At 72.6% G+C, this 44,311-nt stretch carries 34 protein-coding genes, 1 tRNA gene and 1 pseudogene (1 of these 36 running past the window's edge); 17 read left to right on the plus strand and 19 right to left on the minus strand.

From position 1 onward, the window contains the following. The 7 genes from IE329_RS16025 to IE329_RS16055 form a co-directional block, all read left to right on the plus strand. A protein-coding gene (locus IE329_RS16025) for a hypothetical protein (RefSeq protein WP_190211538.1) crosses the window boundary here: on the plus strand, positions 1–150 show its 3' portion. The gene continues 117 nt to the left of window position 1, outside the view; 150 of the gene's 267 nt are visible here — the last part of the coding sequence; its start codon lies off the left edge, out of view; its stop codon occupies positions 148–150. 17 nt (positions 151–167) lie between these two features. Further along, positions 168–377: a hypothetical protein gene (locus IE329_RS16030; RefSeq protein ID WP_190211539.1), complete on the plus strand. Its 210-nt coding sequence runs from the start codon at positions 168–170 to the stop codon at positions 375–377. 88 nt (positions 378–465) lie between these two features. After that, positions 466–1,203: a DNA cytosine methyltransferase gene (locus IE329_RS16035; RefSeq protein WP_229927478.1), complete on the plus strand. Its 738-nt coding sequence runs from the start codon at positions 466–468 to the stop codon at positions 1,201–1,203. An 11-nt stretch (positions 1,204–1,214) separates the two neighbouring features. Next, positions 1,215–2,345 carry a bifunctional DNA primase/polymerase gene (locus IE329_RS16040; RefSeq protein WP_373311207.1) on the plus strand — a complete coding sequence of 377 codons (1,131 nt, stop codon included), beginning with the start codon at positions 1,215–1,217 and terminating at the stop codon, positions 2,343–2,345. A gap of 212 nt (positions 2,346–2,557) precedes the next feature. Beyond that, positions 2,558–4,060, plus strand: a complete 1,503-nt coding sequence (locus tag IE329_RS16045; protein WP_190211581.1) for a YfjI family protein — start codon at positions 2,558–2,560, stop codon at positions 4,058–4,060. A gap of 309 nt (positions 4,061–4,369) precedes the next feature. Further along, the gene (locus IE329_RS16050) at positions 4,370–4,558 is read left to right on the plus strand and encodes a helix-turn-helix domain-containing protein (protein ID WP_190211540.1); all 189 of its coding nucleotides are present in this window, start codon (positions 4,370–4,372) and stop codon (positions 4,556–4,558) included. Continuing rightward, positions 4,558–5,709, plus strand: coding sequence for a tyrosine-type recombinase/integrase (locus IE329_RS16055; protein ID WP_190211541.1), 1,152 nt, complete (start codon positions 4,558–4,560; stop codon positions 5,707–5,709). Before IE329_RS16050 ends, IE329_RS16055 begins: the two co-directional genes overlap by 1 nt. Positions 5,710–5,878: 169 nt before the next feature. Here the strand turns inward: IE329_RS16055 and IE329_RS16060 are convergent. The 10 genes from IE329_RS16060 to dnaA form a co-directional block, all read right to left on the minus strand. Further along, positions 5,879–5,952 (minus strand) — tRNA-Ile (locus tag IE329_RS16060). A gap of 16 nt (positions 5,953–5,968) precedes the next feature. Then, complete coding sequence (locus IE329_RS16065; protein WP_190211542.1) at positions 5,969–7,369, minus strand: SAM-dependent methyltransferase; 1,401 nt, start codon at positions 7,367–7,369, stop codon at positions 5,969–5,971. A gap of 261 nt (positions 7,370–7,630) precedes the next feature. Continuing rightward, positions 7,631–8,329: a DUF3566 domain-containing protein gene (locus IE329_RS16070; protein ID WP_190211543.1), complete on the minus strand. Its 699-nt coding sequence runs from the start codon at positions 8,327–8,329 to the stop codon at positions 7,631–7,633. Positions 8,330–8,544: 215 nt separating this feature from the next. After that, a complete protein-coding gene (gyrA, locus tag IE329_RS16075) occupies positions 8,545–11,154 on the minus strand; it encodes a DNA gyrase subunit A (protein WP_373311208.1) in 2,610 nt (869 codons plus the stop codon). 56 nt (positions 11,155–11,210) lie between these two features. Beyond that, positions 11,211–13,235, minus strand: a complete 2,025-nt coding sequence (gene gyrB, locus IE329_RS16080; RefSeq protein WP_190211544.1) for a DNA topoisomerase (ATP-hydrolyzing) subunit B — start codon at positions 13,233–13,235, stop codon at positions 11,211–11,213. 268 nt (positions 13,236–13,503) lie between these two features. Next, positions 13,504–14,034 carry a DciA family protein gene (locus IE329_RS16085; RefSeq protein WP_190211583.1) on the minus strand — a complete coding sequence of 177 codons (531 nt, stop codon included), beginning with the start codon at positions 14,032–14,034 and terminating at the stop codon, positions 13,504–13,506. A gap of 120 nt (positions 14,035–14,154) precedes the next feature. Continuing rightward, positions 14,155–15,288, minus strand: coding sequence for a DNA replication/repair protein RecF (recF, locus tag IE329_RS16090; RefSeq protein ID WP_190211545.1), 1,134 nt, complete (start codon positions 15,286–15,288; stop codon positions 14,155–14,157). Positions 15,289–15,395: 107 nt separating this feature from the next. Then, entirely contained in the window at positions 15,396–16,271 is an 876-nt protein-coding gene (gene gnd, locus IE329_RS16095; RefSeq protein ID WP_190211546.1) for a phosphogluconate dehydrogenase (NAD(+)-dependent, decarboxylating), read from the minus strand. Between the two features lie 214 nt (positions 16,272–16,485). Further along, entirely contained in the window at positions 16,486–17,616 is a 1,131-nt protein-coding gene (gene dnaN, locus IE329_RS16100; RefSeq protein ID WP_073929216.1) for a DNA polymerase III subunit beta, read from the minus strand. 1,211 nt (positions 17,617–18,827) lie between these two features. Further along, complete coding sequence (gene dnaA / locus IE329_RS16105; RefSeq protein WP_190211547.1) at positions 18,828–20,816, minus strand: chromosomal replication initiator protein DnaA; 1,989 nt, start codon at positions 20,814–20,816, stop codon at positions 18,828–18,830. A gap of 435 nt (positions 20,817–21,251) precedes the next feature. Here dnaA and rpmH point away from each other — a divergent pair, with 435 nt between their 5' ends. From rpmH to IE329_RS16150, 9 genes and pseudogenes are all read left to right on the plus strand, one after another. Next, entirely contained in the window at positions 21,252–21,389 is a 138-nt protein-coding gene (gene rpmH, locus IE329_RS16110) for a 50S ribosomal protein L34 (RefSeq protein ID WP_035799375.1), read from the plus strand. 18 nt (positions 21,390–21,407) lie between these two features. Beyond that, on the plus strand, positions 21,408–21,836 hold the full coding sequence (gene rnpA, locus IE329_RS16115) for a ribonuclease P protein component (protein WP_073929214.1): 429 nt from the start codon (positions 21,408–21,410) through the stop codon (positions 21,834–21,836). Beyond that, entirely contained in the window at positions 21,833–22,201 is a 369-nt protein-coding gene (gene yidD, locus IE329_RS16120; protein WP_190211548.1) for a membrane protein insertion efficiency factor YidD, read from the plus strand. The genes rnpA and yidD overlap by 4 nt, the downstream gene beginning before the upstream one ends. Positions 22,202–22,204: 3 nt before the next feature. Further along, positions 22,205–23,380, plus strand: coding sequence for a membrane protein insertase YidC (gene yidC, locus IE329_RS16125; RefSeq protein ID WP_190211549.1), 1,176 nt, complete (start codon positions 22,205–22,207; stop codon positions 23,378–23,380). A gap of 67 nt (positions 23,381–23,447) precedes the next feature. Beyond that, entirely contained in the window at positions 23,448–23,981 is a 534-nt protein-coding gene (locus IE329_RS16130) for a Jag family protein (RefSeq protein ID WP_190211550.1), read from the plus strand. 162 nt (positions 23,982–24,143) lie between these two features. Further along, entirely contained in the window at positions 24,144–24,935 is a 792-nt protein-coding gene (gene rsmG / locus IE329_RS16135; protein WP_190211551.1) for a 16S rRNA (guanine(527)-N(7))-methyltransferase RsmG, read from the plus strand. A gap of 415 nt (positions 24,936–25,350) precedes the next feature. Then, positions 25,351–26,346: pseudogene (locus IE329_RS16140) on the plus strand (ParA family protein); the annotation flags it as partial. Next, positions 26,343–27,467, plus strand: a complete 1,125-nt coding sequence (locus tag IE329_RS16145) for a ParB/RepB/Spo0J family partition protein (protein ID WP_190211553.1) — start codon at positions 26,343–26,345, stop codon at positions 27,465–27,467. The pseudogene IE329_RS16140 and the gene IE329_RS16145, both read left to right, overlap by 4 nt. Before the next feature lie 143 nt (positions 27,468–27,610). Next, positions 27,611–28,228, plus strand: a complete 618-nt coding sequence (locus IE329_RS16150; RefSeq protein ID WP_190211554.1) for a GNAT family N-acetyltransferase — start codon at positions 27,611–27,613, stop codon at positions 28,226–28,228. 172 nt (positions 28,229–28,400) lie between these two features. On the opposite strand, the gene trxA is transcribed toward IE329_RS16150, so the two are convergent. The 7 genes from trxA to IE329_RS16185 all read right to left on the minus strand — a co-directional run bounded on the left by trxA (position 28,401) and on the right by IE329_RS16185 (position 39,779). Then, positions 28,401–28,727: a thioredoxin gene (gene trxA / locus IE329_RS16155; protein ID WP_073929206.1), complete on the minus strand. Its 327-nt coding sequence runs from the start codon at positions 28,725–28,727 to the stop codon at positions 28,401–28,403. A gap of 228 nt (positions 28,728–28,955) precedes the next feature. Beyond that, positions 28,956–29,921, minus strand: coding sequence for a thioredoxin-disulfide reductase (gene trxB, locus IE329_RS16160; protein ID WP_190211555.1), 966 nt, complete (start codon positions 29,919–29,921; stop codon positions 28,956–28,958). A 335-nt stretch (positions 29,922–30,256) separates the two neighbouring features. Beyond that, positions 30,257–31,225, minus strand: a complete 969-nt coding sequence (locus IE329_RS16165; protein WP_190211556.1) for an anti-sigma factor — start codon at positions 31,223–31,225, stop codon at positions 30,257–30,259. Next, positions 31,222–32,049: an RNA polymerase sigma factor SigM gene (sigM, locus tag IE329_RS16170; RefSeq protein WP_190211557.1), complete on the minus strand. Its 828-nt coding sequence runs from the start codon at positions 32,047–32,049 to the stop codon at positions 31,222–31,224. The genes IE329_RS16165 and sigM overlap by 4 nt, the downstream gene beginning before the upstream one ends. A 147-nt stretch (positions 32,050–32,196) precedes the next feature. Further along, positions 32,197–34,374 (minus strand): protein kinase family protein, encoded by a 2,178-nt coding sequence (locus IE329_RS16175; protein ID WP_190211558.1) that lies wholly within the window; start codon positions 34,372–34,374, stop codon positions 32,197–32,199. Positions 34,375–34,659: 285 nt separating this feature from the next. Then, positions 34,660–37,272, minus strand: coding sequence for a murein biosynthesis integral membrane protein MurJ (gene murJ, locus IE329_RS16180; protein WP_229927479.1), 2,613 nt, complete (start codon positions 37,270–37,272; stop codon positions 34,660–34,662). A gap of 47 nt (positions 37,273–37,319) precedes the next feature. Beyond that, positions 37,320–39,779: a DUF6049 family protein gene (locus IE329_RS16185; RefSeq protein ID WP_190211559.1), complete on the minus strand. Its 2,460-nt coding sequence runs from the start codon at positions 39,777–39,779 to the stop codon at positions 37,320–37,322. Positions 39,780–40,112: 333 nt separating this feature from the next. Here IE329_RS16185 and IE329_RS16190 point away from each other — a divergent pair, with 333 nt between their 5' ends. After that, entirely contained in the window at positions 40,113–41,534 is a 1,422-nt protein-coding gene (locus IE329_RS16190) for a CCA tRNA nucleotidyltransferase (RefSeq protein ID WP_190211585.1), read from the plus strand. A 95-nt stretch (positions 41,535–41,629) separates the two neighbouring features. On the opposite strand, the gene IE329_RS16195 is transcribed toward IE329_RS16190, so the two are convergent. Beyond that, entirely contained in the window at positions 41,630–42,616 is a 987-nt protein-coding gene (locus IE329_RS16195; RefSeq protein ID WP_190211560.1) for an LppU/SCO3897 family protein, read from the minus strand. 97 nt (positions 42,617–42,713) lie between these two features. Then, positions 42,714–44,051: an MFS transporter gene (locus IE329_RS16200; protein WP_229927480.1), complete on the minus strand. Its 1,338-nt coding sequence runs from the start codon at positions 44,049–44,051 to the stop codon at positions 42,714–42,716. Positions 44,052–44,311 lie beyond the last annotated feature (260 nt).

The raw sequence follows: 44,311 nt of genomic DNA on the forward strand, positions 1-44,311 counted from the left end.
GTCCTCGCCGAGTACGACGGCACCCGCCCCGCCGAGCACGAGGACGGCGGCACCCCGCCCCCGGAGCGTGAGCCTGCCCCCGACATCGCCCCGGCCCCCACGGCCCGTCTCGCCACCGTCATCCCGTTCCCCGACCGCCGCGCCGCCTGAACCCAGGAGAGACCGTCATGGCCAAGAAGGAACCCCGCTCCTACCTCGACCCGCGCGAGATGGGCGCTGACAACATCGGCGACGCCGCCCGCTTGTTCATGCTCTGCGCCCGCGCCGCCCGCGCCGAGTCCCGCGGCAAGTCCACCAAGCGGCTCGAAGCGCGCATGGACCGCATCCAGAAGGACGCCCGGGAGCGCTGGGACGCCAAGCACCCCGGCCAGGACTGAACGGCCCGGAGCGGCCGGACTTCCCGCAAAGTCCGTCCGGCCGCTCCGGTTCCCCTGCTCGCCAGAACGAGATGAGGAGAACCCCAGCATGGCACCCAGTACCACCCGCAGGTACCCCTTCCCGCCCGTACGCCCGGCCGCCGCATGGCTGCCCGCCCGGCCCTGGAACGGCCTCACCGTCCTCGACGCCTACTGCTGCCAGGGCGGCGCCGGCATGGGCTACTACCTCGCCGGCTACAACGTGCTCGGCATCGACAAGGACCCGCAGCCCCGCTACCCGTTCGCGTTCATCCAGGGCGACGCGGTCGAGTTCATCGCCCGGCACGGGCACCACTTCGGCTTCGTCCACGGCTCCCCGCCCTGCCAGGGCTACAGCGGCACGCAGAAGATCCAGGGCAACGACCACCCGGACCTGATCGCTCCCACCCGCGAAGCCATGGAGTCCACTGGCCGCCCATGGGTCATCGAGAACGTCAGCGGCGCCGTCCCCGAACTCCGCAACCCGCAGATGCTCTGCGGGGTCATCGTCGGCCTGGAGACCTACCGGCACCGGTACTTCGAGACCAGCCCCGGCTTCACCCTCACCGTCCCGGACCACCCGGTGCACACGGTGCCGCAGGCCAAGATGGGCCGCCCCGTGCCGCCCGGCCACTTCGGCCACTACGTCGGCAACTTCTCCGGCGTCCCCCGCGCCCGGCAGGTCATGCGGGTCCCCTGGATGAACCGCGACGGCATCCGCGAATCCATCCCCCCGGCCTACACCGAACTGATCGGCCGCCAGGCAGCCGCCCACATCGGCGCCGCAACCGGCGCCCTCGCCGCCTAGCACCGCGCACCGTGGCCGCCCTCAACTGGCGCGACGCCCGCCACTTCGACCGCACCGGCGACAAGCCCTGCCACTGGTGCCGCCGCCCCACACCGCTCCGCGACGAGCAGCGCAGGCCCTCGCACAAGGTCTGCGCCGAGAACCGCACCGACCAGCCCGCCGTGACGGCCCCGGCGCCGCCCGGGGCCCTCACGGCACCCACCGCCACCTACCTGCCTGAGGAGTCGCCCATGTCCGAGGAGTGGCGCCGCGCCCTGGCCGCCGCCCACCACGCCGCCGCGCGCGGCCTGGCCGCCTTCCCTCTCACCGCCTCCAAGAAGCCCGCCATCCCGAGCCCGCACCCGCCACAGAAACGCTCCGCGTGCCACGGCGCGTGCGGCCGGTTCGGCCACGGCGTGCACGACGCCAGCACCGACCCCGACGTCATCGAACGCCTGTTCCATGCGGCGCCGTGGGCCACCGGCTACGGCATCGCGTGCGGCCGGGCCCCGCACCACCTGGTCGGCATCGACCTGGACGTGAAGCACGGCCTCGACGGCGTCGCCGACCTGCGCCGCCTTGAGCAGGAGCACGGCTTCACCACCCCGCCCACGGCCACCGTCGCCACCCCGTCCGGCGGGCTGCACCACTGGCTGAGCGCCCCGCCGGACGCTCGGTTCCCGAACTCCGCCGGGAAGGTGGCTCCGGGTATCGACGTGCGGGGCCCGGCGGGCTACCTGGTCGGCCCCGGCTCCCTCGGCACCGCTGGCCGCTACCGCTTCGCCCCCGGCACCGACCCGAACACCATCACCGAGGCCCCGCCGGAGCTGTTGGCCCTGCTCACCCCCGCACCGGCCCCGGTGAGCCTGCCCGACCCGGACAAGCTCCGCCAGGGCATCCGCCGGCAGGGCGCCTACGCCAAGGCCGTGCTGGAGCGTGAGGCGGCCAAGGTGGCTGTCATGAAGCAGCCCGGGCGCGGGCGGCAGTTGTTCGCGAGTGCCGCCGCCCTCGGTGCCCACATCACGGCCGGCACCGTCCCCGAGGACCTGGCGTTCGACGCGCTGCTGCATGCGGGTCTGACCACCGGCCTGCCGCACACCGAGTGCGAGCGCACCATCCGCCGGGGCTTCGCGAAGGCCGCCGGCACCCTGCGCGCGGCCTGACAGCCCGGCCTCACCCGATGCGGGGGCGGGGAAAGCCGCTTTACCCGCCCCCGCATTCCTCGCGCCCGTGCATCGGCGCCCGGCCCGTACGGGCCCCGCTCACAGCCCCGACCACAGTCTCTGGAGGATTCTTCGTGACCGTCCCCAGCCAGCTCCCTGACGCCTCGTACGACAACGTGAGCCCCCTGTTCCGCGACGGGTGGGAGCAGGACATGGAACCCGCCGCCGGGCCGGACGCGTGGGACATCCCGGTGCCGCTCGGGGAGTCCCGCGCCCTGCCCGCGTTCCCGGTGGACGTGCTGCCCCCGTGGGTGGGCGACATGGTGGCCGCCGTTGCCGAGGAGACCCAGACCCCCGCCGACCTTGCCGGGTGCCTGGCGCTGGCGGCTCTCGCCACCGCCGCCGGCGGGCGGGTGATGATCCGTATCCGGGGCCGCTGGCACGAGCCGGTGAACATCTACACCGCCGTCGCCCTGCCGCCCGGCAACCGCAAGAGCGCCGTGTTCGACCTCATGACCAAGCCCCTGCTGGCCGTCGAGAAGGTGCTCAAGGACGCAAGCGTGCTGAAGCGGACCGAGGCCGAGACCACGCTCAAGCTGCTGAAGGCTGCAGCCGAGAAGGCCGCCGCCCGCGCCGCCGGTGCCGAGCAGGACAAGCGGGAGGAGCTGACCCGCGAGGCCGTGTTCCTGGCTCACCAGGCCGAGGGCGTCACGGTGCCCGCCGAGACCCAGCTGATCGCCGACAACGCCACCCAGGAGAGCCTGGCGACGATGCTGGCCGAGCAGGGCGGGCGGGTGGCCATCATGAGCCCCGAGGGCGGGATCTTCGACATCATCGCCGGTCTCTACTCCGGCAGTCCCAACATGGAGATCTTCCTGAAGGGCCACGCCGGGGACATGGTGCGGGTCAACCGTCAGGGCCGCCCCTCGCAGCACATCGAGCGCCCGGCCGTCACGATGGGCCTGGCCATCCAGCCGGAGGTGCTGGACGCGATCGCCCGGGTGAAGGGCGCCGACGGGCGTGGCCTGCTGGCCCGCTACCTCTACGCCGTCCCCCGCTCCCTGGTCGGCAGTCGCAGGCTCGACCCCGAGCCGATCCCGGACGACGTGGCCGACACTTACGCCGCCCGCCTGTCCGCCCTGACCGCCACCCTGGCGGACTGGACCGAAGCGGCCGTGCTCGCCCTCACCCCGGAGGCGGACGCGGTGATGATGGCCTACCAGAAGGTCACCGAGTCCCGCCTGAGCAAGGACGGCAGCCTCGCCCCGATCGTGAAGTGGGCGAGCAAGCGCGACGGGGCCGTCGCCCGCCTCGCGGCCCTGCTCCACCTCGCGACCCACCCCGAGGACGGGTGGACCCGCCCCGTCGAAGCCGCCACCGTGGCCGCCGCCACCCGCCTGGGGGACTACTTCACCGTCCACGCGCTGCACGTCTTCGACGCCATGGGCGCCGATCCCGCCCAGGATGCGGCCCGCATCCTGCTCGGGCACCTGCACCTCTACCCCCCGGCCGGCACCTTCACCAAGCGTGAACTGATGCGGGCCGTGCCCCGCGCCGACTTCCGCACCATGGCCGACCTCGACCCCGCCCTCGCCCTGCTGGAAGAGCACGGGTGGCTGCGCCAGCAGGCCCCGCCGCCCCGCTCCGCCAAGGGCGGCCGCCCGCCCTCCCCCCGGTATGAGGCCTACCCCCGGATCGGCCACGGCGAGGCCTGAGCGCCCGCCGACCCCCGGACCGCCGACAGAACCGACAGAACCCCCCTGCCAGGGCCCTGACCTGCGAAAACGAGCAAGATCACGCCTGTGACAAAACCGGTAAAAACTCCGACAGAACCTCCCCGACCGAGGTTCTGTCGCGCTGACAGAACCCCCTCCCCAGAGGTTCTGTCGCAGTTATTACCGGTTTTGTCACAGCGGCGATCATGAACAAAACCGCAGGTCAGACCCCTTAAGGGGAGGTTCTGTCGGTTCTGTCAGCGCCCGGGCCCCTCTGACCGCCCGCACCCTGCCGCAGGAGGCCCGACCATGACCACCGCTGTCCCCCAGGCCCTGACCGTCAAGGACGTCATGGCCGCGCTCCGCGTCAGCCACAGCAAGGTCTACGACCTGATCAACACCAACGCACTGCCCAGCTTCACCGTCGGCCGCAGCAGGCGGTTCGACGCCGCCGACGTGACCGCCTACATGCACAAGCGGAAAGAGGACAAGGACTGATGGCCAAGCGCAATCCGAACGGCGCCGGGAGCATCACCCGGCGCAAGGACGGCACCTACGAGGCCCGGGTGTACGTCACCACGACCGATGGACAGCGCAAGCGCATCTCGCGGTACGGCAAGACCCACGACGAGGCAGCGGAGAAGCTAGCCAAAGCCAAGGAGCTGGAGGACAAGGGGGTACCCACGCCGGCCAAGGCCTGGACGGTCGCCGACTTCCTGGCCTACTGGCTGGAGGAGATCGTGAAGCCCAACCAGCGGCCGAACACGTTCGACAAGTACGAGACGATGGTGCGGCTCTACCTTGTCCCCAGGCTGGGGAAAAAGAAGCTGACCAAGCTGGGCATCGCCGACCTGCGGAAGTTCTTCAAGGAGCTGGCGAGCGCCGGCGTGGGCGGCTCCACCCGCCAGGAGTGCATGAAGACGCTCCGCAACGCCCTCAACCGGGCGATGCGAGAGGAACTGATCCTGCGCAACGTGGCGACACTCGTGGACATGCCGCAGGCCACGGCCAAGGAGGTGATCCCCTGGTCCGGGCAGGAAGCGATCACCTTCCTTCGGTCGGCTCGCTCCCACCGGCTGTACGCCGCGTTCGTCTTCTCCATCGTGCTGGGCCTGCGGCGGGGTGAGCTGCTGGGCCTGCGGTGGATCGACCTGGACCTGTCCACCGGCACGGCTCACCCCCGCAAGCAGGTGCTGCGGCGTACCGGGGTCGGGCTGGTGCACGCCGACCTGAAGACGGAGCACTCCAAGGGTGCCCTGCCGCTCCCCCGGCTCTGCCTAGAAGCGCTGGGGGAGCGGCGGCAGCTTCAGCGGCTTGAGAGGGAGAAGGCTGGCGAGCGCTGGACTGAGATGGACCTGGTGTTCACGACCGAGACGGGCGGGATGATCGACCCAGACGGGTTCTCCGGCACCTTCGAGCGGCGGGTGACCCGATCCAGCGTCCGACGCATCCCGCTCCACCACACCCGGCACACCACGGGCAGCCTGCTGGCCCTGCTGGGGGTCCACCCGAACGCCGCACAGAAGATCCTGCGGCACAGTCGGATCACGACCACGCTGGGGATCTACACCCATGTGACGACCGACACGCAGCGGGCGGCGGCGGCGAAGCTGAGCAGCAGTCTGCGGGACCGGATGAACGGGTCCTAGACAGCCGCTTGCGGGCGTTCACAGGGCGTGTGATCCGCGCCACGGGATCGCCGTCACATCCCAAATTTGGGACCTGCTGCCGACGGTCACGAACCCGCTGGCGTAAACCGGTGGCGTAATGGCAAACGAAACGCCCCGGATGGAGTTCCATCCGGGGCGTTTCCGCAGGTGGGCCTAACAGGACTTGAACCTGTGGCCTCTTCCTTATCAGGGAAGCGCTCTAACCGTCTGAGCTATAGGCCCTTGCCGCACTGAAAGATTAGCGGACCGACGGCCGATCTCCCAAATCCGTATCCGCGGCACCCCCGGACCCGGCTCCGGGGCGGCCCCCGGCCATGTGCAGCTCAGGGCGCTGCGGGCGGGCGAGCCACTGCTCCCGGGTGGCCGGGAGGCCGCTGGAACCGTCGGCCGGGGTGCGGACGGCGAGCACCTGGTTGACCCCGATCCGGTTCTCCTCGAAGGCCAGCGCGGAGGCGGCCATGTACAGCCGCCAGACCCGGGCCCGGCCGCGGCCGACCTGGCGGACGGCCTGCCCCCAGTTGGCCTCCAGGTTGGCCACCCACTCGCGCAGGGTCAGGGCGTAGTGCTCGCGCAGCGACTCGACGTCCCGGACCTCGAAGCCGGCCTCCTCCAGCAGGGAGACCGTGGAACCCACCGGGGCGAGCTCCCCGTCGGGGAAGACGTACCTGCGGATGAAGGGGCTGAGTTCGTAGTGCTCGCCGGACGGGAGCGGCCGGCGGGAGATCTGGTGGTTCAGCAGCCGCCCGCCGGGGGCCAGCAGGCCGTGGAGCACCGAGGCGTACGTCAGGTACTGGACGGAGCCGACGTGCTCGGCCATGCCGACGCTGGAGATCGCGTCGAAGGGGCCGTCCGGGATCTCGCGGTAGTCCTGCAGCCGGACCTCCACCCGGTCGGCGAGCCCGGCGTCCGCGACCCGGCGGCGGGCGAGCGCCACCTGCTCGGCCGAGATGGACACCCCGACCGCCTCCACGCCGTAGTGCGTGGCGGCGTGGATCAGCAGCGACCCCCAGCCGCAGCCGACGTCCAGCAGCCGCATCCCCGGGCGCAGGCCCAGCTTGCGGCAGATCAGGTCGAGCTTGGCCTCCTGGGCGGCCTCCAGGCTCTTGGCCCCGGGCTCCCAGTAGGCGCAGGAGTACACCATCGACGGGCCCAGCACGAGGCCGTAGAAGTCGTTGCCGACGTCGTAGTGGTGGCTGATCGCCGCGCGGTCCCGGCTGCGGCTGTGCAGCCTGCCCCGGACGGCCCGGGCCTCCTCCGGCGGCGGGGTCGGCTGCAGGCCGAGGGCGCCGATCCGCAGGGCGGTGCGCAGCAGCTCCCGTCCCTTGCCGACCGCGTCGCCCAGGCCGAGCTTCAGCTGGCGGATCTCGGGGCGCTCGGCGTACTGCGCGACGGCCGAGAGCACCTCGTAGAGGTCGGTGTCCGAGGCGATCTCGATGTCGCCGGCCACATAGGCCCGGGCCAGGCCCAGCTCCCCCGGCTGCCAGACCAGGCGGCGGACGGCCCGGCGGCTGCGCAGCACCAGGGTGGGCGCGCCCGGCGGGCCGGCGATGCTGCCGTCCCAGGCCTGGATCCGCAGCGGTACCGGGACCCCCAGCACGGCCTCCAGCGACCCGATCATCTGCCCTGCGAGCTCAGCCATTGCGCGCCTCCGTCCAGCCGTACGGCTGCCTTTGCCTGCGACCTGCCTGCGACCTGCGTCCTCGCGAACCGCGCGTCCCAGCTAAGCCCACAGCGGCTGTCGCGGAACCCGGCGGCACGCCGGGGCCGGACGCCCGTCACCCGAACGCCGGGTGGCCGGACGGCCTGCGCCCCCGAGCCCGGGGCCCGCCCGAACGGCAGCGGGCCCCGAAGGCTGCAACAGCCTTCGGGGCCCGCTCATTCCGCCGGAAGTGACTGGGTGTCAGTCCTCTTCGGCGAGGGTCAGCTCGACACCACCGGTGAAGCCGGCGGCGGTGTTGTAGATGAACGCCGACAGGGTGGCCAGCGCGGTCAGCAGCACCACGTCCACCACCGCGATCAGCACGGTGAAGCTCATCACCTTGCCGAAGCCGACGTAGTCCATCAGGTTGAGGCCGCCGGTGGTGTCCGAGCCGGTGACGTCCTTGAGGGTCTTGGTCAGCGAGTCGAAGACGCCCAGCGAGTCCAGCGTCATCCACAGCACCGCGGCCGCGACGATCAGGATCACGCCGACCGCGAGCGACAGCAGGAAGCTGACCTTCATGACCGACCACGGGTCGGCCTTGGTCACCCGGAGCCGGGCCTTGCGGGTCCGTCCGGTGCCCGCCGCCGCTGCCGGGGCCGGGCGCCGGGCGGCGCCGGCCGCCGCGGGCGCGGCCGGACCGGCCTGGCCCGCCGCCGGGGCCCCCGCGTTCACCCGCGTGCCGCGGGCCGGCGTGGGCTGGCCCTTGGCGTACGTGGTCGGCTGCGAGAACCCGTTGCCGCCGCCCGCCGCGGGCGCGGCCGGCGGGACCGGCGGCGGTGGCGGCGTGCCGTAGCCACCCGCCGCACCCGGCTGACCGCCCGAACCGACCGGGGGCATCAGCGAGGTGGACGCCGCCGGGTGCTCGGCCGGAGTCTGCGGAACACCGCCGTACGGCATGCCGCCCTGTCCTGCGCCCGGACGGCCGCCCGCGGCGCCTCCCGCAGCACCCGTGGCTCCACTCACCCTGGTCCTCCCGCACTCACCGCCAGGCCGGTGATCACCGGCCTGGTTCGTCACTCGTCATCCAGCGCCCGGCGGGATTGCCCGGTACTGGTCGGCCGCCCGTACCCCGCGCGCGCCGGGCGCGCGGGGGTACGGGCCCCGTGGCAGGGTCAGGCCTGGGCTTCCTCGCCGCCCGCCGTCACCGTGCCCTCAGCACGTTCGGTGGTGTCCGACTCGGCCACGCCGGCCTCGTCCTCCACCGCCTCCTCGTCCTCCGCCTCCGCGTTGCGGGCCATGCCCACCACCGCGTCGCGCTTTCCGAGGTTGATCAGTTGGACGCCCATCGTGTCACGTCCGGTTTCACGAACTCCCGAAACCCTTGTGCGGATTACACCACCCGAGAGGGTGATCGCCATGATTTCGTCCGTCGAGTCGACCACCAGCGCGCCGACCAGCGACCCGCGACCCTCGACGATCTTGGCCGCCTTGGTGCCGTAGCCGCCGCGCCCCTGGACACGGTACTCGTCCACACCGGTCCGCTTGGCATAGCCGCCGTCGGTCGCGGTGAAGACGTAGGTGCCCTCCCGGACGACGTTCATCGAGAGCAGCTCGTCGTCCTCGCGGAACGACATGCCCTTCACCCCGGAGGTGGCCCGGCTCATCGGGCGCAGCGCCTCGTCGGTGGCGGTGAACCGGATCGACTGGGCCTTGCGCGACACCAGCAGCAGGTCGTCCTCGGCGGACACCAGCTCGGCGCCGATCAGCTCGTCGTCCCGGCCGCTCTCGTCGGTCCGCAGGTTGATCGCGATCAGACCGCCGGAGCGCGGCGAGTCGTAGTCCTTGAGCGGGGTCTTCTTGACCAGCCCGGCCCGGGTGGCCAGCACCAGGTACGGCTTGTCCTCGTAGGTGCGCACCGCCATCACCTGGGTGATGTGCTCGTCCGGCTGGAAGGCCAGCAGGTTCGCCACGTGCTGGCCGCGGGCGTCACGGCCGGCGTCCGGCAGCTCGTAGCCCTTGGCGCGGTAGACCCGCCCCTTGTTGGTGAAGAAGAGGATCCAGTTGTGCGTGGTCGTCACGAAGAAGTGGTCGACGAGGTCGTCCTGCTTCAGCTGCGCGCCGCGCACGCCCTTGCCGCCGCGCTTCTGCGAGCGGTAGAGGTCGCTGCGGGTGCGCTTGACGTAGCCGCCACGGGTGATCGTGACGACGATGTCCTCCTCCGCGATCAGGTCCTCGACGGACATGTCGCCGTCGAAGGGGATCAGCGTGGAGCGCCGCTCGTCGCCGTACTTCTCGACGATCGCGGTCAGCTCCTCGGAGATGATCTCGCGCTGGCGGGACGGCGAGGCGAGGATCGCGTTGTACTCGTCGATCTTGCGCTGGAGCTCGTCGTGCTCCTCCATGATCCGGCGGCGCTCCAGGGCGGCCAGCCGGCGCAGCTGCATCTCCAGGATCGCGTTGGCCTGCAGCTCGTCGATCGAGAGCAGCCCCATCAGGCCGGTGCGGGCGGCGTCGGCGCTGTCCGAGGCCCGGATCAGCGCGATGACCTCGTCGATCAGGTCGAGCGCCTTGAGCAGCGCGCGCAGGATGTGCGCCCGCTCCTCGGCCTTGCGCAGCCGGAAGGTGGTGCGCCGGACGATGACCTCGACCTGGTGGGTGACCCAGTGCCGGATGAAGGCGTCGAGCGAGAGCGTGCGCGGCACGCCGTCGACCAGGGCCAGCATGTTGGCGCCGAAGTTGGTCTGCAGGTCGGTGTGCTTGTACAGGTTGTTCAGCACGACCTTGGCGACGGCGTCGCGCTTGAGCACGACCACCAGGCGCTGGCCGGTCCGGGAGGACGACTCGTCGCGGACGTCGGCGATGCCGGCGACCTTGCCGTCCTTCACCAGGTCGGCGATCTTCAGCGCGAGGTTGTCCGGGTTGACCTGGTACGGCAGCTCGGTGATCACCAGGCACTGGCGGCCCTGGATCTCCTCGACCTCGACCACCGCGCGCATGGTGATCGAGCCGCGGCCGGTGCGGTAGGCGTCCTCGATGCCGCGGCGGCCCACGATCAGGGCGCCGGTCGGGAAGTCCGGGGCCTTGATCCGCTCGATCAGGGCCTCCAGCAGCTCCTCGTTGGAGGCCTCGGGGTGCTCCAGCGCCCAGAGCGCGCCGGAGGCGACCTCGCGGAGGTTGTGCGGCGGGATGTTGGTGGCCATGCCGACCGCGATGCCGGTGGCACCGTTGATCAGCAGGTTGGGGATGCGGGCCGGCAGGACGGTGGGCTCCTGCGAGCGGCCGTCGTAGTTGGCGGCGAAGTCGACGGTCTCCTCGTCGATGTCGCGCATCATCTCCATGGCCAGCGGCATCATCTTGCACTCGGTGTAGCGCATGGCCGCCGCCGGGTCGTTGCCCGGGGAGCCGAAGTTGCCGTTGCCGTCGACCAGCGGCATCCGCAGCGACCACGGCTGCGCGAGGCGCACCACGGTGTCGTAGATCGAGGTGTCGCCGTGCGGGTGGTAGTTGCCCATCACGTCGCCGACGACGCGGGCGCACTTGTAGTAGCCCTTCTCGGGCCGGTACCCGCCGTCGTACATCGCGTACAGGACGCGGCGGTGCACCGGCTTGAGGCCGTCGCGGACCTCGGGCAGCGCGCGGCTCACGATCACGCTCATCGCGTAGTCGAGGTAGGACCGCTGCATCTCCGTTTCGAGCTCGATCGGCTCGACCCGGCTCACGAAGGTGTCGGTGGCGGTGGTGCTGTCCGGCTGCTCGCCGTCGGGACGGTTGTCGTCGACCACTGGTGGTCAGTTTCCTTTCACGCGTGACTGGACGGTACTGGCGGGGGCGGCCCCCGTCAGACGTCCAGGAAGCGGACGTCCTTGGCGTTGCGCTGGATGAAGGAGCGGCGGGCCTCGACGTCCTCGCCCATCAGGACGGAGAACAGGTCGTCGGCACGGGCCGCGTCCTCCAGGGTGATCTGCTGGAGCAGGCGGTGCGCCTGGTCCATCGTGGTGATCCGGAGCTCCTCGGCGTTCATCTCGCCGAGACCCTTGAAGCGCTGGATGGCGTCGTCCTTGGGCAGGCGGCGGCCGGCCGCGGTGCCGGCGGCGATCACCGAGTCCTTCTCGCGGTCCGAGTAGACGTAGTCGAAGTCGTCCCGGCCCCACTTGATCTTGTACAGCGGCGGCATCGCCAGGTAGACGTAGCCGGCCTCGACCAGCGGGCGCATGAAGCGGAACAGCAGGGTCAGCAGCAGGGTGCGGATGTGCTGCCCGTCGACGTCGGCGTCCGCCATCAGGACGATCTTGTGATAGCGGAGCTTGGACTCGTCGTAGTCCTCCTGGATGCCGCAGCCGAAGGCCGAGATCAGCGCCTGGACCTCGGTGTTCTGCAGCACCTTGTCGATCCGCGCCTTCTCGACGTTGAGGATCTTGCCGCGGATCGGGAGGATCGCCTGGGTGCGCGGGTCGCGGCCCTGCTTGGCCGAGCCGCCGGCGGAGTCACCCTCGACGATGAAGATCTCGCACTCGGCCGGGTCCTTGGACTGGCAGTCGCTCAGCTTGCCCGGCAGCGAGGCGCTCTCCAGCAGCCCCTTGCGGCGGGTCAGGTCGCGCGCCTTGCGGGCGGCCACCCGCGCGGTGGCGGCCTGGATCGACTTGCGGATGATGTCGCCGGCCTCGACCGGGTGCCGGTCCAGCCAGTCGTTCAGCTGCTCGTGCACCACCTTCTGGACGAAGGTCTTCGCCTCGGTGTTGCCGAGCTTGTCCTTGGTCTGGCCCTCGAACTGCGGCTCGCCGAGCTTGACCGAGATGATCGCGGTCAGGCCCTCGCGGATGTCCTCGCCGGAGAGGTTGTCGTCCTTCTCCCGGAGCAGCTTCTTGTCCCGCGCGTAGCGGTTGACCAGGCCGGTCAGCGCCGCGCGGAAACCCTCCTCGTGGGTGCCGCCGCCGTGGGTGTGGATGGTGTTGGCGAAGCTGTAGACGCCCTCGGTGTACGAGGTGTTCCACTGCATCGCGATCTCCACCGAGATCGACTTGTCCTTGTCCTCCTGCTCGAAGTCGATCACGGAGGGATGGATCACCTCGCCCTTGCGGGAGTTGAGGTGCGTGACGAAGTCGGCGATGCCGCCGTCGTACTTGTACGTGACGGAGAGCGGCGTGCCGTCCTCCTCCGCGTGCTCCGCGCGCTCGTCCGTCAGCGCGATGGTCAGGCCCTTGTTGAGGAAGGCCATCTCCTGGAAGCGGCGCGACAGCGTCTCGAAGGAGTAGACGGTGGTCTCGAAGATGTCCGGGTCGGCCCAGAAGGTGACGCTGGTGCCGGTCCGGTCGGTCGCCTCGTGCTGGGCCAGCGGGGCGACCGGGTCGCCGAGCTTGTACTCCTGCGTCCAGCGCGAGCCGTCGGTGTGGATCTCCACCGCGAGCCGGGTGGACAGGGCGTTCACGACCGAGACGCCGACGCCGTGCAGGCCGCCGGAGACCGCGTAGCCGCCGCCGCCGAACTTGCCGCCCGCGTGCAGGACCGTCAGCACGACCTCGACGGCCGGCTTCCCCTGGCTCGCGACCATGCCCACCGGGATGCCGCGGCCGTTGTCGACCACGCGCACCGCGCCGTCGGCCAGGATCGTGACGTCGATGGTGTCGGCGTGCCCGGCCAGCGCCTCGTCGACGGAGTTGTCCACGACCTCGTACACCAGGTGGTGCAGGCCGCGCTCGCCCGTGGAGCCGATGTACATGCCGGGGCGCTTGCGGACGGCGTCGAGGCCCTCCAACACCTGGATGGCGTCGGCGTCGTAGGCCTTTCCGGTCGCCGGGTCGATCGGTTCTTGGGTCTGGCTGGGGTTGCCGGAATCGGCCACGAAGCGCCCTCTCTGGCACAGCACGGGCCGCATCCCCTCCCACTGGACGGGAGGGCGTGCGACCACGGCGGTTCGACTCGGTTGCTACAAGCAACAGTGTTTGGCTTTCAGTCTACCGGTACGACTGACAGAGATGGGCGTTTGGCAGCCCCTGAGGGCAGATATGCCGCCCGAAATCCCCTCTGGACATGTCCCGATACTCGCCCCGGGGCCCCAGAGCGCTCAAAAGGGCCGCCAGCGGTTCCGGAGCTTCGCCGTCCGCGAGACCCGCGGACCGCCCGGCCGGCGGCCCTCACCCCCAGGTGTCGCCGGGCCCCTTGCTCCCGGGCGCGCGCAGCCGCCCGTAGCCCCTGACCGGCGCCGCCGGGCCCAGGACCTTGATCACCTTCACCGTGCCGTGCCCCAGTTCGTGGTTCAGCCGGGCCACCAACTGACGCGCCAGCAGACGGAGCTGGGTCGCCCACGCGGTGGAGTCGCACTGCACCGTCAGGACGGCCGTCGCCTCCTCGAAGTGCTTCGGCTCACAGTGCGCCGAGATGTCCGGCCCGACGATCTGCGGCCAGCGCCCCATCACCCCGCCCACCGCCGCCGGCGCCTCCCAGCCGCGCTCGGTGATCAGCCGGTTCAGCGCCGCCCCCAGCGGCACCGGGTCGCGCCCGTCCGCCCGGGCGCCGCTGCGCAGGCCGTGCCGTTTGGCCTCGCGCTTCTCCCGGACCTGCTCCCCGCGCTTGCGGGCCTGCTCCTTGGCGGCCCGCAGGGCCACCCGCGCCAGGTCCACGCCCGAGGGCTCGGGGGACAGCTGCGCCGGATCACTCACGACGATCTCCTTCCCCAGGCTGTGGACAGGCCGTCCAGCTTACGAGGTACGGGGGACAACCGGGCCATGACGCCGAACACAGGACGCCCGCGGCCCGCGGTCCGGCGTCCCCGGCGACGGGCGCCGTCACGGGTCCAGCCGGACGACCTCTCCGTCGGCCACCGCGTACCTGACGCCGGCCAGCGCCTTCGGGACGTCGTCCGCCACCGCCGCCGTCACCAGCACCTGTTCGCCGCCCGCGACCAGCTCCGCCAGCCGGTCCCGGCGCCGGGCGTCCAGCTCCGCGAACACGTCGTCCAGGATCAGCACCGGCTCGCCGCCGTCCGCCCGCAGCAGTTCGTAGGAGGCCAGCCGCAGCGCCAGCGCGTACGACCAGGACTCGCCGTGGCTCGCGTAGCCCTTGGCGGGCAACGGGCCCAGCCGCAGCACCAGCTCGTCGCGGTGCGGCCCCACCAGGGTCATGCCGCGCTCGATCTCCTGCTTGCGGGCCGCCAGCATCGCCCCCAGCAGCTGCTCCTCGGCCTGCTCGCGGCTGGCCGGCAGCTCGCCCTCGAAGGAGCTGCGGTACTCCAGCACGGTCTCCCCGCCGCCGGGGGCCAGCTGCTCGTACGCCTGCCGCACCAGCGGCTGCAGGGCGCTCACCAGTTGCAGCCGGAAGGCCGTCAACTCGGCTCCGGCGCGGGCCAGATGGCCGTCCCAGATCTCCAGGGTGGAGAGGTCGGCGCCCTTGCCGCCACCGGCCCGGCGGGCCATCGCGGCGGTCTTCAGCAGGGCGTTGCGCTGCTTGAGCACCCGCTCGTAGTCCTGGCGCACGCCGGCCAGCCGGGGGGCCCGGGCGGTGAGCAGTTCGTCCAGGAAGCGCCGCCGCTCGCCCGGGTCGCCCTTGACCAGGGCGAGGTCCTCGGGGGCGAACAGCACGGTGCGCAGCAGGCCGAGCACGTCGCGCGGGCGGACGTTGTCCGAGCGGTTGATCCGGGCCCGGTTGGCCTTGCCCGGGGTGATCTCCAGTTCGACCAGGGTGCTGCGGGTGCCGGCGACGATCGAGGTACGGACCACGGCCCGCTCGGCGCCGAGCCGGATCAGCGGGGCGTCGGTCGCCACCCGGTGACTGCCCAGGGTGGCGATGTAGCCGATGGCCTCCACCAGGTTGGTCTTGCCCTGGCCGTTGGGCCCGACGAACGCCGTCACGCCCGGGTCGAGGGGGACCTCGGCGCGGGCGTAGGAGCGGAAGTCGGCGAGCGACAGGTGCGCTACGTGCATGGCTGTGGACTGCGCTCGCCTTCTGGTCCTGCTGGGAACTGCCTGCTGACGGACGTACCGGCGGGTGGACCGCGCGACCGGGGGCCGCGCGGTCCACAGCCTGTGGACTACTTGTTCTCGACCGCGTGGCCGCCGAACTGGTTGCGCAGCGCGGCGATCATCTTCATCTGCGGGGAGTCGTCCTGCCGGGAGGCGAAGCGGGCGAACAGCGAGGCCGTGATGGCCGGCAGCGGCACCGCGTGGTCGATGGCGGCCTCGACCGTCCAACGGCCCTCGCCGGAGTCGGCGGCCCAGCCCTTGAGCTTCGCCAGGTGCTCGTCGTCGTCCAGCGCGCGGACGGCCAGGTCGAGCAGCCAGGAGCGGATGACCGTGCCCTCCTGCCAGCTGCGGAAGACCTCGCGCACGTCGGTGACCTCGGGGGCGGCCTCCAGCAGCTCCCAGCCCTCGGCGAAGGCCTGCATCATCGCGTACTCGATGCCGTTGTGGACCATCTTCGCGAAGTGGCCGGCGCCGACCGCGCCCGCGTGCACCGCGCCGAACTCGCCCTCGGGCTTGAGCGCGTCGAAGACCGGCTGGGCCTTGGCCACGTGCTCGGCGTCGCCGCCGTACATCAGGGCGTAGCCGTTCTCCAGGCCCCAGACACCGCCGGAGACGCCGCAGTCGACGAAGCCGATGCCCTTGGCGGCCAGCGACTCGGCGTGCTTGATGTCGTCCGTCCAGCGGGAGTTCCCGCCGTCGACGACCACGTCACCGGGGGAGAGCAGGTCGGCGAGCTCGTCGACGGTCGCCTGGGTGGCGGCGCCTGCCGGGACCATCACCCACACCACGCGGGGGCCCTGGAGCTTGGTGACCAGCTCCTGCAGGCTGTCGACGTCGGAGACGTCGGGGTTGCGGTCGTAGCCGATGACGGTGTGGCCGGCGCGGCGGATCCGCTCGCGCATGTTGCCGCCCATCTTGCCGAGACCGATGAGGCCGAGCTCCATGACCAAGTCCTTACCTGTGGTGACGTGCATGACGGCGGCGCCGTTGCCGCACTGCCTGAGCCTACGCCGGGGAGGCGCGCGCCCCTGGCCGGCGAACCGCCGACACAACGGGTGCGGCCTCCGCCGGTCGTCCTGACCGGCGGAGGCCGTCCACAGGTTGTGCACAGCCTGTGGGTACAGCTGAGGGTGTCGTCCGGCCGGGGCCGGGGCCGGATCAGCCGGAGAGGCGGACCGGCATGATCAGGTACTGGTAGGCCTCGTCCGCCTCGGCGTCCACCGCGGGCTTGCCGCTGAGCAGCGCCGGCTTGGTCGAGGTGGTGAAGCTGAGCTGGGCGTACGCGGAGTCGATGGCCTTGAGGCCCTCCTCCAGGTAGCCCGGGTTGAACGCGATCGAGATGTCGTCGCCTTCGAGGTCCGCGTCGATCCGCTCGGTGGCCTGGGCGTCGTCGCCCGAACCGGCCTCCAGCGTCAGCACGCCCTGCTCGAAGTTGAGCCGGACCGGGGTGTTGCGCTCGGCGACCAGCGAGACGCGCTTGAGCGCCTCCAGGAAGGGCTGGGTCTGGATCGCCGCGACGGCGTTGAACTCGGTCGGGAAGAGGCTGCGGAACTTCGGGAACTCACCCTCCAGCAGGCGGGTGGTGGTCCGGCGGCCGGCGCCCTCGAAGCCGATCAGGCCCTCGCCCGCGCCGCCCGAGGCCAGCGCGATCGAGACGGTGTCACCGCTGCCCAGGGACTTGGCGATGTCCTGGAGGGTCTTGGCGGGCACCAGTGCCACCGCGGAGATGTCGGCCTGCTCGGGCTTCCACATCAGCTCGCGGACCGCGAAGCGGTACCGGTCGGTGGCGGCCAGGGTGATCCGGTCGCCCTCGATCTCGACCCGCACACCGGTGAGCACCGGCAGGGTGTCGTCGCGGCCGGCCGCGACCGCGGCCTGGCTGACCGCCGAGGCGAACACGTCGCCCGGGACGGTGCCGGTGGCGGTGGGCATCTGCGGCAGCGCCGGGTACTCGTCCACCGGCAGGGTCGGCAGGGTGAACCGCGAGCTGCCGCAGACCACGCTGACCCGCTGGCCGTCGGTGGAGATCTCCACAGGCCTGTTGGGAAGGTTGCGCGAGATGTCGTTCAGCAGCCGGCCGGAGACCAGCACGGTGCCGGCCTCCTCCACGTCCGCTTCGAGCTCGACCCGGGCCGAGACCTCGTAGTCGAACCCGGACAGCGCCAGGCTGCCCTCCTGCGCCGTCAGCAGCAGGCCGGCCAGCACCGGCACCGGCGGCCGCGCCGGGAGGCTGCGAGCAGCCCAGGCCACCGCCTCCGCGAGAACGTCACGCTCCACCCGGAACTTCACCGGTAACCGCCTCCTGGATCGAGCTCTCGCTCGCACGTCTCTGGTTCGTTCTTGATCGACTGCCGGCACCTGCCCGCCGAGCGCTGCCACTCCGCATCCGGTTGCCGAAGGACAGTCTGACGTACTCCACCGACAGACGGGGCAGACGGGCGGAAGCAACCCGAACAGGTGTCGGGCGACGGTTGTCCACAGATTTCGGCCCACCCCCTGTTAACCGAGTTCCAGGGGTCTATAGGTGTAGTGGTAGTAGTAGGGCCTGTGGATACCGTGGATAACCCTGTTTTTGCAGGTCAGGCCACCTTTTTTGTCCACAGAGCCTGTGGACGCCGCCGGTGGATAACCAGGGCCCGCTGTGGATGGCGGAGCGTTACCCACAGGGCACGCTCTGTATCCACAGGTTATCCCCAGGCCTGTCCCCAGATCATGCACCGGTTATCCACGGGGCCCGGTCAACATTACGTGACGCCTTTCACACCGGCGCATGAACGGCCGGGCAATGTTGTCGAACTGTGGACGCCGCTGTGGAGAACCTGGGGATAACCGGCCGCAGCCTGGGGACGAGCGGTGGACAACCCGGACGGCCTACTGACGGCCCGGCAGATGTCCACAGGCTGTGGATAACTGTTGTGCACAAGTCCACAGGCACCTGACCTGCGCTGAAGAGCGTAGCGGCGTAGCCCCTGTGGAGGAATTCTGGATAACTTCCGGCTCCCCAGGCTGTGGACGGGGAAAAGTCACCCGTTCCTGTGGACAACGGCCCTCGGGGGCCGGTCCGTTCGAATACCTGGTCAGATGTTCGGCGGGGCGGCCCGCCTGGCGATCCGTCCGTCGCGGGCATCCTGCCCCGGAATTCGGGCCCGTACACACCCGGGGTCCGCCGATCCGGTCGGCCGGGGGTTCCGTGCCTCGTCGTCGCGGGGCCGGCGGGCGACCTGGCCGGCGGCGCACCGGCGGCGGGCCGCCGGCGGTCAACGGCGTTGCTGGGCACGGCGGTACGGGGCACGGCGGTGCTGGGCGCCCAACGGCCCGTCCGGCCCCGTGCCGCGCACCCCGTACCCGCGATCCCCCTCCGCGGCCCTCCCCCGCACCCCGCGCCAGGGAAGGGGCCGGGAGGGTGCCAGGAAGGCCCCGGGAATGCCCCCGGACATGCCGAAGGGGCGCCGGGACCCTGCCCCGACACCCCCGTGGATGTCTCAACCGCCGTGGCGCGGTCAGCTCTTGATGCGGTTGGTCAGCTCGGTGACCTGGTTGTAGATGGAGCGCCGCTCGGCCATCAGCGAGCGGATCTTGCGGTCCGCGTGCATCACCGTGGTGTGGTCCCGGCCGCCGAACTGGGCGCCGATCTTCGGCAGCGAGAGGTCGGTCAGCTCGCGACAGAGGTACATCGCGATCTGACGCGCCGTCACCAGGACGCGGCTGCGCGAGGATCCGCAGAGGTCGTCGACGCCCAGGCCGAAGTACGCGGCCGTCTGCTGCATGATGACCTGCGCGGTGATCTCCGGGCCGGCGTCCTCGTCCCCGCCGGGGATCAGGTCCTTGAGGACGATGCCCGCCAACTCCAGGTCCACCGGCGCCCGGTTGAGGTTGGCGAACGCGGTGACCCGGATCAGCGCGCCCTCCAGCTCCCGGATGTTGCGGGTGATCCGGGACGCGATGAACTCCAGCACGTCGGCGGGGGCGTTCAGTTGCTCCTGGATCGCCTTCTTGCGCAGGATCGCGATCCGGGTCTCCAGCTCGGGCGGGGTGACGTCGGTGATGAGCCCCCACTCGAAGCGGTTGCGGAGCCGGTCCTCCAGCGTGATCAGCTGCTTGGGCGGCCGGTCGGAGGAGAGCACGATCTGCTTGTTGGCGTTGTGCAGGGTGTTGAAGGTGTGGAAGAACTCCTCCTGCGTGGACTCCTTGCTCGCCAGGAACTGCACGTCGTCGACCAGCAGGATGTCCATGTCCCGGTAGCGCTTGCGGAACGCGTCCGCCTTGCCGTCCCGGATCGAGTTGATGAACTCGTTGGTGAACTCCTCGGAGCTCACGTACCGCACCCGGGTCCCCGGGAAGAGGCTGCGCGAGTAGTGCCCGATGGCGTGCAGCAGGTGGGTCTTGCCGAGCCCGGACTCCCCGTAGATGAACAGCGGGTTGTACGCCTTGGCGGGCGCCTCGGCCACCGCCACCGCGGCGGCGTGCGCGAAGCGGTTGCTGGCGCCGATGACGAAGGTGTCGAAGAGGTACTTGGGGTTCAGCCGCGCGGCCGGCTCGTCCTTGCGGGAGCCGCCGGCCGGGGGGGCGCCGGGCGGTGCGGGCACCCCGGGGCTCGGGCTGCGGTCCGGCAGGCCGGGGCGGGCCGAGCGCTCCGGGGGCTCCGGCTGCGGGCGGACGGCGGGCACCGCGCGCGGCCGCGGGTCGGCCGGCAGCGAGCCGTTGTCGGAGGCGTCCTGCTGCGGACGGCCGACGGGCCGCCGTCCGCCCGGCCGGGCGTCGCCGGGCGCCGGGCCGTACGCGCCGCCGAAGAGGTCGCCCTGCCCGGCGACCGGCGGGCCCTGGTGCTCCGGCTGCTCGCGGTAGCCCTGCCGCGGCGGCTGCTCCTGCTCCTGGTAGCCGCCCTGCTGGTCCCAGGCCGGGCCCTGGTTCTCGGCCGCCGGCCAGGACTGCGGGGCGCCGCCGTACGGCGCGGGCCGCTGCTCGTACCCGGCGGTGTCGTAGCGGCCGCGCTCGTAGCCCTGGTCGTAGGAGCGGTCGTAGGGGCGCCCGTACTCCTCGCCGGCCGGCGGGTAGGCCTCGGGCCGGGGGGAGCGGTAGTCCGGCTCCTCGCGGTACGGCGGCCGGGCGGGCTGGTCGGGCTGGCCGGACCACTCGCCCTGGCGGCCCTGGCCGTCCTCGGGGGCCTGCCGCTGCTGCGGTTCGGCGGGTGCCTGCGGGGCCGGTGCGGCGGCCGGGGGGACGGCGTTGGCGTCCACCATCACGGCGATCCGGACCGGGCGGCCGAACTCGCGGCTCAGCGCGTCGCTGAGCTGCGGAAGCAGCCGGCCCTCCAGCACCTGCTTGGCGAACTCGTTCGGCGCCGCCAGCAGAGCGGTGTCGTGCATCATCCACATCGGCTGGGTGCGGCGCACCCACTGCTTGTCCTTGTCACCGACATCCGGGTCGTTGACCAGCCGCTCGACGACCCTCGCCCAGACCGGGACGAGATCGCTGTTGACTTCAGCCACTGGTGCACGCTTTCTCGGTTCCCCGCGGCTCCAGCAGGGGTTGATGGATCTAGAGACTGTGGATCGGAGAAGGATCGAAGAACAAACCAGACAAGTCCTGCAACGGTAGTCAGCGGGCAGACCTGATTCAAGTCGTTGTCCACAGGCTGTGGGCGACGGGGACCCTTGGCCCGTGGGCGTGTCATCACCCGGTTTGACCCTCGGACCCGCGTCCGCGTACCGTAACCAGGTCGAGTTGTCGATGGCCGCTGCCGCATGTCCGCGGGTCCACCCGCTTCACATAAGGCGCGCAGCACGGGCGCCGTGGATTGTCCAGAACCCCAGCAGACCTGGGAGGACGGGCCGGATTTCCTATCCCAAGGGGAGATCACGCGGACGCACGGTGACGGCCAAGCGACCCCCCGTCATCCTACGATTCACCTCAGGAGCCCCCGAGTGAGCAAGCGCACCTTCCAGCCGAACAACCGTCGTCGCGCGAAGACCCACGGCTTCCGGCTGCGTATGCGTACGCGCGCCGGCCGCGCCATCCTGGCGACCCGCCGCGCCAAGGGCCGTACCAACATCTCCGCCTGATCCGCGCCAGAGTCTGTTGTGCTGCCCTCCGAGAACCGGCTGCGGCGGCGCCAGGACTTCGCGACCGCGGTGAAACGCGGTCGACGGGCCGGCCGGCCCCTTCTGGTCGTCCATCTCAGCAGAGACGGTGACCCCGGGGGGCAGGCCGACCGGACCAGCGACTTCCGCCCGCACGTCGCCGAGGGGACTCCTTCGGCGCGTGCGGGTTTCGTCGTGAGCAAGGCCGTGGGTTCCGCGGTCGTGCGCAACCTGGTGAAGCGTCGCCTGCGTCACCTGGTCCGTGATCGTCTGTCCAGGCTGCCCGCCGGTAGCCTGATAGTGGTGCGCGCGCTGCCCCCGGCAGGGTCCGCCTCGTACCACGATCTTGAGCACGACCTGGACGCGGCCCTGAAGCGGCTGCTCCGGGCGGAGCCGACCGCCACCGTGCCGACGGGAGCAGGGCGATGAAGTACCTGCTGATGGGTCTGATCCGGGTCTACCAGTGGACCATCAGCCCGCTGCTCGGTCCGGTCTGCCGCTACTACCCGTCGTGCTCCCACTACGGCTACGAGGCCGTGCGGGTGCACGGTGCGATCAAGGGCAGCGGTCTGACCGCCTGGCGAATCCTGCGCTGCAACCCGTGGACGCCCGGTGGGGTGGACCACGTGCCGGCACGCAAGCACCCGGTGTGGCACCACCGGCTGCGTGACCTGTTGACCTCCCGTGGCAGGGCCGACACCGGAGCACCGGTGACCGCGCCCTCCGCCGGTCCGGAGCCCGAGGGCCCGGCGACCATCGGCCCGGTGGCCGATCCCAATGTCCAAGGAGCCTGACCGGTGACGTTCTCCTTCCTCAATCCGCTGTACACCATGGTGTCCTGGATCATCGTCCAGTTCCATTCGTTGTACAGCCACGTCTTCGACCCGGACGGCGGCTGGGCCTGGGGCCTGGCCATCGCCTCGATGGTGATCGTCATCCGGATCTGCCTGATCCCGCTCTTCGTGAAGCAGATCAAGGCGACCCGGGCCATGCAGGCGATCCAGCCGAAGATGAAGGCCATCCAGGAGCGCTACAAGAACGACAAGCAGCGCCAGTCCGAAGAGATGATGAAGCTGTACAAGGAGGCGGGTACCAACCCGTTCTCCAGCTGCCTTCCCATCCTCGTGCAGGCGCCGTTCTTCACCGCCCTCTACGGCGTGCTGGCCTCGGTGGCCAAGAACAAGCCGATCGGCGTCATCGACGGTGCGCTGCTGGTCAGCGCCGGCAAGGCGCACATCTTCGGCGCCCCGCTCTCGGCCACCTTCCTGAGCAGCAACGAGGTCAGCGTCAAGATCGTCACCGCGGTGATGATCATCCTGATGTCGGCGTCGCAGTTCATCACCCAGCGCCAGCTGATGACCAAGAACATGGACCTCACGGTCAAGACGCCGTTCATGCAGCAGCAGAAGATGCTGATGTACGTCTTCCCGATCATGTTCGCCGTGATGGGCATCAACTTCCCCGTCGGTGTCCTCGTCTACTGGCTGACCACCAACGTGTGGTCGATGGGCCAGCAGCTGATCGTCATCCGCAACAACCCGACGCCGGGCAGCCAGGCCTGGGACGAGCGTCAGGCGCGGCTGAAGAAGGCCGGCCGGATCAACCCGGACGGCTCCGTCATCAAGGGCAAGCTCTTCGGCCTGATCCCCCCCACGGCCGGCAAGCAGGCGTCCGCCGCCGCGGTCGTCGAGGAGTCGGTGCAGGTGCGCCGGCAGCAGCCCCGCAAGCTGACCAAGGCCCAGCGCCAGCACGGCGCCGCCCAGCCGGTCGCGCTGACCAAGGACGACCAGCCGCAGGACGCCGCGCCCGAGGAGGCCGTGCCGGCCGAGACCGGGACGGCCGTCAAGACCCCGGCCAAGCAGGCCGCCGCCAAGCAGGTCGTCGGCAAGCAGGCCGGTGCCAAGCAGGGCACCCGCCAGCAGCCGAAGCGTGGCGGACAGCAGGGTGGCCAGCGGCCGAGGAAGAAGTCCTGACCGGACCTCCGCCCGATCTTCGTTCCCGGCCCGCCAATCCGGGCCCCACTTCCGAAGGAGTCCATCAGTGACGGAAGGCACCACCACCTCCGCTGTCGAAGCCGAGGCCGAGGGCAGCGCCGACGACAGCCTCATCGCGCGCCTGGAGCAGGAGGGCGAGATCGCGGCCGACTACCTGGAAGGTCTGCTGGACATCGCCGACCTCGACGGTGACATCGACATGGACGTCGAGGGCGACCGCGCCCTGGTCTCCATCGTCGGCGAGGGCAACGACCGTGCGCTGCAGCGCCTGGTCGGCCAGGACGGCGAGGTGCTGGAGGCGCTGCAGGAGCTGACCCGGTTGGCCGTCCACCGGGAGACCGGCGAGCGCAGCCGCCTCATGCTGGACATCGCCGGATTCCGGGCCCGCAAGCGGTCCGAGCTGGCGGCGCTGGGCGCGCAGGCGGCCGAGCAGGTCAAGAGCACGGGCGAGCAGGTCAAGCTGCGGCCGATGACGCCGTTCGAGCGCAAGGTCGTGCACGACGCCGTCGCCGCCGCCGGGCTCCGCAGTGAGTCCGAGGGCGAGGAGCCGCAGCGTTTCGTGGTCGTGCTGCCGGGCTGAAGCCGGTGACATCGCGGCCGCGGCCACGATGAGTGTCGACCCCGTCCGCCGTGTGCGGGCGGGGTCGTCGTCCCTTTGCGGAGCGCACCGTTTGGCGGGAGATGTTTCACGTGAAACGGTGCTGGAGTGCGGTCGGTGGATTCGGTGAGCGGAGAGGCTGAGATGGACACGGAGAGTGGGGCTCCCGGCGGCGAGGCGGCCGCCGAGAGCGTGGAGGGCCCGGGCCAGGCTCCGGCCGCGGCACGGGCGATCTTCGGGGACCGGTTCGAGTCCGCGGTCCGCTACACCGAGCTGCTGGCCACGGCGGGGGTCCAGCGCGGCCTGATCGGCCCGCGCGAGGTGCCGAGGCTCTGGGACCGCCACGTGCTGAACTGCGCCGTCCTGGCGGAGCTGCTGCCCACCGGGTCCTCGCTCTGCGACGTCGGCTCCGGCGCCGGACTGCCCGGCATCCCGGTCGCGCTGGCCCGCCCGGACGTCTCGGTCACCCTGCTGGAGCCGCTGCTGCGCCGGACCACCTTCCTGGAGGAGGTGGTCCGCGAGCTCGGCCTGGAGAACGTCACCGTGCTGCGCGGCCGCGCCGAGGAGATGATCGGCAAGCTCGCGGTCGACGTGGTCACCGCCCGGGCGGTGGCGCCGCTGGACCGGCTGGCCGGCTGGGGCATGCCGCTGCTGCGTCCGCACGGGCAGATGCTCGCCCTGAAGGGTGACACCGCCGAGCAGGAGCTGGCCGAGCACCGGGCCGGGCTGGCGAAGCTCGGAGCGGTCGAGTCCTCGGTGATCTCGGTGGGCGAGGGCACGCTGGAGACCTCGACCCGGGTGATCCAGGTCAAGGCGGGGGAGAGCCCCGGCGGGGTCAAGGCCGCCACCCGGCGGGCCAAGGCGGCCCGGGCCGGACGGGCCGCGACCGGCAAGGGCGCCGAGCGCGGCCGCGGGGCGGGGCGCCGGCGGCGCTGATCCGCCGGACGGCCCCGGCGCGGTCGCGCGGGAGCCGGTGCACAGGAGTCGCCGAACGGGCGGGTGGTCCTCGGACCACCCGCCCGTTCGCGTTGTCCGGCGGCGGTACCGGTGGCGGTGGCGCGGGTGGCGGGAGCCCCCCGCCGTGGTCCGCGGGGGCCGCCGGAGTGGCCGCGGGGTGCACGCGGGGTGCATGCGGGGGTGCCGGGCAGCCCCCGCCGGCCACCGGTGCCGACGCCGGGTTACGGGGGGACGGCCATCAGGGTGACGGCGGACCGCCGGAGTGTCGCAGCGTCAGATTTCCGACAAAGCGGGCATGGTGTTTCACGTGAAACGTCGCTCCCTGCTCTCCGGAAGTTTCGACCTGCGGCTTCGCCGTGGGCTTGGTCGCACCTGGGCGGCGACTGTTGCCGCTCCGGTTTCACGTGAAACACTGACCCCCATGCAGGACTCCGAGACCATCGACCAGATCGATGACACGCCCATCGCACGTGCCGCCCAGGCCGCGGTGCAGGCCATCGGGCGGGCCGGCGAGGGCCTCCCCCGGCCGGCCGTCACCCGGGTGATCGTGGTGGCCAACCAGAAGGGCGGGGTGGGGAAGACCACCACCACCGTCAACCTGGCGGCCTCGCTCGCCATGCACGGACTGCGCGTCCTCGTGGTGGACCTTGACCCGCAGGGCAACGCCTCCACGGCGCTCGGGATCGACCACCACGCCGAGGTGCCGTCCATCTACGACGTCCTGGTCGAGGGCAAACCCCTCGCCGACGTGGTCCAGCCGGTGGTCGACGTGGAGGGGCTGTTCTGCGTCCCCGCCACCATCGACCTGGCCGGCGCCGAGATCGAGCTGGTCTCGCTGGTGGCCCGCGAAGGCAGGCTGCAGCGTGCCATCGCCGCCTACGAGCAGCCGCTCGACTACATCCTGATCGACTGCCCGCCCTCGCTCGGCCTGCTCACGGTCAACGCGCTGGTGGCCGGCCAGGAGGTGCTGATCCCGATCCAGTGCGAGTACTACGCGCTGGAGGGCCTCGGCCAGCTGCTGCGCAACGTCGAGCTGGTGCGGGCCCACCTCAACCCCGCGCTGCACGTCTCCACCATCCTCCTCACCATGTACGACGCCCGGACGAGGCTCGCGGCCCAGGTGGCGGAGGAGGTGCGGACGCACTTCCAGCAGGAGGTGCTGCAGACCGCCATCCCGCGCTCGGTCCGGGTCTCGGAGGCGCCGAGCTACGGGCAGACGGTGCTCACGTACGATCCGGGTTCGACCGGTGCGCTGTCGTACCTGGAGGCCGCCCGCGAGCTGGCGCTCCGGGGCGTGGCCACCACGACCGGCACGGTGGGGCAGCAGCGTGGCGCGGCCCAGGCCGCCCACCAGATGGTTCAGCACAGCACGACGGAGGACAATCGGTGAGTGTTCGCAGGGGCTTGGGACGAGGGATCGGGGCACTGATCCCGGCCACGACGCCGGTGGCGGCCGGCGCGGTGGCATCGCCCCGTACGGCGGAGCCCGCGCCGGGGGAGGTGCCCGCCGAGGGCGCACCGGCCCGCGCGGCGGCGCCGCTGCTGCCGACCGGACGGGGCACGGTGGCGGCCAGGGCCGCCGCCGAGAGCACCCGTGAGTCGCGGCCGGAGCTGCCCGAGCAGCCGGTGGCGGCCGAGCCGGAGGCGGCGACGCAGCTCGCCCCGGTCGACGGGGCCCGGTTCGCGGAGCTGCCGCTGGACTCGATCACGCCGAACCCCCGTCAGCCCCGCGAGGTGTTCGACGAGGACAAGCTGGCCGAGCTGGTCGCCTCCATCAAGGAGGTGGGCCTGCTCCAGCCGGTGGTGGTGCGCCAGGTCGGCGAGGAGCGCTACGAGCTGATCATGGGCGAGCGCCGCTGGCGGGCCTCCCGGGAGGCCGGTCTGGAGCAGATCCCGGCGATCGTCCGGGCCACCGAGGACGACAAGCTGCTGCTGGAAGGGCTGCTGGAGAACCTCCACCGGGCCGAGCTGAACCCGCTGGAGGAGGGCGCCGCGTACGACCAGCTGCTGCGCGACTTCTCCTGCACCCACGACGAGCTGGCCGACCGGATCGGCCGCTCCCGCTCGCACGTGTCCAACACCCTGCGGCTGCTCAACCTCTCCCCCGCCGTGCAGCGCCGGGTCGCCGCGGGCGTGCTGACCGCGGGCCATGCCCGGGCGCTGCTGAGCGTCACCGACGGCGAGCAGCAGGACGCGCTGGCCAAGCGGATCGTCGCGGAGGGCCTCTCGGTGCGGACCACCGAGGAGATCGCCAAGCTGATGGCGAGTGAGGACAAGCCGCAGCGGGCCAACGGCCCGAAGGCGGGCAAGCTGCTCTCGCCGGCCTTCAACGACCTGGCGGGCCGGCTCTCGGACCGCTTCGAGACCCGGGTCAAGGTCGAGGTCTCGCAGCGCGGTGGCAAGCTCGGCAAGGGCAAGGTCGTGCTGGAGTTCGCCTCGGTGGACGACCTCAACCGCATCCTGGACAGCCTGGCGCCCGGGGAGGACGGACTGCGGCTGTCGCAGAGCTGAACAGCGAGCTGAACCGATGGGTGCATGCTTCACAGGGACCGCGGCCGCCGAGCCGTGTTTCACGTGAAACATGCACCCATCGGCATGTGGGGCGCGAGCTCCGAGGGGGGAATGCTCGAAGTGAGGACGAGGAGGTGCGGGGCATGGGACGCAGGATCGCCCCGCTGACGTTGGACAACCTCGGCGATCTGCCGAACACCTGCCGCTCCTGCGTGTTCTGGGAGCTGGACCCGGTCACCGCCCGGGAGGCGGTGGAGGCGGGGAAGCCCGAGCTGGAGAAGGAGGGGTGGATCTCCGCCGTACTGCTGGAGTGGGGTTCCTGCGGCCGGATCGTCTACGTGGACGACGAACCGGCCGGGTTCGTCACCTACGCCCCGCCGGCCTACGTGCCGCGCGCGCTGGCCTTCCCGACCAGTCCGGTCTCGCCCGACGCGGTGCTGCTGATGGTCAGCCGGGTGCTGCCCGGCTACCAGCGGCAGGGGCTGGGCCGGGTGCTGGTCCAGACGGTGGTCAAGGATCTGATCGGGCGGGGGGTCCGGGCGATCGAGGCCTTCGGGGCGCTCGGGCCGGAACGGCCGAGTTGTGTGCTGCCCGCCGAGCACCTGCTGGCGGTCGGCTTCAAGACGGTGCGGCCGCACCGCCGGTACCCGAGGCTGCGGCTGGAGGCGCGGACCGCACTCTCCTGGAAGGGCGACATGGAGGTGGCCCTGGAGCGGCTGCTGGGCGGGGCGCGCAAGGAGCCGGCCCTCCGGCCGTTCTGAGCGAGGCCCGGGGCGCCGGAGCGGCGGGCTCCCGCCCGGAGGACCGGCGGACGTCGGAGCGGGCCGGAGCGGGACGAAGGCGGCCGGGTGACCCGGCGGCAGACGGAGGCGGAAACGGCTGAGGCGGGACTCCCCAGGGGGAGCCCCGCCTCAGCCTCAGGACCGGGTGAGCCTAGATGAACTCGGCCAGCTCGCGCAGCAGCGCGGCCTTCGGGCGGGCACCGGTGATGGACTTCACCGGCTGGCCGTCCTTGTAGACGATCATCGTCGGGATCGAGATGACGTTGTAGGCGGCGGCCGTCTGCTGGTTGGCGTCGACGTCGAGCTTCGCGATGGTCAGCTTGTCGCCGTGCTCGCCCGCGATCTCTTCCAGGATCGGGGCGATCTGACGGCACGGGCCGCACCAGGTGGCCCAGAAATCGACCAGGACGGGCTTGTCGCTCTTGAGGACGTCGGCCTCGAAGGACGCGTCGGTCACGATGTTGGTGGCGCCGGCCACGGTAGCTCCTAAGGGTCACGGACGAGTGTTGCCGCCAGGACAACAACGGCGGGGGCCGTTATGTTTCTGTCCCGGCCGGGGAGGTGGGTGGGGCAGAGCCGGTACGGGCCGGCCCGCTGCTGCGGCCCGCTGCTCGCGGGGCTGCTCCGCGTGGACGACGCGGACGTGTTTCACGTGAAACGGAGCAGCCCCGGGCCGGCCCCACCCGGTGGATCAGGTGGGGAGGGGTCAGACCGCGACGGTGGCGGCCTGCGCCTCCAGGTCGGCCAGCGCGGCGAGGTAGCGCTCGGCGTCCAGGGCCGCGGCGCACCCGGTGCCGGCGGCGGTGATCGCCTGGCGGTAGGTGTGGTCGACGACGTCGCCGGCACCGAAGACGCCGGGGATGTTCGTCCGGGTGGAGGGGGCCTCGACCTTGAGGTAGCCCTCGGCGTCCAGGTCCAGCTGGCCCGTGAAGAGCTCGGTGCGCGGGTCGTGGCCGATTGCGATGAACAGGCCGGTGACGGCCAGCTCGCGCTGCTCGCCGGTGGTGGTGTCGCGCAGGGTGACGCCGGTCAGCTTGGGGTCGCCGTGGATCGCCTCGACGGCGCTGTCCCAGGCGAAGCTGATCTTCGGGTCGGCGAAGGCCCGCTCCTGCATCGCCTTGGAGGCGCGCAGGCTGTCACGGCGGTGGATCACGGTGACGCTGCGGGCGAAGCGGGAGAGGAAGGTCGCCTCCTCCAGCGCGGTGTCGCCGCCGCCGACCACGGCGATGTCCTGGTCGCGGAAGAAGAACCCGTCACAGGTGGCGCACCAGGAGACACCCCGGCCGGAGAGCGCGTCCTCGCGCGGGAGGCCGAGCTTGCGGTGCTGGGAGCCGGTGGTGACGATGACGGCGCGGGCGCGGTGCACGTTGCCCTCGGAGTCGGTGACGGTCTTCACGTCGCCGGTGAGGTCGACCGAGACGATGTCGTCGGGGACGAGCTCGGCGCCGAAGCGCTCGGCCTGCGCCCGCATGTTGTCCATCAGCTCGGGGCCCATGATGCCGTCCCGGTAACCGGGGAAGTTCTCCACCTCGGTGGTGTTCATCAGGGCGCCACCGGCGGTGACGGCGCCTTCGAAGACCAGCGGCTTGAGCGAGGCTCGGGCGGTGTACAGCGCGGAGGTGTACCCGGCCGGGCCGGAACCGATGATGATCACATTACGGACGTCGCTCACTGCATCTCCTGGTTCGCATCGCGACCCGCGCTTGTGCGGGGAGGGCGGTCCTGCTCCGCCGCCCGGGACAACGATTGACCAGTCTCCCGCATTCCCGGCGGAATCCGTACCAGGTGCCCGCACTGTGGGCCCCGGGAGGGGTGTCAGGAGCCTGCGCGGCCCGGCTCGGGTGACCGGGGCCCGGCGCCGGTCCGACGTCCCGTACGGAGGCCCAGGGCGGCGGCGGGTCGGCCGGCGGGCCGGCGGTCGGGTCGGTCGGGGCTGCCGGGCCGGTCGGGGTGTGCCGACCGGGGACGCCGGGGTGTGCCGGTCGGGGCGGAGAAGGCCGGCCCCGGTCACCCGGCCGGCACGCTCCGGTGCAGCAGGACCGTCGCAGGGGCGGCGCCGCAGTCGCTCGCGACCAGGTAGACGTCGAGCCGGCCCGGGTCCCCCGGCACCGCGTACACCAGGACGTCCACGGGGACGCCCCCGAAGGTGCCGCGCCCGTCGGCGAGCAGCGGGCCGGTGCCGGCGGGCGCGCAGGGCGGTGCGGTGCGGGTGCTGAGGTCGGTGCCGTCGGACGGCGAGGCCGCGCGGACGAGCCGGCGGGCCTGCTCGGCCAGGGTCTCCTCGGTGTACACGGGGGCCCCGCCCTTGATCGCCGGCTGTTCCTGCGGGGCCTCGCTGCCGGGGCGCTGCCCGCCGCCGAGGGAGGGGCCACCGAAGGAGGGGAGCCCGGGGGACGAGACGCCGGGGGACGGAGCGGAGAGCGAGGGGGCGGAGGCGGCGGCCGCCCCGGCCGCGGTGTCCGCGGCCTGGTCCGGCGCCGGCGTCCGCAGCAGCAGGGCCCCGAGGGTCACCGCGGCCAGGGCGAAGGCGGTGCCCAGCAGGACACGTCGCCGGGACCGCCGCCGGGCGCGCCCGGGACCGGCCGGCGGGGCCGTGGGCGGGGCGGTGGGCGCCGGGCGGTGCTCCTGCCGGGGGCGCGCGGCCGCCGGCTGTCCGGAGCTGCCGGCACGCTCGGCGGCGGCCGGGGCGGCGGCGGGTGGGTTCGGGCGGCCGGGGCCGGCCGCCTCGGCGGCCAGCGCCGCGTCGATCCGCCGGGCGACGTCCGCCGGCATCGCCGGGGTCTCCACGCTGCCCAGCAGCTCGCTCACGTCGGCCAGCGCGGCCAGCGTCTCGCGGCATTCCGGGCAGCCGGTGAGGTGCTCGCGGAGGGAATCGGCGGCGTCCCGGTCCTCGATCAGCTCCTCGGCGAGGTCGGCGAGCTCGTCGATCGAAGGGTGCGGTCCGGCCGGATGCGGGGAAGAAGTGGGGGGCGTCATCGCGCGGTCGCATCTCCTTCCAGGATCGGATCGCTGCCGGGGCTCGTCCCTGTGACGGACCGGGGGCCGGACGGGTTCCCCCCGGGTCCTGATCCGTGCGCTGTTTCACGTGAAACAGCGCCGGGTGCCGCCGGGGCCGGTGCGGTGCCGCCCGGCGTCGCCGGGCCCGTGGCGGCGGTGTCCGACCCGGAGCGGTCGGAGCGGTCGGAGCGGTCGGAGCCGCCCACGCCGCCCGAGCCCTCCGCGCCGCCGGGCCCGTTCTCGCGCAGATGACGGACCAGGGGGAGCAGCCGGGCCCGGCCGCGGGCGCAGCGGCTCTTGACGGTGCCGACCGGGACGCCGAGCACCTCGGCCGCCTCGGCGACCGGGTAGCCCTGCATGTCGACCAGCACCAGGGCGGCGCGCTGTTCGGCGGGGAGGGCGTCGAGGGCCGCCGTCACCTCGCGTCGGACCTCGGCCCGGACGACCGGGTGGTCGGCGGACTCGGAGCTGCCGACCAGGGTGTCCAGGCGCTGCGGGTCGTCGTCGAGCGGGCCGGTGCGCCGGGTGGCGGTGCGCCGGGCGCGGTCGAGGCAGGCGTTGACCACGATCCGGTGCAGCCAGGTGGTGACGGCGGAGCGCCCCTGGAAGGTGTGGGCGGAGCGGAAGGCCGAGACCAGGGCGTCCTGGACGGCGTCTGCGGCCTCCTCGCGGTCGCCGAGGGTGCGCAGCGCGACGGCCCAGAGCCGGTCGCGGTGGCGCCGCACCAGCAGGCCGAAGGCGTCCGGGTCGCCGGCGACGTGCCGGCTCAGCAGCTCGGCGTCGCTGTCCTCGGCGTCCGCCATCGCACCCCTTCCACCCCTCGTCGTCCTGCCTGTCGTCGTCGCCGGGTGCACCCGCCCCGCCCAGGACCCGTACGCAGGGTCCCGCCCGCAGGCCGCGCGCCTACGGGCCCGGCCGGCGGGCGCGGGCCCGGGCGGGCGTACCCGTCGTCAGCCGGTGACCTTGATCTCGGCCACCTGGCCGTGCCAGACGCCCCCATCCTTGGGGAGGTCGGTCATCCAGATCAAGAGGTAGCGGGTGGTCACCGGGGCGTCGGGCTTGAGCTCGGCCTGGGCGCCGGTGCTCTGGGCGATCACGCGGTAGTCGCCGGGCTTGGCGGGGGCGGCCGCCGACTGGGTGGCCGGGACGCGCAGCTCGGCCCGGGTGCTGCCGACGAACTGGACACTGACCGACCCGACCTGCTGGGGCGAGCCGAGGTCCACCAGGAGGCCGGTGCCCTCCTTGATCATCTGCAGCGGGTTCCGGTAGTCGAGCGTGGTCCAGGTGGTGTCCGGGTTGCCGTCGTGGGTGAGCGGCAGCCTCGGGACGCTCTCCGGGGAGTCGCCGAGCGGGTTGAAGGACTTCACGTCCGCGATCGTGACCGGGGTGCCGGCGGGGGCGGCGCTCACCGGCGCGCCGATCTGCGGGTGCGCGCCGTCGGTCTGGGTGACGGCCGGGCCGGCGGTGTCGGCGGCGTGGTTGCCGCCGCGCAGCTGGCCGACCAGCTGCCAGGAGGAGAAGCCGACGGCGGCCAGCGCGACCGTCCAGGCCGTCGCCTTGAGGACCCGGCGCAGCCGGCGGCGGCGCGGCCGGGCCGGGTACGGCAGCGGGCCGTGGAAGGCCGGGCGGACCGGGGCCGGGGCGGTGACGGGGGCCGGTGCGGGCGGGGTGCGCCGGGGCGGGGTGAAGGCGGGCAGCTCGGGCTCGGGCTGGCGGATGCGGGGCATCAGCGCGATGGCCTTCGCCAGGTCCTCGGGCGTGGTGATCGGGGTGGTGTGGTTCGGCGGCGGGTCGCAGAGGGTGCGGGCGGCGAGCTCCGAGAGGCCCTTGTGGACGCCGGCCCGGACCTGGCTGGGCGGTACGCAGCCGAGCCCCTTGGGCAGGCCCTGGAGGTCGTAGCGGTCCTCGGGGAAGGGCCAGCGGTGGGTCAGCGCCGCGTACAGCAGGACACCGATGGCGCGGGTGTCCGTGAGCTCGGCGTCCGCGCTGTCGTCGGCGGGCAGGCCGCGCAGGGCCGCGTCCACGGCGATGCCGTTGATCCGGTACTGGCCGCCCTCGGTGCGCAGCACGCAGCGCGGGGTGAGCCGCAGGTGCGCCTGCCCACGGCGGTGGGCGGTGGCGATGGCGTCGGTGACCTGGCGGACCATCTGGTACGCGTCGTAGGGCTCCATCGGGCCGGTGGTGAGGAGCTTGGCGAGGTCGGAGGCGTCGGGCAGCCACTCCCGGACGACGTAGACCAGCTCGCCCTCCTGGACGGCGTCCAGCACCTGGACGAAGCGGGGGTCACCGAGCAGGGCGGCGGACTTCGCGGCGGCCAGCACGGCGCGGGAGCGCTGGTGCCCGGCGGCCATCAGGTGGACGCCGACGGCGCGGCGCAGCTTCTCGTCCACCGCGCGCCAGCTGCTGAAGGTGGCGGACTGCGAGATGCACTCCTCCAGCCGGTAGCGGCCGCCGATGATGTCGCCGCTGTGCCGCAGGGGGGCGGGCAGGGTGAGCGGGAGGGCGCCCGTCCCGCCGGTGTCGCCGGCGGTCGCGGTGGCCCTCGGGGCGGCCTTGGCGGGGGCCTTGGCGGTGGCCTCCGGGCCCGGACGGCCGGTGGCCCTGGCGAGCGGCTGCGCGGCCCCGCCGGGGGCGGCCGCGGCCTTCGCCGCGGTGGCGCCGACGGCCTTGCCGTCCGCCGCGGTGCCTGCTCCGGTACCGGTCGCGGAGTTGCTCGCGGTACCGGTCGCGGAGTCGCTCGCGGACCCGTTCCCGGCCTTGGCTCCGGCCTTGGCGGCCGCCGCTGCGGCTGCCTCCGTCCTGGCCTGCTCCCCGGCCTCCGCCTTCGCCCGGGCCGCTGCCTCCGCCTTGGCCCGGGCCTGCTCCCGGGCCTTCGCCTCGGCCCTGGCGTCGGCCGCCGCCTTGGCCTTCGCCGCGGCGGCCAGGGCCGCGCCGGCGGCCAGTTCGACGGCGATCTCGTCGGCCGACAGCGGGGCGGTGGTCTCGGAGACCTCCTCCGCGTCCTGCGGGCCGGCCGGGCCGTCGACCGCGAGGTCGTCGATCGCCATGGCCAGCGCAGCCTCGTCCGCGGCCTCGTCAGCCTCCGGCGTGTCGACGACCGCCTTGGTGCCATCAGCCACCGTGGTCATGCCTCCCCTTGTGTCGCCCCGGTCGTGTCGCCCCGGACCCGAGAAAGTCGCTGGATCGCCTCGGCGCGGGGGCCGGGGCGGTCCAGGTCAATTGTGCCCACTGTTCTCCCCCGGGTACGACCGCTGAGACGGGCAAGCGGTTGCGTGCGGTGGAGAGATCTGGTGCAGATCGGCCGCTGGGCCGGGTCCGGCGCTCCCGGGGGTCTCACCCGATCGCCGAATCCGGCCCAGCGGCCGCCACCCGGGGGTGGCGGAGGTTTTCCTGTCCGCGCGGTTGACGTGCGGTCAGCGGCCCAGGCGGCCGCGGACCATCCCGAGCATCGAGTTGAGTTCCTCGATCTTGAGCCGCTTGGCGACCACCGCGAAGACCGCCAGCTGCAGCGCGCCGGCGACCAGGACGGTCAGTACGCTGCCCAGCCAGCCGCCGACCAGCGAGCCGATCAGCAGGCTGACCCCGACGCCGACCGCGGCGGCCGGGACGCAGGCGGCGGCGAGCCGGCTGTAGGTGCGGCCGATCCGCTTGGTGTCCAGGCCGCCGATCTTCCGCTTGAGCTTCGGGATCGCCACCGCGACGCCGACCGCGTAGGCGGCACCGTAGCCGAAGGCCATCCCGGTGACCACCCACTGCGAGGGCAGCACCAGGTAGCAGAGGACCGAGAAGCCCGCCTGGCAGCCGGCCACCCAGACGGTGTTGGAGAACGGGGTGCGGGTGTCCTCGTACGCGTAGAAGCCGCGCAGCATGACGTACTGCATCGAGTACGGGATCAGGCCGAGGGCGAACGCCGAGAGCATCAGGCCGATGTTGGTGGCGCTCTCCAGGGCCTGCGGCTGGCCGCCCACGGCGTAGATCGAGCGGGCGATGGCCGGGCCGAGCGAGAGGAAGAGGAAGGCCCCGGGGATGATCGCCACGGCTGTGGTGCGCAGGCCGTAGGAGATGTCGTCCCGGACGGTGCCGGCGTCCTCGTCGGCGGCCGCGCGGGAGAGCCGCGGCAGCACGGCGCTCATGATCGAGACGGCGATCACCGCGTGCGGCAGCTGCCAGATCAGCAGGGCGTTGGAGAACGCCGACAGGCCCGCGCCGTTGTCACCGGCGTCGATGCCGGCCGCGACCGCGATCTGGGTGATCACCAGGTAGCCGGCCTGGTTGGCGAGGACGAAGAAGAAGGTCCACTTGGCGAGCCGGGCGGCCTTGCCCAGGCCGTGGCCGCGCCAGTCGAAGCGCGGCCGGTAGCTGAAGCCGGCGGCCCGCAGGTACGGGATCATCGCCAGCGCCTGGACGGCCAGGCCGATCAGGGTGCCGAGGCCGAGCAGCCGGACGCCCTCGGGCGAGATGGTGGCCGGGTTGACCTCGGTGGAGCTGAACCCGCCGTAGACCCAGATGTACGCGCCGAAGGTGAAGATCACCACGATGTTGTTGAGGACCGGGGTCCACATCATGGCGCCGAAGCGGCCGCGCGCGTTCAGGATCTGCCCCATCACCACGTGGATGCCCATGAAGAAGATCGTGGGGAGGCAGTAGCGCGCGAGCGCCACCGTGGTGTCGGCGCTGGCCTGGTCGGTGGTGAGTGCGTGCGCGATCAACTGGACCAGCACCGGGGCGCCGAGCACGGCCAGGAAGGAGACGCCGGCCAGGCCGACGATCACCAGCGTCAGCAGCCGGTTGGCGTACGCGGCGCCGCCGTCCTCGTCGTGCTTCATGCTGCGGACCAGCTGCGGCACGAAGACGGCGTTCAGCGCGCCGCCGCCGATCAGGATGTAGAGCAGGGTCGGCAGGGTGTTGGCGGCGTTGTACGAGTCGCCCATCCGGACGGCGCCGATCGCCGCGACGATCACCATCGTGCGGACGAAGCCGGTGCCCCGGGAGACCAGGGTGCCGGCGGCCATGATCGCGCTGGAGTTCAGCAGGCCGGCGACCTTGCCGCCGCCACCGCCCTTCGCGGGCCGGGGCGCCTCCTGGCGCTCCTCCGCGAGCTCCTCGGCGACCTCGTCCAGCGGCTCCACGGCGGGCGGCAGCTGGACCGCCGCCACCTGCATGGTGGCCTCCTGCTCGGAGAGCGGCGGGTCGAACTCGATCGGCGGGACGAACTGGCCGCCCTGGCCGTGGCCCGGGTGCTGCTCGTGCCCGGGGCCGGGCTGGGGGCCCTGGCCCTGCGGCGGCCCGGCCGCGTAGGGCGGCGCCGGGTAGCCGTGGCCGGCGGCCGGACCGCCGGGGGCCGGCATCGGCTGGGCGCCGGGCCGGTAGGGGCCGGGCTGACCGGGCTGCTGGAGCGGGTGCTGTCCGGGCTGCTGGGCCGGGTGCTGTCCGGGCTGCTGGGCCGGGTGTACGTCGGGGTACGGGGCCGGCTGCGGGCCGGGCTGCGGCTGCTGGGGGGCACCGCCGAACAGCGCGTCCACGCCGACGTACTCGGTGGTCTCGGAGTTCCACGGGGACTCCGGCCGGGCGGGCTCCTGCCACTGCCCCCACCGGGCGCCGGGGCCGGAGCCGGGCGCGGGGGCGCCGGGGTCCGCCGGGGCGGTGTTCGGGGTGACGGGGGCCTGGGCCGCCGGGCGCTGCGGCGCGGGGTTCGCCGCCGGCTCCTCCCAGGCGGGCCTGGCCGGCGTGTCCCAGCCGGGCTGCACCGGGGGCACGGGCGGTGCCATCGCCGGCGGTACGGGCGTCGGGTAGCCGTTGGCCTGCGGCGGGAGATGCGGTGGCACGTCGTAGGCCGGCGGTGCGCCGCCCTCCCGGCCGGCCTGGACGCCGTACGGGTCCGGCTCGGACCCGTACCCGTCGTAGCCGTCCGCCGCGTACGGGTCCTGTGCGTAGGTGTCGGCCACGTACCAGTCGCCGCCCGGCGTCTCGGCCGGCTGTTGTCCACCGGCCTGGCTCTGTGCTCGCTCCTCGCGGGGCCCGCTCATGCCACCTCTTCGCTGTTCGGGGGAGGGCGCCCTGGGGTCGGGCGGTATCAAGGACCAACCTTCTCATCACCGGTGGCCCGATCCCGGCCATCTGCGGTGGTGCCGCGCAGTGTCTGCACGGCGTCCCGGTCGTCGTCCGGGCCCTCGTCGGCGTCCTCCGGGCCCGCCTGCGGGCCCGCGGCGTCGTCCGGGCCGGCCCCGTCCTCGGCGCCGTCCAGGGGCCGGTCGCCGTCGGCGTCCGCGTCCGCGCCCTGCTTCTTGCGCTGGCGGTAGATCCGCAGCGCGGCGAGCAGGATCAGCAGCAGCCCGGCGCCGATCACGTACAGCACGCCGTCGGTCACCGAGGTCACCATGACGTTGAAGGTGACCGGGTCGCCGTAGCGCTGCGGGTCCGGGCCGGTGGTCCACAGCTGGGCGGTCATGGTGGCCTGCCCGTTGTTGTGCGCCTCGGCGGGGAACTGCATGGTGACGCTGCGGGAGGCGCCCAGCACGATGTCGGCCGGGTCGCCGACCTTGAGGCGGTTGGGCTGGCTGGAGGTCAGCACCAGTTTGAGGTTGGTGACCGCCTGGGTGAGGTCGTTGCGCACGCTGACCTGGAGGACTCCGGTGTCGCCGGCGAAGGTGATGACGCCCTTCTTGGGCACCCGCACCGCCTGGGACAGCTCGCCCAGGTAGTCCCGCACGCCGTCGCGGTAGGTGTCGCCGGCCGGGCCCTGGGTGCGCCACTCGGTGGACACCGAGCGGACCATGGCGGCGCTGAACGGCCCGCGGACCCGCTGCGGCAGGGTGAGGATGCGCATCAGCAGGTCGAGCTTGCTCTGGATGGCCATGGTCTCGGTGAGGGCCTTGGCCGACAGCTCGGAGGCGCGCGCCTCGCCGGGGTAGTCGGTCGCCGGGGGCACCGCGCCGTTGGCCCTGGGGTCGGCGGCGGCCTGGGCCACGGCGTCCAGTGTCACCGGGGTGGTCCACTGGCCGGCGTTGGCGCTCTGCAGGGCGCTCGCGAGGGTCCTGGCGGTGTTCACGGTGAGGCCGCGCGGGGGCATCACCAGCAGGCCGCGCGGGTTGTGCGGCTCCTGCCGGGTGATCACGAAGGTCTCCGCCAGGAAGCGCTGGACGGCCTCGCTCTGCGCCTGCGGGGTGTTCAGGTCGCTCTGGAACAGGCCGGAGACCGTGCTGTCCGCGACCACGCCGGTCTGGCCGTTGCCGAGCGGGCGGACCGCGCCGGGGGTGTACTTCAGCGAGTCCGCCTCGGGCAGGCTGGCCCCGTTCACCAGCAGCAGGTTGTCCCCGCCGCGCTGCGCGGTGGCGGCGATCTGCTGGTCCAGGTAGCCCTGGTACGGCCAGGCGACGTCGCCCCGGACGTCCACCGACAGCCGGCCCTCCGCCGTCACCTGTCCGGCCGTGCCGGCCTTCAGCAGGGCGGTGTCGATGCCGTTCAGGTCGGCGCCGTTGTGCGCGATGGAGGCGATGTCCGGGTCGGCGTAGGGCAGCGAGACGACCTCGCTGCCCTTCTTGGCGACGGCCGTCCGCAGCTTGTCCAGCCAGGCCGCGGCGGCCGCGGTGCCGGTGCCCTGGGTGGTGTTCTCGTCCTTGGCGGACTGGCCGGCGGTGTTGGGCTTCTGCACCCGGTACGGCTTGGTCATCGCGTACGCGGTGTCCAGCAGGTCCGGGTCGACCACCCAGGTCGGCGCGGTCAGGCCGGCGCCGATGTCGACCAGCTCGTAGAGCCGCCCGCCGGGGGCGAACTCGGCGGCCAGGCTGTCGTCCCGCAGCACCGGGACGCTCTGGTCGTTGTCGGAGAGGGTCTGGGCGACCAGCTCCGGGGTGTGGGTGATCGGCCAGAGCGTCGCGACCTGGGTCGGCTGGGCGTCGGCCGGGGTCGGGTTGTACGGGAGGAAGGTGCGGGCGATGCCCAGCGGGCGCTCGCGCTGGTTGTCGCCGGTCGAGCCGCGGACGTCGACCGCGAGCTCGTAGGCGCCCTCCCGGTCGAGTTCGAGGTCGGCCACCGCCACCTGGAGGGTGAACGGCTGGCTCTGGCCGGGGCCGAGTTCGTTCAGGGCGGCCTGCGGGCTGGGCAGGTCGACGCCGTCCACGCCCGCCGGGTCGTTGCGGGTGGCGACCGCGGTGAGGTCGCTGCGGGTGTTCAGCGGCTTGTGGTTGAGCGGGGCGCGGACGGCGGCGTGCGGGGACTTCAGGGGCGCGCGGCCGCCGTTGGTCACCTGGCCGGTGATGGTCACGGTGCCGTTGGGGGTGGCCACGGCGGGGGAGACACCGTCGATGGTCACGACCACCGGGTACTCGCCGGACACCTCGGTCACCAGGCCCGGCCGGGCCCCGGCGGCCGGTGCGCCCTGGGCGCCGGCCTGCGGGGCGGCGCCCAGCAGCACGGCGCAGGCCGCCGCGAGGGCCCCGAGCCGGCGGGCCGCCCGCGCGGTGCGGCCGCCACGGCCGGCACGTCCACGCCGTCCGTGCGTCTCCAGGCCCGAGTGCCGTGCCGGCTCGCTCACGCGCTTCGCCCTCGCCGTTCTCGATCGCTGATCGTCGGATGACCAGATGAATGGCCGTACTGTCCGGTAGTCCGCCGTCCGCACAGCCTTGATGGCACCGCGGCGCGGCCGTCGCGCTGACGCGGCCGAGACTCGCTCCCACCGGCATGGTAACGACGATCCCCGGCCCCCAGTGTTGGGGGTCGCCGGGTGGGCGCCCCCGGCGCCGGGCACCGGCCGCCCGCAAACCCGCGGGCGGCGGGGCTGCCCGGACCCGTACCCTTGTGAGCCGTGTCCACTGCCAATGACCCCAGCGCCCATTCTTCCAGCACCGCCACCGCCGCCGTCCCCGGTCTGAGCGAGGCGCAGACCCTGGGACTCCAGGAACTGCTGAGGGTCTCACCAGTCGCCGACGAGGTCGCCGCGCGCTTCCAGGCGGCCGGCCACCGGCTCGCCCTGGTCGGCGGCTCGGTGCGGGACGCGCTGCTCGGCCGGCTCGGCAACGACCTGGACTTCACCACCGACGCCCGCCCGCAGCAGGTGCTCAAGCTGGTCAAGGGCTGGGCGGACGCCGTCTGGGACGTCGGCATCGCCTTCGGCACCGTCGGCGCGCGCAAGGACACGCCCGAGGGCTCCTTCCTGATCGAGATCACCACCTACCGCTCCGAGGCCTACGACCGCACCTCGCGCAAGCCCGAGGTGACCTACGGCGCCGGCATCGAGGAGGACCTGGTCCGCCGGGACTTCACGGTCAACGCGATGGCCGTCGACCTGCCCGGCCGCGGCTTCGTCGACCCGCACCACGGCCTGGACGACCTGGAGCGGCGGGTGCTGCGCACCCCCGCCACGCCGGAGGAGTCCTTCTCCGACGACCCGCTGCGGATGATGCGGGCCGCCCGCTTCGCCGCCCAGCTGGACTTCACGCCCGCCCCCGAGGTGGTCGAGGCGATGACCGCCATGGCCGAGCGGATCACCATCGTGTCCGCCGAGCGGGTCCAGGCCGAGCTGAACAAGCTGCTGCTCTCCGACCACCCGGTCAAGGGCCTGCGGCTGCTGGTCGACACCGGCCTCGCCGACCACGTGCTCCCCGAGCTGCCGGCCCTGCGGCTGGAGAGCGACGAGCACCACCGGCACAAGGACGTCTACGAGCACTCGCTCACCGTGCTGGAGCAGGCCGTCGCCCTGGAGCAGGAGGGCCCCGACCTGGTGCTGCGGCTCGCCGCGCTGCTGCACGACATCGGCAAGCCCCGCACCCGGCGCTTCGAGGCGGACGGCCGGGTCTCCTTCCACCACCACGAGATGGTGGGCGCCAAGATGACCCGCAAGCGGATGCGCGACCTCAAGTACTCCAAGGACCTGATCGAGGACGTCTCCCGGCTGGTCGAGCTGCACCTGCGCTTCCACGGCTACGGCGGCGGCGAGTGGACCGACTCCGCGGTGCGCCGCTACGTCAACGACGCGGGCCCGCTGCTGGAGCGCCTGCACAAGCTGACCCGCTCGGACTGCACCACCCGCAACCGGAAGAAGGCCGCCGCGCTGTCGCGGACCTACGACGGCCTGGAGGACCGGATCGCCGAGCTCAAGGAGCGCGAGGAGCTGGACGCCGTCCGTCCCGCGCTCGACGGCAACCAGATCATGGAGCTGCTCGGGCTGAAGCCGGGCCCGCAGGTCGGCAAGGCCTACAAGCACATGCTGGAGCTGCGGCTGGAGCACGGCCCGATGGAGCACGAGGACGCCGTCGCGGCGCTGCGCGCCTGGTGGGCCGCCCAGGACTGACCCCGGGCGGGCCCCCGGCGGGGGCGGAGCGCGCGAACGGCGGAGGGGAGCCCGGTGGCCGGGCTCCCCTCCGCCGTGTCACGGGGCGGGCGGCGTCAGTTCACGTCCGCCAGGCAGAGCACGAACTTGGTGATGCCGTTGTCCTGGTAGTACGAGCTGTTCGCGTCCGGGTACTTGGCGCAGGCCGTGTCCCCGTCCGTGGTGCCGAGCACCTTGGCGATCACCTTGTACTTCGCCCGGGAGTCGCTGCACGGCAGCATGGTGATGTCCGGGTTCGAGTCGTGGGTCGAGTTGGCGCTGGTCTCGTGGTCGTTGCGCAGGCAGTCGCCGGCCTTCGCGCGGTCCACGTCGCTGGGCACCGGGTTGCCGGCCGAGGCGGAGGAGGCCGGGACCGACGGCTTGGACGACGGCTTGGCGCTGGCGCTCGGCGCGGCCGAGGAGCTGGCCTTCGGGGAGGCCCCGGGGGTGGCGCCGTTCAGCGGGCCGAGGCACAGCACGTAGGTCTTGCGGCTGCTGCGCCGGCCGCTCTTGCCCCAGACCGAGGCGGTGGAGTCCGGGTTCGCCTCGCACTTGGAGGTGTCCGTGGTGCCGGTGTACTTGGCGATGACCTTGTACTGGGCCTTGGCGTCCGTGCACTTGACGATGTCGACGTCGGAGACGCCGCTGGTCTTCACGCAGTCGCCGACGGCGGCGCTGCCGACGCTCGGGCCCACCACGAAGTAGCCGATGACCAGCACGACCACACCGACGACCGCGCCGACGACCTTCAGCGCGACCTTCTTGCTCCTGCGGGGCGGCTGCGGAACCGGCTGGCCCCAGCCGGGCTGGCCGCCCGGGGGCATCCCGCCGCCACCGGGCGGGGGGAAGCCGGGCTGGCCGTACGGCGGGGCCGGCGGGCCGGGCTGCGGCGGCACCGGGCCGCCGGGGTAGCCGTAGCCGGGCGCGGGCGGCTGCGGGGGGCCGAACCCGGGGGCGGCGGGCGGCGGACCGAACCCGGGAGCCGGCGGCTGGCCGTACGGCGGCTGGGCGGGCGGCGGGTAGCCGTACTGGGGCTGACCGTACGGATTGGGCGGTGTGCTCATATGAGTCCCCCGTGACAGAGTGCTGCCGGCGCGGCAATTTCTGACGTACCTTAGCGAGTTGCCGTCACGTCAGTGACGCCGAGGGCCTACCGGGGAGTCAGCCCGGCCGGACCTGGCCCGCTTCGGGGGGCGAGCGCCGGGCGGCCCGCGCGTAGAGCAGGGCGGCCGCGCCGTACACCAGCGCGACGCCCAACAGCACCGTCGCCGAACGTCCCGACAGCGGCAGGACCAGCGCGGTCACCGCCGCCGCGGCGACGAAGGCGGCGTTGAACAGCACGTCGTAGATGGCGAACACCCGGCCGCGGAACTCGTCCTCGACCGACTCCTGCACCACGGTGTCGGCGCAGATCTTGGTGCCCTGGGTGACCACGCCGAGCAGCAGCGCCGCGGCCAGCCCGGGAACCAGCGAGAAGGGCAGCCCCAGGGCCGGCACGAACACCACCGGAGCCGTCAGGCAGGCCGTCATCCACCCCGCGAGCCCGAGCCGCCGGGTGCACCACGGACTGATCAGGGCGGCCAGGAAGAACCCGAGGGCCGAGAGACCCACGGCCTGGCCCAGGGTCGCGAGACCGCCCGAGCTGTCCGCCGGGTCGTTGAAGGTGTAGCGGGCGAGCATCACCACCACCACGATCAGCACGCCGTAGCAGAACCGGGCCGCGGTGACGGCGGCCATCGCGTGGACGGCCGGCCGGCAGTCGCGGACCAGGTGCCGCACCCCGGCCCCGAGGTCCCGGGCGGCCTGGCCGAGGGCCTGCCGCAGCGCGGGCCGGCCGGGGTGACGGTCCGGGCCCAGCAGGTCCGGCGCCATCCGCCGGGCGGCCAGCGCGGCCGACAGGTAGAGCAGCGCCGCCAGGGTGACCAGCGCGGCGTCCGCCCGTGCGCCCGGCGGCATCAGCTGGTGCAGCACGAAGCCCAGGCCGCCGCCGATCGCGGCGGCGACCGTACCGAGGGTGGGGGAGAGCGCGTTGGCGGTGACCAGCTGCTTCGAGTCGACCACCCGGGGCAGCGCCGCCGAGAGACCGGCCAGGATGAACCGGTTGAGCGCGGTGACCAGCAGCGCGGCGGTGAAGAAGAGCCAGTCCGGCGCGCGGGCCAGCAACAGGCCGCCGGTGACCAGCCCCAGCCCGAACCGGGCCAGGTTCCCGAGGTAGAGCACCTGCCGGCGCCGCCAGCGGTCCAGCAGCACCCCGGCGAAGGGCCCGATCACCGAGAAGGGCAGCAGCGTCACCGCGAGCACCGAGGCGATGTCGGCCGGCGAGGACTGCTTCTCCGGCGAGAACACCACGTAGGCGGCCAGCGAGACCTGGAAGACGCCGTCGGAGAGCTGGGACAGCACCCGGGCGGTGAGCAGCCGACGGAAGTCCCGTTGCCGCAGCAGCCCGGTGAGGGTGGCACGGTTGGGAGCTCTGGTGCTGCCGTTCGCTGTGATGGCCACCCGCCAAGAGTGCCACGGCCCCGGGCGTTGTTTCACGTGAAACAACGCCCGGGAACGGACAGTGGGGGCCCCGGCGATGCCGGGACCCCCACCGGAGCCCTACGAGTCGTCAGTTCGACCCGGCAGGTTCACCACACGGACACGACCGAAGCCGCACCCCGCGCCCGGCGCCCAGCCGGGACAATCGCGAACCGAGCTACGCTCAGCGCCCAGCCGGGACAATCGCGAACCGAGCTACGCTCAGCGCCCAGCCGGGACAA

Source organism: Kitasatospora indigofera, assembly GCF_014655955.1.
In the GTDB taxonomy this organism is placed as follows: domain Bacteria; phylum Actinomycetota; class Actinomycetes; order Streptomycetales; family Streptomycetaceae; genus Kitasatospora; species Kitasatospora indigofera.

Coding starts and splice junctions, on each gene's coding strand:
- IE329_RS16165 (WP_190211556.1), bottom strand. CDS start 31,225: ATGACGCCCCCCACTTCTTCCCCGCATCCGGCCGGACCGCACCCTTCG.
- recF (WP_190211545.1), bottom strand. CDS start 15,288: ATGCACGTAGCGCACCTGTCGCTCGCCGACTTCCGCTCCTACGCCCGC.
- rsmG (WP_190211551.1), top strand. CDS start 24,144: ATGGACACGGAGAGTGGGGCTCCCGGCGGCGAGGCGGCCGCCGAGAGC.
- IE329_RS16175 (WP_190211558.1), bottom strand. CDS start 34,374: ATGACCACGGTGGCTGATGGCACCAAGGCGGTCGTCGACACGCCGGAG.
- murJ (WP_229927479.1), bottom strand. CDS start 37,272: ATGAGCGGGCCCCGCGAGGAGCGAGCACAGAGCCAGGCCGGTGGACAA.
- IE329_RS16045 (WP_190211581.1), top strand. CDS start 2,558: ATGGAACCCGCCGCCGGGCCGGACGCGTGGGACATCCCGGTGCCGCTC.
- IE329_RS16035 (WP_229927478.1), top strand. CDS start 466: ATGGCACCCAGTACCACCCGCAGGTACCCCTTCCCGCCCGTACGCCCG.
- IE329_RS16050 (WP_190211540.1), top strand. CDS start 4,370: ATGACCACCGCTGTCCCCCAGGCCCTGACCGTCAAGGACGTCATGGCC.
- IE329_RS16150 (WP_190211554.1), top strand. CDS start 27,611: ATGGGACGCAGGATCGCCCCGCTGACGTTGGACAACCTCGGCGATCTG.
- sigM (WP_190211557.1), bottom strand. CDS start 32,049: ATGGCGGACGCCGAGGACAGCGACGCCGAGCTGCTGAGCCGGCACGTC.
- IE329_RS16055 (WP_190211541.1), top strand. CDS start 4,558: ATGGCCAAGCGCAATCCGAACGGCGCCGGGAGCATCACCCGGCGCAAG.
- IE329_RS16065 (WP_190211542.1), bottom strand. CDS start 7,369: ATGGCTGAGCTCGCAGGGCAGATGATCGGGTCGCTGGAGGCCGTGCTG.
- IE329_RS16030 (WP_190211539.1), top strand. CDS start 168: ATGGCCAAGAAGGAACCCCGCTCCTACCTCGACCCGCGCGAGATGGGC.
- yidD (WP_190211548.1), top strand. CDS start 21,833: ATGAAGTACCTGCTGATGGGTCTGATCCGGGTCTACCAGTGGACCATC.
- IE329_RS16070 (WP_190211543.1), bottom strand. CDS start 8,329: ATGCCGTACGGCGGTGTTCCGCAGACTCCGGCCGAGCACCCGGCGGCG.
- gnd (WP_190211546.1), bottom strand. CDS start 16,271: ATGGAGCTCGGCCTCATCGGTCTCGGCAAGATGGGCGGCAACATGCGC.
- IE329_RS16195 (WP_190211560.1), bottom strand. CDS start 42,616: ATGAGCACACCGCCCAATCCGTACGGTCAGCCCCAGTACGGCTACCCG.